This is a genomic window from Acinetobacter sp. SWBY1 (assembly GCF_002946595.1).
Taxonomy (GTDB): Bacteria; Pseudomonadota; Gammaproteobacteria; order Pseudomonadales; family Moraxellaceae; genus Acinetobacter; species Acinetobacter towneri.
Window position 1 is genome coordinate 460,748 of sequence record NZ_CP026616.1, and the last position, 57,671, is coordinate 518,418.

Sequence of the window (57,671 nt, forward strand, 5' to 3'; positions counted from 1 at the left end):
TGCTAATACCGCATACGTCCTACGGGAGAAAGCAGGGGCTCTTTATGACCTTGCGCTAATAGATGAGCCTAAGTCGGATTAGCTAGTTGGTGGGGTAAAGGCCTACCAAGGCGACGATCTGTAGCGGGTCTGAGAGGATGATCCGCCACACTGGGACTGAGACACGGCCCAGACTCCTACGGGAGGCAGCAGTGGGGAATATTGGACAATGGGGGGAACCCTGATCCAGCCATGCCGCGTGTGTGAAGAAGGCCTTTTGGTTGTAAAGCACTTTAAGTGGGGAGGAGGCTTACCTGGTTAATACCTGGGCTAAGTGGACGTTACCCACAGAATAAGCACCGGCTAACTCTGTGCCAGCAGCCGCGGTAATACAGAGGGTGCGAGCGTTAATCGGATTTACTGGGCGTAAAGCGCGCGTAGGTGGTTAATTAAGTCAAATGTGAAATCCCCGAGCTTAACTTGGGAATTGCATTCGATACTGGTTAGCTAGAGTATGGGAGAGGATGGTAGAATTCCAGGTGTAGCGGTGAAATGCGTAGAGATCTGGAGGAATACCGATGGCGAAGGCAGCCATCTGGCCTAATACTGACACTGAGGTGCGAAAGCATGGGGAGCAAACAGGATTAGATACCCTGGTAGTCCATGCCGTAAACGATGTCTACTAGCCGTTGGGGGATTTGATCCTTTAGTGGCGCAGCTAACGCGATAAGTAGACCGCCTGGGGAGTACGGTCGCAAGACTAAAACTCAAATGAATTGACGGGGGCCCGCACAAGCGGTGGAGCATGTGGTTTAATTCGATGCAACGCGAAGAACCTTACCTGGCCTTGACATAGTAGAAACTTTCCAGAGATGGAAAGGTGCCTTCGGGAATCTACATACAGGTGCTGCATGGCTGTCGTCAGCTCGTGTCGTGAGATGTTGGGTTAAGTCCCGCAACGAGCGCAACCCTTTTCCTTACTTGCCAGCATTTCGGATGGGAACTTTAAGGATACTGCCAGTGACAAACTGGAGGAAGGCGGGGACGACGTCAAGTCATCATGGCCCTTACGGCCAGGGCTACACACGTGCTACAATGGTCGGTACAAAGGGTTGCTACACAGCGATGTGATGCTAATCTCAAAAAGCCGATCGTAGTCCGGATCGCAGTCTGCAACTCGACTGCGTGAAGTCGGAATCGCTAGTAATCGCGGATCAGAATGCCGCGGTGAATACGTTCCCGGGCCTTGTACACACCGCCCGTCACACCATGGGAGTTTGTTGCACCAGAAGTAGGTAGTCTAACCGCAAGGAGGACGCTTACCACGGTGTGGCCGATGACTGGGGTGAAGTCGTAACAAGGTAGCCGTAGGGGAACCTGCGGCTGGATCACCTCCTTAACGAAAGATTGACGATTGGTAAGAATCCACAACAAGTTGTTCTTCATGACGATGTATCTGAGGGTCTGTAGCTCAGTTGGTTAGAGCACACGCTTGATAAGCGTGGGGTCACAAGTTCAAGTCTTGTCAGACCCACCACTACTGACGAAGCAATTATGCAGAAGAAGATACATCGAATCACAGATGATAAGCTGGGGACTTAGCTTAGTTGGTAGAGCGCCTGCTTTGCACGCAGGAGGTCAGGAGTTCGACTCTCCTAGTCTCCACCAAATTTTAAGATCAGAAAACTTAAAGCACTGCTTTAAGGCTTTTCCTTAAAATTTAAGCAAACAGCTATGCTGTGCGCAGGCACACATATACTGGAGCTTTAAGCTAAAGATTGCAGAACTTAATAAAAGATCGAATGATTAGATTTGATGGTTTATTAAGTTCTGTGATTTAAATATCACAGTATTTAGTGCGATCTGACGAAGACGCATTAATTCATTAACAGATTGGCAAAAATTGAGTCTGAAATAAATTGTTCAACTCATTTAATTCAAGATTGACAGTAATACTTCGGTGTTACGTTTTAATTACGAATTGAAATGAGAACTAGCAAATTAACTGAATCAAGCGTTTTGGTATATGAATCTAATTGAAGCTGTACAGTGCTTAAGTGCACAAGACATCAAACTGTGAATTAAATAAATATTTTATATTTATTTAATTGTCTTAATCCTACTTGTAGGGGTTAACGACTGTTTGGGGTTGTATAGTCAAGTAATTAAGTGCATGTGGTGGATGCCTTGGCAGTCAGAGGCGAAGAAAGACGTGATAGCCTGCGAAAAGCTCCGGGGAGGCGGCAAATATCCTTTGATCCGGAGATTTCTGAATGGGGAAACCCACCTACCTTAAGGTAGGTATCGTATGATGAATACATAGTCATACGAAGCGAACGCGGGGAAGTGAAACATCTCAGTACCCGTAGGAAAAGAAATCAATTGAGATTCCCTCAGTAGCGGCGAGCGAAAGGGGAAAAGCCCATTAAGTTATGTGTGTTTTAGTGGAATGCTCTGGGAAGTGCAACCATAGTGGGTGATAGTCCTGTACACGAAAGGGCACACATAATGATGACGAGTAGGGCGAGGCACGTGAAACCTTGTCTGAATATGGGGGGACCATCCTCCAAGGCTAAATACTCCTGACTGACCGATAGTGAACCAGTACCGTGAGGGAAAGGCGAAAAGAACCCCTGTGAGGGGAGTGAAATAGATCCTGAAACCGCATGCATACAAGCAGTGGGAGCCAACTTGTTTGGTGACTGCGTACCTTTTGTATAATGGGTCAGCGACTTATATTCAGTAGCGAGGTTAACCGAATAGGGGAGCCGTAGAGAAATCGAGTCTTAATAGGGCGTATAGTTGCTGGGTATAGACCCGAAACCGGGTGATCTATCCATGAGCAGGTTGAAGGTTGGGTAACACTAACTGGAGGACCGAACCCACTGTCGTTGAAAAGCCAGGGGATGACTTGTGGATAGGGGTGAAAGGCTAATCAAACTCGGTGATAGCTGGTTCTCCCCGAAAGCTATTTAGGTAGCGCCTCGGACGAATACCATTGGGGGTAGAGCACTGTTTCGGCTAGGGGGTCATCCCGACTTACCAAACCGATGCAAACTCCGAATACCAATGAGTACTATCCGGGAGACAGACTGCGGGTGCTAACGTCCGTAGTCAAGAGGAAAACAATCCAGACCGCCAGCTAAGGCCCCAAAATCATAGTTAAGTGGGAAACGATGTGGGAAGGCATAGACAGCTAGGAGGTTGGCTTAGAAGCAGCCACCCTTTAAAGAAAGCGTAATAGCTCACTAGTCGAGTCGGCCTGCGCGGAAGATGTAACGGGGCTAAAACTATGTGCCGAAGCTGCGGATGCATAATTTATTATGCGTGGTAGGGGAGCGTTCTGTAAGCCGAAGAAGGTGGATTGAGAAGTCTGCTGGAGGTATCAGAAGTGCGAATGCTGACGTGAGTAACGACAAAACGGGTGAAAAACCCGTTCGCTGAAAGACCAAGGGTTCCAGTCCAACGTTAATCGGGGCTGGGTGAGTCGACCCCTAAGGCGAGGCCGAGAGGCGTAGTCGATGGGAAATTGGTTAATATTCCAATACTTCAGTGTAATGCGATGAGAGGACGGAGAAGGTTAAGTCAGCCTGGCGTTGGTTGTCCAGGTGAAAGGAAGTAGGCATGCATCTTAGGCAAATCCGGGGTGCTCTATGCTGAGATCTGATAGCAAGCTGTACTTGTACAGTGAAGTGGCTGATACCCTGCTTCCAGGAAAAGTCTCTAAGCTTCAGTTACACTGGAATCGTACCCGAAACCGACACAGGTGGTCAGGTCGAGTAGACCAAAGCGCTTGAGAGAACTCTGCTGAAGGAACTAGGCAAAATGGTACCGTAACTTCGGGAGAAGGTACGCTGTTGATGGTGATAGGACTCGCTCCTTGAGCTGTCGACAGCCTCAGAAACCAGGCCGCTGCAACTGTTTATTAAAAACATAGCACTCTGCAAACACGAAAGTGGACGTATAGGGTGTGATGCCTGCCCGGTGCTGGAAGGTTAATTGATGGGGTTAGCGTAAGCGAAGCTCTTGATCGAAGCCCCAGTAAACGGCGGCCGTAACTATAACGGTCCTAAGGTAGCGAAATTCCTTGTCGGGTAAGTTCCGACCTGCACGAATGGCATAATGATGGCGGCGCTGTCTCCAGCAGAGGCTCAGTGAAATCGAATTCGCCGTGAAGATGCGGTGTACCCGCGGCTAGACGGAAAGACCCCGTGAACCTTTACTGCAGCTTGACATTGAACTTTGACCTTACTTGTGTAGGATAGGTGGGAGGCTTTGAAACTTGGACGCTAGTCCGAGTGGAGCCGTCCTTGAAATACCACCCTGGTAATGTTGAGGTTCTAACTCTGTCCCGTTATCCGGGACGAGGACCATGTCTGGTGGGTAGTTTGACTGGGGCGGTCTCCTCCTAAAGAGTAACGGAGGAGTACGAAGGTGCGCTCAGCGTGGTCGGAAATCACGCGTAGAGTATAAAGGCAAAAGCGCGCTTAACTGCGAGACCCACAAGTCGAGCAGGTACGAAAGTAGGTCTTAGTGATCCGGTGGTTCTGTATGGAAGGGCCATCGCTCAACGGATAAAAGGTACTCTGGGGATAACAGGCTGATACCGCCCAAGAGTTCATATCGACGGCGGTGTTTGGCACCTCGATGTCGGCTCATCTCATCCTGGGGCTGAAGCAGGTCCCAAGGGTATGGCTGTTCGCCATTTAAAGAGGTACGCGAGCTGGGTTTAGAACGTCGTGAGACAGTTCGGTCCCTATCTACCGTGGGCGCTGGAAATTTGAGAGGATCTGCTCCTAGTACGAGAGGACCAGAGTGGACGAACCTCTGGTGTACCGGTTGTGACGCCAGTCGCATCGCCGGGTAGCTATGTTCGGAAGGGATAACCGCTGAAAGCATCTAAGCGGGAAGCCTACCTCAAGATAAGATTTCCCCGAGGCTTTATGCCTCCTAAAGAGCCGTTGAAGACTACGACGTTGATAGGTTGGATGTGGAAGCATAGCGATATGTGAAGCTGACCAATACTAATTGCTCGTGAGGCTTGACTATACAACACCCAAACAGTTGGGGTTGTATGCTCAATCGATTCATAAAAGATCACTTAAACCTGATCAGATCAAATATCTTGATTCAGCCCTTGCTGAACATGAAATTTCAGATACAATAGCCAACCTGTTAATAACTCATTTGGAACGAAGTAAGGCATTACAAGCGAAAGCATGGAGCTTAAGCAAAGTAACTAAGACCCGAACAAGTCCATAACAGTTGTGCTGGCGACAATAGCAAGAGTGAACCACCTGATCCCTTCCCGAACTCAGAAGTGAAACCTCTTCGCGCTGATGGTAGTGTGGGGTTACCCATGTGAGAGTAAGTCATCGCCAGCTCATTATTCTAAACACCCTCAACTAGCGTTGGGGGTGTTTTTTTATGTGGGAAAGAAAATATTAAAAACTATAAAAAGTGAAGGCAAAATAAAACCATCTGAGGATGGCTTTAATTCAACGGGTATTGGCTACTTTATTAAGCTAGTAAGTCAAAATTAAAGTGCATCTTTTAAGTTTTTTTGGTGCTGTTTGACTTGTTTTGCGTAGCGTTTACCTTGCTTTTTCATTTTTCGATTACTATTGTAGCCAGTAGGTCCTACATTGTAATAGGCCAAAGCTTTAGGCCATTTACCCGACTGATTTTTATAATGATTTAAAATAAATGTACCACAGTTGATATTGGTATGTTCATGGAATAAATCGCCAGGACAAGTCTGCTGCCAATAACGTGGAATAATTTGTGTGAACCCAACTGCACCTGAAGGTGAAACAGCATAGGCACGATAATTCGATTCTTGTCTAATAACTGCAGCGACAAGCAGAGGATCAACATTATGTTGTTCTGCACTTTGTACAATGATTGGTGCTACACGATTTGCTGTATCAGGATGCACAGCATAAGCCTTTTGGATCCCTGTAGAAAGTTTAGCTGAGCGTTTTGCAAGAGAGCCACCTCCTAGTGGAGAGCAGGCTGCTAACGTTAAAACAGTACAACCAATACTGAATATTTTTATAGATGGATATTTTCTAAATGCATTAAAAATCATATTAAAACTATATCTGTCATTTTGGCGTATGTGAGTATATATACTGATTTTGAGGTGAGCGATTGGTTCAGTCAAGTGAACTGAAGATTTGAATTGTATCGTGTCAGCATAATACAGAGGTTTCGTTTTGTTTTATCGAATGATTGGATAAACCAATGGAGTCTGATCTATCCTTAGGTTTTAATAATATGTCAAATTGATGACAAGTTTTTTATTTAATATAAACTATTGGAATAGAACAAATAAACTGCAATTTTAAGATAAAAGTACGTACAATATCGGCTTTTTAGCACTTTGAAAATTGCTTATTGCACAGGGAGTAAGTGTGTTAGAAGTCTTTGTACAATTATGTGGTGGTATTGGCCTATTTTTGATTGGTATGACCATGATGACGGACAGCTTAAAAGATATGGCAGGGGAAACCTTGCGTATTTGGTTGTCTAAGTTCACAGGTTCACCCATTAAAGCTGTGCTTTCAGGCATCGGTTTAACTTTAATTGTACAGTCTTCTACGGCAACAACTTTAGCCACGATTGGTTTTGTTAGTGCGGGGATTCTTACTTTTGCTCAGGCAATTGGTGTCATTATTGGTGCGAATATTGGCACAACCAGTACGGGTTGGATGGTGGCATTTTTAGGTGTTAAATTTTCCATCACCAGTTTTGCATTACCTTTGCTGGGTTTGGGTGCAATGCTCAAATTATTTAGTCAGGGGCGAGTTGCATTATTTGGAATGACATTGGCAGGTTTTAGTCTGATTTTCCTTGGCATTGATATGTTGCAAGTTGCCATGTCAGGTTTTGCTGAACGTGTCGATTTATCAGTATTTTCAAGTAGATCTTTGATTGCGCAACTCAGTTTGGTTTTGGTCGGTATTATCATGACCATTCTGTTGCAATCTTCAAGTGCTGCAATTACCGCGACCTTAGCAGCATTGGCCAGTGGTGCGATTGATTTGCAACAGGCTTTAGGTTTGGTGATTGGACAGAATATTGGTACGGTGGCGACAACCATTATTGCTGCAATTGGTTCAACTGCAAATGCCAAACGTACTGCAGCGGTTCATGTGATTTTTAACATCATTTCAGCCATTTTTGCTTTTATTATTTTAAAACCGTTATTTCTTGAGCTAACACAAAATCAACGTCTTATGGCAACATGGGACAATGTGGTGATTGTTGCTGCATTTCATACAGCATTCAGTATTTCTGGTACTTTGATTATTTTGCCTTTTATCCGTCAGTTCGAAAAACTGATTATGAAAATTATCCCAGATCAAACTCAATCGGTTTTATGTTATCTCGATCAAGCGAGTTTATCTGTGCCCGCCTTGGCTATTCATGCTGCATCAAAGGTGATTTATCATAGTTTGTATGACGTTTTGGTGATGCTAAAACTGGCTATCCAAGAGGGAAGATTACCTTCAAAAGTACGTTTATTACAGCTAGATGAAGTACTCATTCAAGTCCAACGCTATTTGGAAGAAATGTCGATTTCAGAAAATGAAGCCGATCAACAGCGTTTAATGGCGATGCTTCGTTTGATGGTGTATTTACGTGTTTTACGAAGTGATTTGGAAAATATTACTTTAGCAAAAGAAATACGCACCCAACCTGCAATTTATCAAGTTGGCTTAGATTTTGTACAAATTCTTGATGAACATCTAAAAGAAATGGATGATTTTGATGTGCATAAACATGTACTAAGTCTAAATACCGAATTATCTAATTTGAAAAAATGGACAGAAGATCAACGTGCCGAAAACCGTGAAAAAGTGCTGCAATATATTGCCGTGAATCAGCTCAATGCTGCGACAGGTTTAGAGTTGTTGGCGGCACAACGTTGGTTGGATCGCGTGATTGCGCATGCACAGCGCTTAGCTAACGTGTTGGTTGAAAATTCACGTAAACCAAGTTAATGATTTTAGGCTATTTTTTCGATAGTTACTTTTATATTTAAAAATAGCCTAAGCAAATTAACTTTTAATCTTGATTAAGCGTATAATTTTAACATCATTTTTTACAGTATTTTTTCAATGACTCCAGCAGCTAAACTTTTAAAAGCCAAGAAAATTCAATTTTCTATGCATGAATATGAACATGATCATAATGCTAAAAGTTTTGGTTTAGAAGCTGCGGAGAAGTTAGGCTTAGATGTCACAGAAGTATTTAAAACTTTATTGGTCAGTGATGATAAGCATTATTTTGTGGCGATTTTACCTGTCCATTACCAATTAAATCTTAAAAAAGTTGCGGCTGCTTTTCAGTGTAAAAAAGTACACATGGCTGATCCTAAAGATGCTGAGCGTTTGACAGGTTATTTGGTTGGGGGCATTAGTCCAATTGGGCAGAAGAAACAACTGAAAACAGTGATTGATGCATCCGCTCAACAGCTTGCAACTATGTATGTGAGTGGAGGGAAGCGTGGATTAGATATTGGTTTAACACCAAGCGATTTGGCAAAAGTTTTAAATGCTAATTTTGTAGATATCGTAGATGCATGATATGTTGCAATTTACATTGAATGGCGTCCAAATTAAGCAATAAATAGGGTAATTAAAAACTCGTATTGATGATTTTTTAACAAACTAAATTTTATGTTATATTAGTGAAAGTCAAGAAATTCTGAGAGGTGCAGTATGGGTAAGCGTCTTAAAGACTACACAATCGAAGATCGAAAAGCTCGTCCAATGTGTCCAGCTAAACCTATTGACTTTGGTGATGATGAGACTACCAATCGCATTATGTTAGATGCTGCTAAACGTGTAATTCGTCGGCATAAAAAAGAACTTATTGCGCTTGCTCACAAATGAGTCTAATGCCCTCAACTTTTGTCGTTGCTGTCTATTTTGATATATCTTTATTACGTTATGAGGCAGTCATTTAGAATGACTAAATTTTCTGCCTTATGACTTAATATCAGCCAAAAACTTGCGAAATCTCTCTCACATCGCAAACATAGACGAATAGTCAGATGAAGTTTACAAAACTTACAAGAGAATAGTTGAATAATAATTACAATAATATATTATAAAAACATATATTGTTTTGGGTGTTCAAAATGCATGATTATCTGCTGGCATTAATCGGTGGTGGATTGCTTGGTCTTGCAGTCGTGGGCTATTTATATGTTCATGGTCGTATCGCAGGCATTAGTGGTTTACTGGCTCAAGTATTAAATCCGCAAACGCTGTTCAAAACGCCTGCATTGTGGTTTGTGTTAGGTATTTTCATTGTGCCTTTTTTCTATGGCATCGTGGCTCAACCTAAAGTTGAATTGAATGCAAGCCCATTGATGATGATTGTGGCGGGATTGTTGGTTGGTTTCGGTACTCGTTTGGGTTCGGGTTGTACCAGTGGACATGGTATTTGTGGCATGAGTCGTTTATCTAAGCGCTCCATTGCAGCAACAGCTACCTTTATGTTAGCTGGCTTTATTACCGTTTATGTTATCCGCCATATCACAGGAGCATTCTAAATGAAAAATTTCTTAGCCTTTGTTTTCGGTGGTATTTTTTCAGCTGGATTGATTCTTTCTGGTATGTCGAATCCTGAAAAAGTTTTAAACTTCCTCGATCTTTTCGGTACATGGGATGCAAGTCTGGCATTTGTTATGATGGGTGCAATTGCGGTTGCCTTTATTCCATTCCAAAGAATTATGCGCCAAGCTGAACCAAAAACCATTTTAAATGAACCAATTGATTTGCCTAAACAAACTCAAATTGACTCTAAACTGATCACAGGTAGTTTTATTTTTGGTATCGGTTGGGGCGTTGCAGGAATTTGTCCAGCGCCAAGTCTAACCTTGATTGGTTTAGGTTATTATCAAGCAATCTATTTCATTGTTGCAATGTTGGTGGGGATTCTCATTCATCGTAAGGTTGCAGGAGCATAAGATGCACGCAGATATTCAGCATTTTTTTGATGAAAATACTAATACATTCAGTTATGTGGTAAGTGATCCTGTAACGCGTCAATGTGCCATTATTGACAGCGTGTTGGATTATGACCCTGCATCTGCGACTACTTCAACAATTCATGCCGATGAAATCATTGCTTACATCCAAAAAAATGAATTAACGGTTGAATGGATTTTAGAAACGCATGTGCATGCCGATCACCTGACAGCTTCTCAATATTTAAAAGAGCAGTTGGGTGGTAAAATTGCCATCAGCCATAAAATTTCGATTGTGCAAGAAACATTTAGTGCTATCTATAACTTGGATATCAAGTATTTCAATTCACATCAATCATTTGATTATCTGTTTGACGATCATGAAACTTTTACGATTGGTGAATTACAAGCCTATAACATCCCTACGCCGGGGCATACGCCTGCTTGTTTAAGCTATGTGATCGGTGATGCTGTATTTGTAGGTGATACTTTGTTTATGCCTGATTATGGTACGGCACGTTGTGATTTCCCGAAAGGCAGTGCAGGGCAGTTGTACGATTCTGTGCAAACGCTATACGCATTGCCTGAAGAAACACGAGTGTTCTTATGCCATGATTATCTACCAGAATCACGTGAACAATATGAACATGAAACACTGCTCAAAACTCAAAAAGAGCAGAATATTCATATTCATACAGGGGTAAGCAAAGCTGAATTTATTGAGATGAGAACTCAGCGTGATGCTACTTTAACGATGCCTAAATTGATTCTGCCATCAATTCAAATCAATATGGACGCAGGTAAGTTCCCACAACCTGAGGCCAACGGCATTCGTTATTTGAAGTTGCCTTTGAATTATTTTAAATAAAATTTTAAGAAAAGTTCATCTTGTATGTTATTGCTTAGGTTTATACAAATAGCCTAAGCAATATTATAAGTTTCACGATAAAAAGCACATATAAAATTTGATTTATAAACTCAAAACTCATTAAATAGATTAATCATTTGTATTCAAGTTTAGAGTCTATTTTATGTTATTAAATTATCAAATCACGCAAAATCAGCCTGAATCTACGTTGCCATCTTTGGTTTTTATTCATGGTTTATTTGGTAGTTTGAGTAATTTAGGCATGCTCGCACGTGCATTTCAAGAACAGCGCACCGTAATTCAATTAGATGTGCGCAATCATGGTAAGTCTGCGCATTGTGATGACATGAATTATGCAGCAATGGCACAAGATGTTTTAGAAACGTTGAACAGCTTGAATATCGAACAGTTTTCTGTGGTTGGGCATTCAATGGGCGGTAAAGTTGCAATGACTTTAGCTCCTCTGGCTGCTGGGCGTTTACAGCAATTGGTTTTATTGGATATTTGTCCTTTTGCTTATCCTGAAAATCGTCACGATCAAATTTTTACAGCCTTGTTTGCTGTGCAAGATGCACAAGTTGAAAGTCGCCAAGCGGCAATGGAAATTATGCGTGAGCATCTTCAAGAAGAAATGGTTGTGCAATTTTTGATGAAGTCATTTAGCAAAGGGCAATGGTTATTTAACTTAAATGCGCTACATGAACATTATGCCGAAATTTTGTCATGGCAGACAGTGCATAGTGATGTCAATACTTTGTTTATTCGTGGCGGTAATTCACCTTATATTGAGTTACCTGAGCATTATGCCGCTATTCAAGCACAGTTTCCTCACGCAAAAGTTGAAACAGTCGCTCATGCAGGGCATTGGTTGCATGCCGAAAAAACCGCAGAAGTATTGGCATTCATGACTGAGTTTTTAGATTAATCTTGTCTAGTATTTTGCATCATTCGATGATCTAAAATGATCTCAGTTTTTAAATCAATTTTTAAACCAATACTCCATTTGGAGTATTGGTTTTTTATTGACACTGATCTGCATAGATTAACGGTTTAGCTTTTATTCCCAACAATAAAAAAGAGCTGACGTTGAATCATCAGCTCTTTATTTTAAACTTAAGCAACCTTAATTACTTATGCTTTTTCTTCTTCATTGCCAGCAAGTTGCTTTAGCAAATGCTTTTCAAGATAGTGAATATCCATTGCTTGTTTGCAGAAGTTTTTATCTTGCAGAATCAAGTCTTTGTGCAAAGGAATGTTGGTTTTAATTCCTGTTAAGATAGTTTCATCCAAGGCTTGACGCATACGCGCAATACTGGTTTCACGATCTTTACCATGCACAATCAGTTTAGCAATCATTGAGTCGTAATACGGCGGAATGCTATAACCTTCGTAGATGTGTGAATCTACACGAACACCTGCACCACCTGGGGCATAGAAGTGTTCAATTTTACCTGGTGAAGGTACGAAGGTGGTTGGGTCTTCTGCGTTAATACGACATTCGATTGCGTGACCACGAATTTCAACCTGATCTTGCTCAATGTCTAAACCTAGACCTGCAGCAATACGCAATTGTTGTTCAATGATGTCAATGCCTGTCACCATTTCAGTTACAGGATGCTCAACCTGAACACGTGTATTCATTTCAATGAAGAAGTATTCATCATCTTCAAATAAGAATTCGAAAGTACCTGCACCACGGTATTGCATTAACTTACATGCATTAACACACGCTTCTAAAATATCGGCACGTGCTTGTTCTGGTAAGTTAGGTGCTGGCGCTTCTTCAAGAACTTTTTGGTGACGACGTTGTAAAGAACAGTCGCGGTCATAAAGGTGAATCGCGTGACCATTACCATCAGCCAATACTTGTACTTCTACGTGACGTGGCTTTTGTAAGAAACGTTCCATATAGACCGTGTCATCACCAAACCACATTTCTGCATCACGTTGAGCCGCTTGAACTGATTCAAGCAGGGTGTCTACGCGCTCTACAATACGCATACCACGACCACCACCACCAGCAGCCGCTTTTACAATGAGCGGGAAACCAATTTCTTTGGCTTCAGCTAAAGCATTGTGTGGTGTAACGGCGTGTGCTGAACCCGGTACAGTTGGTACGCCAGCTTTACGCATTGCAGTAATTGCAGAAACTTTGTTACCCATTAAGCGAATATGCTCAGGGCGTGGACCAATGAAAATGAAACCTGAACTTTCTACAATTTCAGCAAATTCGGCATTTTCGGCAAGGAAACCATAACCAGGGTGAATGGCATCTGCACCTGTAATTTCTGCTGCAGTAATAATTGCAGGAATATTCAGGTAACTTTCACTGCTCGCACCCGGACCAATACACACGGCTTCATCACAAAAGCGTAAGTGCATCAGGTCTTTATCGGCATCTGAATAGATACCCACGGTTTTGATCCCTAAAGTTTTGCAAGCTCGGGTGATGCGCAGGGCAATCTCACCACGGTTTGCAATTAAAACTTTTTGCAACATTGTGAATCCCCGAGGTCTTAAGCGCGGTAGCGGAAGAGTGGTTGACCAAATTGAATCACTTCGCCATTTTTAACTAGAATTTCTTCAATCACGCCACTTTGAGTTGCTTCAATTGGGTTCATGATTTTCATTGCTTCGATAATGCCAAGCGTTTCACCAGCAGAAACAGTTTGACCCACTTTAATAAATGGTGCTTCACCTGGGCTTGGTGCTGCATAGAACACACCAACCATTGGAGAAGTTTCAACAGCACCACGTGGTGAAGATTTAGGTGCAGATGGTACTTCTGCAGAAGGTGCAGGCATTGCAGGAACTGCTGCCGCTACTACTGGACTGCGACGAGTTAATGCAATCGACTGATCGCCTTCTTTAACTTCAATCGCTTGTAAGTCAGATTCAATCATCAAGTCGATGAGTTTCTTGATTTTACGAATATCCATGGACAGTATTCCTAGTTTAAGATTGTGTAGTAGGTTGAATTTTTTCAAGAACAAAGTCGAGTGCTGCGGCATAGCCTTTTGCGCCTAAACCGCAAATCACACCAATGGCTTTGTCTGATAAATATGAATGATGTCTAAACGCCTCACGTGCATGCACATTCGACAAATGGACTTCAAGAAATGGAATAGCGACCCCTAACAAGGCATCACGTACCGCAACAGAGGTATGCGTTAATGCAGCAGGGTTAATAATGATATATTGTGTGCCATCTAACGCGGCTTGATGAATTCGGTCTACAATTGCGCCTTCCCAATTACTTTGGAAAGTATCTATAGAAATTGATGCTTTTTGCGCTTGTGAAATGAGCTGTTGATTTATATCCTCAAGAGTGAGGTAACCATAAACTTCGGGTTCACGCTTTCCTAGCAAATTTAGATTCGGTCCATGAATAACCAAAATGGTCGAACTCATTCCGCTTGCTCCAATAAATAATTGCAATAATACTTTGCAAGATGTCTGCAAAGTTTGCTAATTATGGCATAAAATTCCACATTTTTTTTGTAATTTGTTTAATTTGACGTAGAAAGCGTGTGCCAAAATGAGGCTCTATAATGAAAACTTTGCAGGGAATTCGCAATGTTAAAAAATTACATTTTTAGTTTTTTTTGCTGATTTTTATATTCTAAAACAACTGACCAAATCTATTCATTTGTTTTCTGTAACGACTGATCAAGCGAGTGACTTGAACTGGTTTGATTCGGAATGTCAAAGCCAGAAAACAACCAACATCAATATCGCATTTCTTTATAGCATGATATTTCGTTGCTGTTTATAAAAAATGGCGATTCCATTTTTTCAGTTCATTCAAAGTAGATGACCACACAAACTGCAGTGGATCATCTAATACGTTTTGTGATCATCGTTCAAGTGGTTATGGATTCGATAGAAAGATCATTTCGATAATAAGATATTTTAAAATTCAACTTTATTTAAATAAAACATGAGCTTAAATGGAATGCTTTGATTGATATATTTATCTATATTTTAGTCTGGAATAGATGCTCCTACGCTGCGTATTATATTTTGAGTGGGGTGCTGTTGGTTTTATGTACACTTTAATTAAGTTGTAGATTGATCACAAGACCAAGCACATGCACGATCTGCACGGATATCTACCTCATTTAAAAATATGACGTGGTATCGAACAAAAAAACGGTGATGAAAGTTTCAGCAATTTTTTCTAGCCAATGTTCTTCTACTCAATAGCCCGCAGCATCTACATCATAGATAAAATTTTAGAACGCATTGACCTTTTATTTCAAAAATCACCTTAAAAATGGCGTTATCGTAAAGTAGAGCAATATGTTCGGTATTGGCAAAAGTTAAGTGATCTTGTTCTGAATCTTGCTTTATTTGCTGTTAAAGCTCAGAAAAGCTTAATCCGTCTGTTGTTTCTCTGTTGCAGAAGGTGCTGCATCAAAACTGACAATCACTTTTAAACCTTGCGGTTGGTTAGCCTGAAATTGAAGTAGGTAGCCATATTGCTCTAATAATACTTTGACTAGAGTTAGACCTAAGCCATAGCCTTGTTTATGCGCAGATTTACGCCAAAAACGCTGAGTCAGAATGGTAAAATCATCTTCATTCAGGCTTTTGCCTTGGTCTGCAATGATCAATTGCAGGTCTTGCATATAAATTTGAATGTTTGGCGCATCCTCTGCATGCAAATAAGCATTTTGAATCAAGTTTTTCAGTACCATGTGCAACGCAGGCGCTGGAATATTAATGTGTTGTGCTACCAAACTCGCCCAATCAATCTGTAATTTCGCTGATAAATTGGGATATTCCACAGTCAGTTCCGACAAGACTGTTTCTAATACGCTACGCATATCTGCATGGCTATGTGCCGCTTGAATACCTGCTTCAGTTTGACTGAGCAATAACAGTTGTTCCAAAAGTTGTTGATAACGTTGGATGCTGCGTTCTGCGTGTTTTAAATTGTCGATGACTTTGGCTGTATCTTGGGCAGATGCGGTTTGATTCAACATCAATTGGCTCAGTTGCACATGCGTTTTAATAGCCGTTAACGGCGTGCGCAGTTCATGCGCAGCAAATGCACTAAAGTTTTTTTCGTGTTCCAGACTTTTATGTAGGCGTTCAATCAGCATCAATAAGTTATCGACAAAAGGCTGAATTTCTTTAGGAATTTTTTGTGATCTCAGTTCAATTAAATAACGAGAAGCTTCATCTAAAGATTGTTTTTTCTGAATTAAGTGGCGGGTGATGTGATCGAGCGGTAAAAACTCCAGACGGATAATCCACAAAATTAGCAAAATACAAATAATCAAAGTAAGCAGTAAAGGAATCAGTACCGACTGTAAAATTTGTTTAAGTAGGTTTTGCCGTAACTGAATTTTTTCAGCCACCACCACCTGAACTTCACCTTCACGCAGTACATAACTACGCCATTGCAGTCCATTTTCTGTCCATGTGCTGAAACCGACTTGTTGGTTTTTTAAATTTTTCGGTGCGCCTTGAGTGCGTGCAATCACATGCTGTGGTAATGAAACATCGGCACGGAAAATAGAGACTTCACAAGCAATTAAACTATGTAGCAAGGCATTTTCTGATTCGGCATGCAAACTTTCTGTGAGTTGTTCTAGGGGCAGTTGCTGAATCAGGCGGGCGACCATACGGGCTGAGGTAGAAAGTCGTTCATCCAGCGTATTTTGTAAGCGTTGTTCCAAGTCATGGTAGAGCCATGCAAAGACAATCACCCACAGCAAAATAAATGCACAGCTGATGGTCGATACCAAACGCCATTTCAGACTGTAGTTTTTCATGTCAGCAGCTCAGGTTTAAAGATGTAGCCGACACCACGCACCGTTTGAATAAAATCGGGGTGGATTTTATGCCGTAAATGGTAGATATGCACATTTAAGGCATTGCTTTCGATACTGTCTTGAAAGCCATACACTTTATCTATCAGTTCTTCATTTTTTAAGATTTGGTTCGGATGCCGTAAAAAGGTTTCCAATAGGCTATATTCACGGCGTGAAAGCTGAATGTTTTGTGAATGCCAACTGACTTCTTGTGTATCGAGGTTCATGTGTAACTGACCACTTTGCAGTTGGTTCGATGAATAACCACGATGACGGCGGCTTAATGCATATACACGGGCAATCAGTTCATTTAATTCAAAAGGTTTAGTTAGGTAGTCATCTGCTCCTAAGTTGAGCGCCTGTACGCAGTCTTGAGTATGATTCCGCGCGGTTAATACCAATACTGGAATATGAATGGCATCTTTACGCCAGTTTTCGAGTAACTGTAAACCATCTTGGTCAGGCAGACCTAAATCGAGCAGGCACAGATCTACCGCACTATGACGTATGAAGTAATCGGCATCGCGCGCGTTATTCACGTGTTCGACTGAAATACTTAAAAATTCGAGTGCTGCCACAATACTTTGGGCAATATAAGGATCATCTTCCACCAAAACGACGAACATATTTGCTCCTATACCACAGTCAGCCCAATATATGACACATCTCGATCACGCCACAAATTTAGATTAGGCACCTACAATGCTCAAGTTTACAAAGAAAAATCTTTATTAATGTTCTCTTAATCTACACTTACCGATAATACAGTCAGTTTTTTAATTTTTAGTATAAATACATGATTTTTATTCGCGTCATTGCTTATTTTGTGTTGAGTCTGTGTGCGGTGTGGGTCAATGCTGCCAATGAATTTTTAGCGTCCGATCAAGCTTTTAAGTTTCAGGCGACGTCATTGTCTGAACAAACGGTTGAACTGAAATGGGATGTCGTACCGCATTACTATTTATATCACGATCAATTCAAAGTCAGTCAGGCTCAAAAGCCGCTTGCTTTTAAATTGCCTGCAGGGCAGGAAAAAGATGATCCGACTTTCGGGCTGACACGTGTGCATTATGGGCAAGTGACAACACAGATTCAGGTGAAGCCTAATCAGCAATATCAAATTACTTGGCAAGGCTGCGCTGAAGATGGTTTGTGTTATCCCGTACAGCGTAAAACGATTCAAACCGATGCCGATGGTTTATTGCCACAGCATAATTTAAGTGCGGGCAAAGGTAATTTACTTCAGCAACTCAATCAGAATAATCAGGCTGCTTTAAACACTAACTTAAATGATGCAGATAAGCATCAAGCCAATGGTTCTAGTACACAAAAACAAGTTACGACAACTGCAAATACTGTAACGACAAAAGAACTCAAACTTGAACAGCAAACGCTAGAAAACAAAGCACAGCTTGCTGAAAATGCGGTTGCTGTAACACAAGCTGATCCTAAACTTACCCCTGAACCAGTAGAAAACGTTGATTTAGCAAATTCCTTAGAGATTGAAAATACAGATACGGCGTTGACAGACAATACATTCGCTGCATCAGCCAATTCAAGCAATACGGAAACAGCCAGTAGTACGAGTCTGAATCAGCAATGGAACAATGATCAATTTTTCCTGAATTTATTGTCTGGGCAAGGGTTGTTACTGAATGCGTTTATCTTTTTAGGTTTTGGGGTATTACTGGCTTTTTTACCGTGTTCATTGCCGCTGATTCCAATTCTTTCTGGCATTTTGGTGCAGCGCAACACAGGCTATAAAGCGGCAGCAATTGCGATCACCTTTATCGTCAGTATGGCGCTAGTCTATGGCTTGATGGGCGTTGTTGCGTCACACATTGGTTATAGCGTACAGCGTTGGTTCCAAAATCCCGTAGTGATTGCAGTTTTTGCTATGTTGTTTGTGCTCTTTGCTTTAAACCTGTTTGGACTGTATCAGTTCTCATTACCACAAGCAGTGTTACAGCGTTTAGATCGTATTCAGCAATATCAAAAAGGCGGTACTTTATTGGGTGCGGGCGTTATGGGGGTGATTTCTGCACTGATTGTCGGGCCATGTATGAGTGCGCCTTTAGCGGGAGCATTGCTGTACGTCTCACATTTGGATCAAGCAGCATTGGGTGGTTTATATTTGTTCCTGCTCGGTTTAGGTATGGGAATTCCTTTACTTATTGCCAGCGTGTTTGGCGCGAAATATTTGCCAAAGCCAGGTTTGTGGATGGAACGGCTAAAATTTAGCTTTGGTTTTATCATGTTGGCAATGGCTTTGTATTTTGCTCGTCCGCTATTTTCTGTGACTTGGTACTATGTTGCTTTTGCCGTGGTGTTATTTGCCTTCGCTGCATATTTAATCGCAATTTTGCGCCACGTGTTACATCGTCCACAGCGTTTTTCGTTATTGGCTTTGGCGGCAGTAATCGCCAGTAGTGGAATTTGGCATGTCAATCAGAGTATTGCCAGTGTCAATGCGCAGGTACAAGCAGACCAATTACAGCCATGGATCAAAGTACGCACAGAACAAGAGTTGAATGCAGCTTTGGCCGCACATGCTCATCAAAAGATTGTGATTGATGTCTATGCCGATTGGTGTGTGGCGTGTCAGCCGATTGAGCGTGATGTGATTCCTCGTACCGATGTGCAAGATGCTTTAAAGCATGTGGTGCGGATTAAACTCGACTTAACCGAACAGCATCCTTCACAAGATGCCTTATTGAAAAAATGGCAGATTTTAGGGCCGCCAACGTTGTTATTTTTGGCAGATCCACAACGGGAACAACGTGAATTGCGTCTAACAGGTGCTTATAACGCAGCGCAATTGATTCAAAATATTCATCAACTGCAAGAGGCTGCGCCATGATTCAATCCGCAGTCTTGCAGTTAGGCATGTTGATGATTCCATGGCCATTGGTGTTTTTATTGCTAGGACTGATTGTCGTCTTTGCAATGGGTAAATTTTTTCAGCGTCGTTATACATGGAATGCACAGACTTGGACAGGTTATCAGGATGCATTATGGAATGCGCTGTGGATTGGTGCTTTAGTTGGGCGGGCAGTTTTTGTGTTGCAGCATTATGAGCTGTACTTTGCCAACCCGATTGATATTTTAAAAATTCAGGACAAAGGCTTTCATCTGATTGCCGCAGTTATGGCAGGTGTGGCGTGGTTTGTCTGGAAAAATCGCGCTATTCAACGTGTTGTTCTGGCATGGGCAGTTGCGCTCTTTATTACAGTACAAGTTGTAGGTTGGAGTCTTATCCAACCTTTGCAGACGCAGCATGCCTATCCCAATCTAGTATTGCACAACCTAGCGCAACAACCTCAAGATTTAGCTCAATTTTCAGGGCAGCCCACGGTGATTAATCTCTGGGCGACTTGGTGTCCAGTTTGTCATCGTGAAATGCCTGTTATGCAACAAGCACAGCAAGATTTCCCTGAGGTCAATTTTGTATTTGCCAATCAAGGCGAATTTGCAGCAGAGATTCAAGCCTATTTACAGAAACATCGATTTCAGTTTGAACACGTGTTATTAGACCCTGCAGCTCGTTTAGGACAACACTTCAATATGTTCGGTTTGCCAAGTACTTTGTTTTTTAATGCACAAGGAGAATTGGTCGATCATCACATGGGTGAATTGACCAAGCCGATGCTGCAGCATTATCTGAAAAAAATACAAGCGAATCCATAAACGCGCTCTTAACGATTTGAAAGAAAACCCGCCGTGAAGCCAAAATTAAGGACAATCAATATGACATCAAACATCAAAAATAACATGCTGAAACTGGCGATAGGTATGAGTCTTGCCAGTAGTGTGAGTATGCTGCAAGCACAGGACAACCTCAAACAGCACATTGAAAAAGAAGGTTTTAAGTTTGTGCAACAAATTCAAGCACCTGCACAAATGACAGGTTGGGCAGGGCATATTGAACAAAGTCCTGCGACAGTGTTTATTTCCAATGATCAGAAATACTATATTGTAGGCACTTTGTTTGATGCACAAGGCAATAATTTAACCGTCGATGCTTTAGACCGTTATGTGAAAAAGTCGGTACTTGAAGATGTGTGGCAAAGTCTGGAACACGCTACTTGGATTCAGGATGGGCAAACCAGTGCTGAAAAAATTGTCTACGTGTTTTCAGACCCGAATTGTCCGTATTGCCATACCTTTTGGAAGCAGGCACGTCCGTGGGTAGAATCTGGCAAAGTTCAGTTAAGACATATTATTGTGGCGGTGATCCGACCTGAAAGCAAAGGGCAGGCCGCGACTTTATTAATGGCGAAAAACCCACAGCAGACCTTTAATGCGTTCCATCGTCAATACGGACAAAAAAAGCTGATCGAGCAAAAAACTGTGCCTGTACATGTAGAAAAAACCTTAGAACAGAATCAGGCACTGATGGATAAATACGAGTTCTTTGCCACACCTGTTGTGCTTTGGAAAAATAAACAGGGCGAATTACAGTCGGTACAAGGAATGCCAAAATCTATGAAAGATGTGTTTGAGTGATTTTAAAAATTTCCGAGCAAATATCTAACTGAATATTCAAATCTAAAGCGCAAAAAAGCTTGTTCTAATTGCATTAGAGCAAGCTTTTTGATGTAAAAGATTCAGTCTTTTATTTCTGAATACGAATCGCAAATTGAACGACGTGGGATTTGCCCTGATGCAGTTTGCCTTCTGAGCGTTCTACATCGCCCACAAAGAAATGAATCAGATGATCGTGTTTAAAATGGCTTAAAAACTCGATAGGATCGTACAGCATTTCTACTGCACGTGGGCCGCCCGTTTTATATTCTAGCTGACGAGTAGAATACAGCTCACCAACAAATAAACCGCCGTTGACCAAAGTTTCGCGCACGCCATTTAACACTTTTTGCTGTGTTTCAGGGTTAAAGTGACCAAATACACAAATCACGTTGTCATATTGATTGGCTTGCCAATCCACCTGACTTAAATCTTGCTTTCGTGTATTTAGGCTTAAACCACGTTGCTGTGCATAGCCTTGAGCCTTATCTAAAGCAACTTGCGAGTAGTCCCATAAATCTGCTTCAAATGCTTGCTCATTGGCTTGTGCCACAGCTGCCAAATATAACAAGTTACGACCTTCACCTTCGGCCAAGCCCAAAGTTTTGCCGTGAATAGACAGTTTTTGCGTAATGTCCTGAATGAACGCATTGGCTTGTTCACCATAAATATGGTCATGTTGGCTGTAGCGTTCATCCCATTCATTATGGATATTTAACATAGTTTCGACTCGGTAAAAAATTTGATGCTGTTATTCGGCTGTAGATGGAGAAAACTCTTTAAATGCTGCCACGGCGTTTGCGGCATACATGAGTGATGGGCCACCGCCCATATAAACAGCAATACCTAAAATTTCATTCAATTCTTCAAAAGTCATGCCCATTTTGACCAAAGTTCTGACGTGAAAACCGATACAACCATCACAGCGTTGTGCCACACCAATTGCAAGCGCAATAAACTCTTTGGTTTTGGCATCAATTACGCCATCTTTCATCGCAACTTGTGACAGGGCATTAAAACTTTTAAGTAAATCGGGAGATTGTTCTTTAATGGATTTGATATTAGACGAAATTTCAGCAGTGAGTTCGGTATATTTCATGTTGTTTCACCATCAAGCAGATTAGAACCTAAAGACAATATAGCATATATTTAAATATATTATGTTTATATATATTAATTAGCAGCTTTGCTTAAATTCAGTAAATCTGTATTTATAGCATTATCAATTCACCTAAATCACTTTATAATGTTGTCGCATATTCTGGAGTCGCTGTTATACCGTTGCGATGACTTCAAACCTCATTTTTAAGTCTTATTCTCCCTCTTGATTCGGCTTATAAATCAATATTTTAGAATTTTGTGTCTGAGTAGGCACATACAATAGGTGCCTGCATGGAAATTAAAGTCAATTATTTAGACAACTTGCGTCTTGAAGCTAAATTTGACGATTTTACCGTCATTGCCGATCAGCCCATCCGTTATAAAGGCGATGGTTCTGCGCCAGGCCCATTTGACTATTTCCTTGCGTCATCTGCATTGTGTGCTGCGTATTTCGTGAAGGTTTATTGCCAATCACGTGATATTCCAACCGATAATATCCGCTTATCTCAAAACAATATTGTCGATCCTGAAAACCGTTATAAACAGATTTTTAAAATTCAGGTGGAATTGCCTGCAGATATTTCTGAAAAAGACCGTCAGGGGATTTTACGTTCTATTGACCGTTGTACCGTAAAGAAAGTCGTGCAAACAGGCCCTGAGTTTGTGATTGAGCAAGTCGAAAGCATTGATGCCGATGCACAAGCTTTGCTGATGCCGAACTTGACTTCATCTCAAGCGACTTTTATTGCTGGTAAAGATTTACCGCTTGAAGAAACTATTGCCAATATGTCGGGTATTTTGGCAGGTTTGGGCATGAAAATTGAGATTGCCTCATGGCGTAATATCGTGCCAAATGTCTGGTCATTACATATTCGTGATGCGCAATCGCCAATGTGTTTTACCAATGGTAAAGGCGCAACCAAAGAAAGTGCATTAGCATCTGCTTTGGGTGAATTCATTGAACGTTTGAACTGTAACTTCTTCTATAACGATCAGTTCTGGGGTGAAGAGATTGCCAATGCCGAATTTGTGCATTATCCAAATGAAAAATGGTTTAAGCCTGGCCCAAATGGTGAATTGCCTAAAGAAATTTTAGATGAATATTGCTTAGAAATTTATGATCCTGAAGATGAGTTGCTGGGCACACATTTATATGACACCAACTCAGGCAATACTGAACGTGGTATTTGTTCATTGCCATTTGTGCGTCAATCCGATGGTGAAACGGTATATTTCCCATCAAATTTAATTGAAAACTTATATTTAAGTAACGGGATGAGTGCAGGTAACACGCTTGCAGAAGCTCAAGTGCAGTGTTTATCTGAAATTTTTGAACGTGCAGTGAAGCGTGAAATTATTCAGGAAGAAATGAGCCTGCCTGATGTACCGCAAGAAGTTTTGGCAAAATATCCAAGTATTGTGGCAGGTATTCAGGCTTTAGAAGAACAAGGTTTCCCAGTATTGGTGAAAGATGCGTCTTTAGGCGGTCAATTCCCTGTCATGTGTGTGACCTTAATGAACCCGCGTACAGGCGGTGTTTTTGCTTCGTTTGGTGCACATCCAAACTTTAAAGTCGCTTTAGAGCGCAGCTTAACTGAACTATTGCAAGGGCGTAGTTTTGAAGGTTTAAATGATTTACCACAGCCGACCTTTAGCACGAATGCGGTAACTGAGCCGAATAACTATGTTGAACACTTTATTGATTCTAGTGGTGTAGTGTCTTGGCGTTTCTTTAGCGCGCAGGCAGACCATGAATTTGTAGAGTGGGATTTCACCAACAATGGTCAATACAGTAATGTCGAAGAAGCTGAGGCTTTATTTGCGATTTTGGAAGAAATGGGCAAAGAATCTTATATGGCGATTTATGAACATTTAGGTGCAACTGCTTGCCGAATTTTAGTCCCTGATTATTCAGAAGTGTATTTGGTAGAAGACCTGATTTGGGATAATACCAATAAAGCTTTGCTGTACCGTGAAGACATTTTAAATCTGCACCGTTTGGATGATGAGCAACTTGAAGCTTTAGTTGAGCGTTTGGAAGAATGTGAGCTAGATGACTATACCGAAATCAAAACCTTAATTGGCATTGAATTTGATGACAATACCGTTTGGGGGCAGCTCACCATCCTCGAATTAAAATTGTTGATTTATTTGGCATTAGAACAGTTTGAAGAAGCTAAAGATTTAGTCGAAGCATTCTTACAATACAACACCAATACCGTAGAACGTGGCTTGTTCTATCAATGTATGAATGTCGTGCTTGAAGTTATTTTAGATGATGAAATGGATATTGCCGATTATGCTGTCAATTTCCGCCGTATGTTTGGCAATGAACGTATGGATGCAGTCATGGGTTCTGTTGAAGGCACAGTACGTTTCTATGGTCTAACCGAAACCAATATGCAGCTTGAAGGTTTAGATCGGCACTTACGTTTAATCGACAGCTACAAAAAACTGCATAAAGCACGTGCCAAGTTTGTTGGGCTGAATAAAGACTAATCTTGCAGAAGTAGAACGCTGTTCTGATTTGAATCACCGTCCAAGAAAAAGACTCGGCTTTAAAAGTCCGAGTCAGGTATTATGGCAACAACATGGTGTTGCATTTCAAATGCTAATCTAAGATTTGCTGTTATTATTGAAAAGGCAAAATAATAAATAGCCCTTGTTGTTGAGGGCTATTTTATTTAAGCGAGATGGTCACGAACAAATTGAGGATCTAAAATAAACAATTTAATCAGTGATTGAGCTGCTCCTGAAGGTCTTCTAACACCTTGCTCCCAAGATTCTAATGTACGTTTAGAGATACCTAAAATTTTAGCAAATTGATCTTGAGTGAGTTCAGACTTTCTTCGTGCTAAAGCAACATCTGTTTCATTGATCACAGTTTTTCTTGCTGCGTTATTAGCAAGCATTTGTTTAACGCCTTCTAATAATTCAACATTTAAGTCTCGTTTTGCTTCTCGAGCTTCCAATTCTTTGTCACTTAATAAACGACTCATTTCAGTAACTCCGCTAATTGTCTAAGTGTCTTTTTCTCAAGTTGGGTAATTGTGTCTTTACTATATAAGGTCAATAACCAAATTTCGCCATTTGCTAAACGGTTGTAATAAATTACACGAACACCACCTTGTTTACCTTTACTCTTTCCACCCCATCGAATTTTACGAACGCCGCCAGTACCAGGTTCTACATCTCCTGCTGTAGGGTGGTTCTCGGCAATGAAAATTTTAAAGTCATTGTATTGTTCTTCAGTCCAATAGTAGGGATATTCATTGGTAAAAAAGTAGTCTCACAGATGGTATACATCAAACACCTTTATACTACTTTGTAGTGTTTAATTGTATACTACAAAGTAGTACTTTTAAGCATTAAATTAGGTCTCATATTGTGAGCTTTTTTAGCCCAATCAAATAACTGCTAATCACCAAGCGCCAATAAACCTTCCCAGCTAAAATAATTCGGGCTTAAATGGCTGCGCTGCATCGCCCAAGTTCGATCTTGCAATTTACATGCTCCAATGGCGAGTTTTTGCACACCAAATTTATTTTTCACGGTATCCAACACTTGCTGTAATTGTTCCTGTTTTTCAATGGCGTCAGTATCTGTAAGCAGGTCGTGAATATAGCTTTGTTTGGGTTCAAGTCCCGTTAAAATCACACCACATTTTTTAAAGGCAATTCCTTCCTGAAATAGCGTTGTCACATGCTTCATCATGGCTTTGTTCATGAGCAAAGCAGAATCTGTTGGCTCATTGAAAGCAATAGTGACCGATTGATTGTAAAAAACTTGGCGCGGATCAAAACGGTTAGATTGCGCAAAAATGATCATACAACCACATAAACTTTTTTCAGCTCTGAGCCTTTGCACAGCAGATTGTAAATAATCGCTCAAAGCTTCTGAAAGCGCATGAATATCTGTTACACGCTGCCCAAAAGAACGTGAGCTGATGATTTGCTGCTTACTTACGGTATTGTGCTCCAGTTCAATACATGCTGTACCTGTGAGTTCAAGAATGGTTTTTTTCATTAAAATTGAAAATTTACGTTGCATTTGCTCAGGATCACTAATTGCTAAATCAAATACAGAATGAATCTTTAAAGCATGCAGTTTTTTGGCAAGTTTTCGACCCACACCCCAGACTTCAGCAACATCAATGTGTTGAAATAAGGCTTCTTTGCTACATAAGTCCATATGGAGTAAATTACACACGCCGTTGAAATAGCTATTTTTCTTGGCGATATGATTGGCCAGTTTGGCTTCAGTTTTACTGTGACCAATACCGACACAGACAGGAAGAGCCAGCCATTGCCATAAAGTTGCTTTAATTTCTTGCGCTAATTCATTTAAGTCGGTCTGAGAATATGAATTCAGTTCAATAAATGTTTCATCAATTGAATAAATTTCAATATCTTTGGCACTGACAAATTCTTGAATAATATTATTAAAACGTCTGGACATTTCTGCATAGAGCGCATAATTACTTGAAAAGACCGCAACATCATGTTGTTGAATTAATTCTTGAACTTGGTAAAAGGGCACAGCCATTTTAATGCCAAGTTGTTTGGCTTCTTCGGAACGTGACACCACGCAGCCATCGTTATTGGAAAGCACCACCACAGGACGATGATTCAGGTGTGGTTGAAACAACCGCTCACAGCTCACATAACAATTATTAATGTCAATGAGCGCAAAAACTTGCTCTAAAGCTTTCATGACTATTTTACTTATTCGGCTTTTTTATGCATTATTGTGGTGTTTAAACCATCAGGTTTTTCAAATTCCACGTGACCACAGCAAACACTTCAAAAGTTTGCCCATCTTTCAGGTAAATGCTGTCGTAGTCGGGGCTTTCTGCCTTGAGCCAAGCTTCGGGCAAAGTGGCAGGGTCGTAGTCTTCACCAAAATGTTCAGCCAATTCACTTTTGGACATTTTGGCTGTAATCATCAAGCGTTTAATAGTCAGGTCTTTTTGGTCGATTAATGCAACCACAATGCTGCGGTGTTTGGCTTCTTTACTGCGATCTACCAGTACAATATCGCCGTATTCAAGCCCTGCATTCACCATAGAGGTAGTGCGTACCACATTTAAAAAGGTCGCATTTTCATTAGAAATAAGATATTCATTCAGATCAATATTTTTATCAATATAGTCTTGAGCAGGCGAAGGAAAACCTGCAGGAATGGATTCTATTGTTACGGGAAGATGCAGCGTTTTTCTTTTAGCAAGCGCTTGAAAATCATGCTGATTCAGCAATTCAATTTGTTCAAGCAGGGCATTAAGGCTAGGGCTGGGTTTACCATCGCTGCCCATGATTTTTTGTAATGACGCCCAAGCAGCGTCAGAGAAGTAAATAGGTAACTTCTTAGACATGAGATTACTCCTACGCAACGAGGCGTGTTTGAAGTGAAATTTGATGTGTTGATAGCATAGCTGAAAACATGATTAAGATTCAATCTACGTGGATAATTGATTGCTAGATATAGATCACACTCTACGATTGCATAGCTATACAAACACAAGCCTTTCCGTTAGGATTTTTCTATCGCAGCAGCATATTTAGAGATTGGCATGCATATTGTTGAAGACATTTATTTAACGAAAGAAGAAGTTGAATCTTTACTGTTGGGATTAATCAATTCACAACTTGAACCTGAGTTTTTAATGCAGGATTTCATTAAACATCAGGTCTGGTCTTTGGCTGAATATTTTAAGCAAAATACTGAACATGAAGTTGATTTTGCGCAAATCAGTTGCCCGATTAAAGTCAAAGCGGAATATCAAAATCATCGTTTAAAACGTCATTTTCTGGTTGAGTTTCATCTGACCACCACACCTTTTTTTAATTATGAGCCAGAAGAAAATAGCGTGGCTTACTCCTACATGATGAAAGATTTTTATCTGACCGATATTATTTTTTATGATGCCTATACGGGTGAAAATTTGCAGGCTTGGATGCAAAAAAGATTCGTGATTTTGCAGGGTGAACGTGAAATAGAAGTGAATTCATTGTCATGGTATGCAGATTACAATTTGCCGCAAGTTACACAAAATATGGTGTCTTTTGTGAGTGAAGCTGCTTATGACACAGGTTTAGATCAGATTGTAGATGAAGTGAATTTGCGTTTACGACAAGCCAAGACCGTTAATTAAATAGCTATCATCTATCTAAAAAATGATTATTTGAGATGGATGGCAGGGAATATACGATTACACAATGCTGATCAGGTTAAGGAATATCGAAAATGACCACAATCACACATGATTTAGGTCATGGCATGGGGAATGACTGGGAATATAAAGATTGGGCACATCTGACTGTCTCAGAATTACACAACCTGCAACCGTATTACCCATGCTTGCAAGGGGGTATTCAAATTCTGTGGTGCAGTCCGCGCCCATTTTCATCAGCCGCAGTGATTGAAGTCACGCAGGATGCAGTCAGTACAGATAAAATAGGAAGTCGCTCGTATTTCATTAAACGCAGTCATCGTTCATTTCGTAATGCGCAAGATATTTTGCAAGAGCATGCTTTTTTGCGACATTTAGCCAGTAAAAACATTCCTGTTGCGACATTAATTGCCTCGAATTGCGGACTGACCGCTTTAGAAATGGGCGACTGGACTTATGAAGTCTACGAAAAAGCAGCAGGTTTTGACTTATATGTCGATCAGCAATCTTGGACGCCGTTTTTCTATACAGAACATGCTGCAAAAGTGGGAAGTTTGCTTGCCAAATTGCATGTCGCCATGCAGGATTTTCCTGAGTTACATGGCAGATCGGCGCGTTATTTAGTATCAAATCAGCAGCTTTTAGAAAGTGAAAATATTGTAACGGCTATTCAGCAACGTATTCAAAATAGCCCTGAATTGAGCCGTTATTTTGCCGATAAAAACTTAGACGCCGTTTTTTTAGAGCGTGTATCTCAGACGCATCATAAAATTAAGCATATATTGCAGCAGACCACTAAAATTTGGACGCATAATGATTTGCATGCTTCCAATCTGTTTTGGTCTGCGCAAAGTGCCGATGCCAATATTACAGCGGTAATTGATTTTGGTTTATCAGATCGAAATTCAGCGCTTTATGACCTTGCGGTCACGATTGAGCGTAACTTTATAGATTGGCTGGCTTTAGAACATACGTCACAAATTAATGTTGATGAAGCGGGTTTAAGCGCGTTTTTACAAGCGTATTGTGCAGAAATACACCCACAACAAGACTTTAGTATTTTGCCAGAACTGCTAAAAATTGTGCATTTGGATTTCGCATTTTCAGAACTTGAATATTTTGTCGGGATTACCCAAAACCTGAAACATGCCGATGCTGCTTATTATGATTGGATTGTTGGACATGTAAATTGGTTTTTTACAGAGCAAGGACAGCAATTTACCCAGACTTTTACTCGATTCCTTCAACGCGAATTGTCATAATCTGCACAGCTAAATGCCTCAAGCATCACTACTTTTTTAATGCAAGATTTTATATGTACAATTGTAAATTCAAACAGAATATATTCACTGCGCCTTTAAAAATCTTCATTCTGTCATCGCTGTGTTGGGTACCTTGGGTTGATGCAGAAAATGGTATTCAATAATTTGATACGATTGTCATCACAGCCAATGAAACCACGCCGTATTTTAGTTTTACAGTAAAGACTGAGGGTTTGCGTACAGATTGTTTACAAAAAGCGCCTGCCTCTATTTCTGTTATTACTGCAGATGCGATTGTCGATCAATTTAATTTATGGTTTGAATGTACAACATAGCTCTGCTGCTGGAACAGGAGTACATTTAGAAATATTTCAACTGCCAATCATCACTATAACTGCTGAAAAGCAGGATGAACGTCATTCTCCATCTCGAGCGATTACACAGTTCAACCACAATTGACTAGGTCTTAATTGAGAGGTGAACCGTACCAGGTTTGTCGGAGACTCAATATTCTGAGATGAGATAGCGTCTTGGTAGTCAATCAGGTTTTGATATTATTCGACCAATAAATAATCTCTTTGATAGGCAGTCTGATGTTTTAAAACGCCATAACACAGATGTATAAGCTTGCGCATTGCAGCACCTAAAGCACACATTTTATTTTTACCCTGGCTTAATAATCGTTGATATAAAGCTTCAATGTGTGGATTATATTTAATCGCTGTTAATGCTGACATAACCAACCTAATGGCTAAAAGAAGTAAATGAGCCGAATAACCTGTATATTTGACTCATTATATGAGCTGTTTAAGCCAATTATTCGGCTCACAATCTAGGTTTTATTAGGTCAATAGTCATAAATGAGCTGAATAACTGAATTAATAGCTCCTCACTAAATGAGCCGAATAGGTGTTACAATAGACTCATGCAGTAGGGGGGAATGCTTATGAAAAAATGGGTATGGCAAAAAGCAAACTGGACTAAATTTAAATGGGATGAAGCACTTGTCACAGTAAAATTACGTTTAATTCATAAGAAGATAGGTCAATTAGTCGGAGAGAGCAAAGTATCACCAGAAGCTGAGGCATTACCATTAGATACACTGCTCACAAATCTAGTCGCATCCTCACTCATTGAAGATGAGAAGTTGAATGTTCGTTCACTCAAATCCTCATTAGCTCGGCGTTTAGGGGTAACAGAAGAAAATCCTGCACCCATTCAAGATAAAAATGAAGGTTTAGCCAATATCATGATGGATGCAGTGAGCAATCATAATGCGCCATTAACAATGGAGCGCTTATTACAATGGCATAACTGGCTTTTTCAAACTATAGAACGCTTTGATTATGCTGCGCAAAAAATCAAAGTAGGAGAAATTCGTGATAACGAGGCACCAATGCAGGTTGTTGGTGGTTCTCTTTATGGTACTACTACCAAGGTTTACTTTGAAGCACCTGAGGGTGGAGAGCATTTACAGGGACTAATGAATGAATTTATAGAATGGTTCAATAGTTCTAGAGAAGATGTAATGCTTGATCCGTTATTGCGAGCTGCACTTGCTCATTTTTGGTTTGTGACATTACATCCATTTGAAGATGGTAATGGTCGTATTACGCGTGTTATTACAGATTTAGCATTAGCTCAAATGGATCACCAAAGTATCCGTTTATATGCTATGTCCGTGGCCATTCATGAAAATCGTAGTAGTTATTATGAGGTCCTTGAGAAATGCCAGAATGATACTTATACAATCAATGAGTGGTTGGTCTGGTTTTTAAACACCTTAGAAAAAAGTATCGATAGGTCTTTACTACGACTTGATCGAACGATCACTAAAGCGAAATTTTGGAGCACTTATTCTCATATCGAATTCAATGAAGCCCAGAATAAAGTTTTAAATCGTTTACTCAATGGCGAAGAGAATGATTTCCCTCTCGGAATTAATGCTTCACAGTATCAAAAGCTCACTGGAGTAAGTAAGGCTACAGCAACACGTCACCTAACCGAGCTTTTGGAAAACGATGTGCTGTATAAACTGGAAGGTGGTGGGCGTAATACCCGCTACGTGCTGAAAATTGATAAAGAAAAGTTTACTCAAAAAGAGGTGGTCTCACTTGTTTGAACAACTAAAAGCTTATTTATAAGCTTTATAAGCGATATTCTGTATTAGTTCAGACTTGATCGTACATTCTCATTAAAGGAGTATGAAAATCAAGCTTCCTTTTCAATCTGTTTCACAATAAAACTTTAGAATTGAAGCAACAGATCAAATCTAAATCAGATTTGAAAAATAATTACGGTGGATACTGTCCTGTGGTAATAACTCTAATAAACGCTGTACAGCATCAATTCGGTCATGTGTCTGCCCAATAATTCTTAATAACTGATCGATATCCTTTATTTGATAGATCAACTGGCTCAAACGGGCATCAAAACAATGTCTCCAAGTGCTGAGTAAAGGGCTTTCTGATTTAGAGAGAAAGCTACCTTTATATAGTGAGAATGTACTGGAAATAAGATTTGCATTTAATGATTGTTCAGCACTTAAAAAATCACATTGGACTTCACAGCTAAGCCTATAAATCCGAGGCTCAATTGAATGAGGTAATAGGCTACGAAGTTGTGAAAGCTCAGCCTTTAGGGTTTTTAGGCTGACACTACGCTCACCATAAAGGGCATAGTGTAACTCTTCTAAGCCAATTCCATGGGGATGCAAAGCTAAAATGCAAAGTATTTCAATTTGACGGTGACTCAAGTTTAAAGTTTGCCCATTAAATTGAACCCAAGGCGAGCCTAGCGCCTTAATGTATAAAAAATTTTGCTGTTCAAACTTTATGGCTCGTTGTATTAAATCCGCACAGCGTTCAACTGCAAGCAGCCCCAAAGGAGTATGTTTTTTATATTTTGTGGAAAGGTTAATAATGCCATGAAATTGCCCTGATGTCGGATCCCAGATCGGCGCGGCATAACAAACCCAATCTCGAACACTGTCCATTTGGTTTTCATGAGAATAGACACAACTTGATATTTGGCTGTTTAAAGTCATACCTATCGCATTGGTCCCAACAGCCTGTGTAGACCAATGCCCACCCTCAATAAAATGAACCTGTTCGGCAGAAGAAAGCATTGCAGAACTACTCCATGTCCATAACAGAGTACCTTGATGATCTGTGAGACCAATCGCCATATCTGAATCATCAGCTATTTTGAGTAAGTCGGCATAATTATGTTGGATAGAGCGGCGAAATAAAGACGTTTTATCTTCTGGAGGTAAGGCTAAAACAGGAGCCGCATGTACAGTATGTTGATTAATTAAATGGGTTGTTTGCAGATTTTTTGCAGATGCGGTATTGAACAGGTTCATATCATATTCCTTTATGATCAGACTGTAATATTTTTAAATTTTAGAAATGAGTTTCCAAATTTATAGTCATTTACGTCATTTCTTCTTGCTTCAATTTTAAATGCTTTTATCTTTGCTTGGTTAAATCATATCTTATGGCTTTACCAGTCCTTGAGTTACTTTAAAAGTGTTCTTATGAGCTGAAAATGGCTATTTCCATCTGAAATGTTAATAAACGTAAATAGGATGAAAATTCATTCGCTCATGTAAGGGCTAGGCACAGCTTCACCATGATACTGACGGTCTGCAAAATAACTTGATCGTACTAATGGCGCACTCCAAATATTTTTAAACGCTAAGCGCTCTCCATGTGTTTGATAATGCTTAAACTCTTGCAACGTAACAAAACGATGAATTGGCGCATGAGACTTAGATGGCTGTAAGTATTGACCGATTGTGACATAGTCAACGTGGTAATCTTTCAAATCATTTAATAAGACAATAACCTCAGCCTCGACTTCTCCTAAACCGACCATCAAACCGCATTTGGTTGGAATATCGGGACAGTAGTGTTTAAATTTCTTGAGTAAATCCAATGAGTGCTTATAGTTAGCGCCTGGTCGCATGGCTTTATACAGACGTGGCACGGTTTCAATATTATGATTAAAAACATCAGGTGGGTTTTGGCTCAGAATCTTCAGGGCAATATCTGCACGACCACGAAAATCAGGAACCAAAATTTCTATCAGAGTCTCTGGACTGGTTTGACGAATTTCTCGAATGCAATCTGCAAAATGCTGTGCACCACCATCTTTTAAGTCGTCTCGATCAACAGAAGTAATCACGACATACTTTAAGTTTAGATTCTTGACTGTTTCAGCCAGATGCTTTGGCTCATTAGGATCTAGGATATTAGGACGACCATGTGCGACATCACAGAATGGGCAGCGTCGAGTACAAATATCTCCCATGATCATAAACGTTGCAGTCCCTCCGCTAAAGCATTGCGGCAAATTGGGGCAGGCCGCCTCTTCACAAACCGTATGTAGTTTCTGTTGTCGTAATAAATCCTTAATGATTTGAACTTCCTCGGGTTGACTAATTTTAGTCCGAATCCATTCTGGCTTTTTCGGTGTCGTTTCCGTTGGAACAACTTTAATCGGAATACGCGCCATTTTCTCAGCGCCACGTAGCTTCTTTCCAGTTAATACTGTGTTATTTAAATCCATTTCAAACACTCCGTCGTTTAAAATAATTAACATATACCCTGATATTAAATAAACTGCTTTAAATGCATTAATAATATTAAAACAGGGCAAAAAACTTATCATATAAAACAAAGGTTGGTTAAAGGTTTGTTTTTGTATGTGATTGAGCTGTTGTAAAATTTTACAAAAATTTTTAATTTCATAACCTTCTGTTTTTAATATTTATCTCATCTTTTTATGCATTATATTTTTTTAGTCTAATATGAAATTAAGTAAAAATATTCTTATATAAATATACGATTTAAAAATCCAATTATTCAATTTTGGATTTTCTTTTAAGCGTAGTGAATAAGGAACAAATATATGCAATTAACGGAAGAGCAATTGCTAGCAGCATACAAAAGAATGCGCGACATTCGTGAATTTGAGGATCGACTTCACGATGAAAACAATACAGGTGATATCCCTGGTTTCATCCATCTCTATAGCGGTGAGGAAGCTGTTGCAGTAGGGATTTGCGAAAATTTAACAGATAAGGACTTCATTACATCAACACACCGTGGACATGGACATTGTATTGCTAAGGGCTGTGACATTCACGCCATGATGCTAGAAATTTTTGGTAAAGATGATGGTTTGTGTCGTGGTAAAGGCGGCTCAATGCACATTGCGGATTTAGATAAAGGCATGCTCGGTGCAAACGGTATTGTAGGTGGTGGTCCACCTTTGGCTATTGGGGCAGCTTTAAGTGCTAAAACACTCAAGAATGGTGGTATTGGTCTGTCATTTACCGGTGATGGCGGGTCAAATCAGGGCTTAACTTTTGAAGCAATGAATATGGCTGTGGTGTTAAAGCTTCCTGTCATTTTTGTTTTTGAAAATAACGGTTTTGGTGAAGGTACTGCACATGATTATGCCGTAGGCAGTAAAGACATTGCAGGCCGAGCAGCAGGTTTTGGCTTACCCGCTGAAAAAGTAGATGGAACAGACTTTTTTGCTGTGTATGAAGTTGCACAAAAAGCCATTGAACGTGCCCGCCGTGGTGAAGGCCCGAGTGTGATTGAAACAGTAACCAACCGTTTTTATGGACATTTTGAAGGTGATCCGGGACTTATTCGTTCCAAAGAAGAACTGGATTATGTCAAAGAACATAAAGATCCATTGAAAATATTCCGCGAAAAAGTCAAAGACAAAATTGACGAAGCCAAGCTCAATGCGATTGACGCTCAGTCTAAAGCCAATGTAGACGATGCCGTTGCAAAAGCACGCGCAGCTAAGTACCCAGAAGTCTCTCAGTTACTTACTGATGTTTACGTCTCTTACTAAAGGAATAGTAGAAAAATGCCAAATAAAAGTTATCGAAACGCGATTAAAGAAGCAATTGAATTAGAAATGCGCCGAGACTCAAGTGTCATTGTGGTCGGTGAAGATGTTCGTGGTGGGCATGGTGGCAAAAATACCGATGACAATAAACTGGAAGGTTTTGGCGGTGTACTTGGTGTAACCAAAGGCTTATGGACTGAATTTGGTCCTGAACGAGTCATTGATACGCCAATTACAGAATCAGCGATTATTGGTATGGCGGCAGGTGCTGCTGCAACGGGTTTAAGACCTGTGGCAGATTTAATGTTTATGGATTTTTACGGCGTGTGTTATGACATGCTGTATAACCAAGCAGCTAAATTTCGCTACATGTTTGGCGGCAAAGCCAAAGCGCCACTCGTTGTACGAGGCATGATCGGTGCAGGTTTTTCCGCAGCAGCGCAGCATTCTCAGTCGCCATATAACGTGTTTGCCTCAGTGCCAGGCTTAAAAGTGGTGGTGCCTTCAAGTGCCTATGATGTAAAAGGGTTGTTGATTCAAGCCATTCGAGATGACGACCCAGTAGTCTTTTGTGAACACAAGTTGTTGTACGACATTAAGGGCGAAGTGCCAGATGAGTCCTACACTATTCCTTTTGGTGTCGCAAATTACACCCGTGAAGGCACAGATATCACCATTATTGCCTTAAGTTTGATGGTGCATCGTGCCAATGAAGTCGCTGATAAGCTCGCAAAAGAAGGCATTTCGGTTGAAGTGGTTGACCCTAGAACCATTTCTCCATTGGATGAAGACGGTATTTTAGAGTCAGTGGCTTCAACAGGCCGCGTGGTGATTGTAGATGAATCTGCAGCGCGTTGTGGTTTCGGACATGATGTGGCTGCACTCATTGCACAGAAAGGCTTTCATTTTCTTAAAGCACCAATCGAGTTAGTCACTCCACCACACTCACCCGTACCATTTTCACCCGTATTAGAAAAAGAATGGTTACCCAGTGTAGAACGCATCGAACAGGCTGTACGTAAGACGTTGGAGGCTTAGGATGAGCGAAATTAAAACCTTAGAAATCCCAAAATGGGGTTTGTCCATGGAAGAGGGCACGATTGCCCAATGGCTGATTCAGGAAGGTACGCAATTTAGTAAAGGACAGGAAATTTGTGAAATTGAAACCACAAAAATCGTCAATGTTCTAGAAGCGCCTTTCGATGGCTTGCTACGAAAAATTATTGCTAAAGATGGTGATACCCTTGTCGTAGGTGGAATCATTGCAATTTGTGCAGACGCTCAAGTTTCCGATGCAGAAGTTGAAGCATTTGCACAGTCTTTAGGGGGAACACCTGCTGTAACTGAAAATAAAGCGGTAGCAGCGGTTCCTGAAAAAGTCGATGTGGCTCAAGTTGAAACCAAAGTACAAGCTGCTCCTAAACAGAACAGTGTTGGTAATGGATCAAAAGCGGTGACTCAGGGCGGATATTCTATTCCTGATGAGTTACAAGGCTACCAACAAACCGATGATATTTTTGCAACGCCACATGCCTTGAAATTGGCTGAAAAGCATAATGTAAACTTGGCTCAGATTACGGGTTCTGGACGTGAAGGCCGTATCAGTGTTCAAGATATTCAGGCCGCAGTTCAAGCTGCTGGTGGTTCTTGGCCAGATGTACGTCATCAAGCCAGCACGAAAGCCGTGAAATCTAAAGCAGATGACAGTTATGTTCTAGCGACACCTGTTGCCCGCCGTTTGGCAAAACAATGGGGCATTAATTTGCATGATTGTCGCGCATCAGGTTCACGTGGACGAGTCTGTAAGGAAGATGTTGAAGCTGTATATCAACGGGAAAATCCTGTACAAGCTCAACATACTGAGTATGCGCATCCAACAGAGTCTGCAAAATTCACCACCGTAGCTATGAATGGTATGCGTAAAGCAATCGCTGCACGGCTACAAGCGGCAAAACGCAATGCACCACATTTTCGCTTAACGATAGACTTAAATGTTGAGTCGGTTCAGGTTTTGCGTCAGCAAATTAACAGTACTGTACCGCAAGTCAAACTGTCCATTAACGATATGCTGATTAAAGCTGCTGCTGCTGCACTGATTAAAGTTCCACAAGTTAATGTTCAGTTTGATGAAGAGAATCAGCAGATTTTACAGTTTGAACAGGCTGATATTTCGGTTGCTGTAGCCATCGAAAATGGACTGATCACGCCAATTATTAAAGCAGCGAACCGTAAATCTTTGGCGCAAATTTCCAATGATATGCGTGATCTGGCGACACGTGCCAAAACTGGAAAATTGGCACCTGATGAGTTTCAAGGGGGCAGTTTCAGTATTTCCAATTTAGGCATGCTTGGTATTCAACAGTTTGATGCCATTATTAACCCGCCTCAAGGTGCAATTCTAGCCTTAGGTGCAGCAGAGAAACGTGCTGTCGTTGAAAATGATGAGATTGTTGTTCGTGAAATGGTGACCGCAACATTGTCTTGTGATCATCGTGTCATTGATGGTGCGTTGGGTGCTCAATTCTTATCGGCATTTAAGCAGTTTGTCGAAAATCCTGCATTAATTTTGGTGTAGGAGGAATAGTCATGTCAGATACACAATTTGATCTTGTGGTTATTGGTGCTGGTCCTGGAGGATATGTCGCTGCGATTCGCGCAGCGCAACTGGGATTAAAAACGGCAATCGTTGAAAAACAACACTTAGGCGGAGTATGTCTTAATTGGGGATGCATTCCAACCAAGGCATTATTGAGCGGGGCTGTGCTTGCGCAGCAGTTCAAACATGCAGGGCAGTTTGGCTTTACGCTTAACGCGATTGATTTTGACATTCAAAAACTGGTCCATCATAGCAGACAGGTTTCTGAGCAACTCGTGCAAGGTATCGGTCAATTATTGAAAAAAAATCAAATCACTGTTTTTAACGCGGCAGCCCAGTTTATTGCCAAAGAGCAATTAGAGCTGACAGATGCGAATGGTCAAAAACAGCAGATTTCTGCACCGCATATTATTGTCGCAACAGGTGCACGTGCGGCCAATTTGCCTCATATTCCTGTAGATGGCCATCAGGTCTGGAGTTATAAAGAGGCTTTAGTTCCAGAACAATTACCAAAATCTTTACTGGTCATTGGTTCGGGTGCTATAGGCAGTGAGTTTGCAAGCCTATACCAAGACTTAGGCTGCCAAGTCACCTTGGTTGATATTGCCAAGCAGATTCTCCCTAGCGAAGACATTGAAGTTGCCAAGTATGTGCAAAAGCAATTTGAACAGCAGGGTATACGGGTTTTAACCGAAGCGACCGTAAAAAAAATAGAAACTGATCAGGCTCAAGTACATTGTCATATTGAAACTGCCACAGGTGTGCAAATCATTAGCGTTGAAAAGGTACTTTCAGCAATTGGCGTGAAACCGAATGCTGAAAATCTTGGCCTAGAAGCTTTGGGCATTGAACTTGAGAATGGTTTTATCAAAGTCGATTCATGGTGTAAAACCAATGTTGTGGGCGTTTATGCAATTGGCGATGTTGCAGGCGCGCCGTGTTTGGCACACAAAGCCAGTCACGAAGCCATTCTTTGTGTGGAGAAAATTGCAGGCCTAAGTCATGTACATGCTTTAGATCGTACACAAATTCCGGGCTGTATCTTTACCCATCCGCAAGTGGCCAGTATTGGTTTGACAGAACAGAAAGCGAAAGCTGCGGGCTTGAATATCAATGTGGGTAAGTTTCCTTTACAAGCGAATGGTAAAGCATTGGCTTTGGGCGATAGCGCAGGATTTGTTAAAACCATTTTTAGTCAGGAAACAGGTGAATTGTTGGGTGCTCACATGGTTGGACATGAAGTCACCGAACACATTCAAGGGTTTGCCATCGCGAAATACCTAGAAGCTACAGATGAAAGCTTAGCGCAGGTCATTTTCCCTCATCCTACTTTGTCTGAGGCGATGCATGAGTCGGTCTTGTCGGCGATGCAACGTGCAATCCATATTTAAGGAGTCGCAACATGCCTAGAGGTTTAAACAACAAAGTTGCTTTAATTACGGGTGCGGCACAAGGCATTGGACGTGGTATTGCCTTACGTTTAGCACAAGAAGGTGTACATATTGCCTTGGTCGATCTTCATCAAGAAAAGTTAAATACTGTTCAACAAGAGGTTGAAGCCTTTGGCGTAAAAGCCACCACATTTATTGCGGATATTTCAGATCCAATACAAATCAGTGACGCTATTAATCATGCAGAATCGACACTTAGTGGCTTTGATATCATGATTAATAATGCAGGTATTGCACAAGTCAAAGCTTTGGCAGAAGTAACGCCGAGTGAATTTAAGCAAATTATGAACATCAATGTCGGTGGTGTACTTTGGGGGATTCAAGCCGCAGCAAATAAATTTAAACAACGCCAACAGGCTGGAAAAATTATTAATGCATGCTCAATAGCAGGTCATGAAGGCTTTGCTTTACTCGGTGTTTATTCGGCAACGAAATTTGCAGTTCGTGCATTGACGCAAGCTGCGGCTAAAGAATATGCTAGTGTTGAAATTACTGTAAATAGTTATTGTCCGGGTGTTGTTGGTACAGACATGTGGGTCGAAATAGATCAGCGGTTCTCTGAAATTACAGGTGCACCAATTGGTCAAACGTATAAAAAATATGTAGATGGTATTGCTTTAGGACGTGCTGAAACACCAGATGACGTGGCTGCATTAGTTGCATTTTTAGCCAGCGAGGATGCAAACTATATTACAGGTCAGTCTATTTTGACAGATGGTGGAATGGTTTACCGTTAATATCAACATAAGGAATACACAATGAAAGCAGCTCGTTTTTATGACCGAGGGGATATTCGAATTGAAGATATCCCTGAACCGAAAGTACTTCCAGGCACAGTTGGAATTCAAGTTGCATGGTGTGGTATTTGCGGTACAGATTTACATGAATTCATGGAAGGTCCTATTTTTATTCCACCTTGTGGTCACCCACACCCAATTTCGGGAGAATCTGCACCTGTAACAATGGGACATGAATTTTCAGGCGTAGTTTATGCAGTTGGTGAGGGTGTAGACGATATCCAAATTGGACAACATGTCGTAGTTGAACCCTATATTATTGCGGATGATGTCCCGACTGGCCCCAATGATAAGTATCATTTATCAAAAAATATGAACTTTATTGGTTTAGGCGGACGCGGTGGTGGTCTTTCTGAAAAAATTGCAGTTCAGCGGCGTTGGGTACATCCTATTTCAAATGATATTCCTTTAGACCAAGCAGCGTTGATAGAACCTTTATCTGTCGGTCATCATGCCTATGTCAGAAGTGGCGCAAAAGCTGGCGATATCGCACTGGTTGGTGGAGCAGGCCCAATAGGCTTACTTTTATCTGCTATTTTAAAGGCTAAAGGTCTCACGGTCATCATTACTGAACTGAGTGCAAAACGTAAAGAAAAAGCGATAGAAGCGGGTGTTGCCGATTATGTACTAGACCCATCTAAGGTTGATGTAGTTGCTGAGGTAATGAAAATTACAGAAGACCGCGGTGTAGATGTAGCTTTTGAATGTAGTAGTGTCAATAAAGTCATGGATACACTCGTTGCAGCAATGAAACCAACTGGTGTAGTCGTTATCGTTTCTATTTGGAGCCATCCTGCCACAATTAATGTGCATAGTGTGGTGATGAAAGAGCTAGATATTCGTGGCACGATTGCTTATGTAAATGATCATCAGGAAACTATCCGTTTAGTCGAGCAAGGTAAGATTAATCTAGAACCTTTTATTACCCAACGTATTGCATTAGATGATCTTGTTTCTAAAGGCTTTGAAACGTTGATTCATAATAATGAATCGGCTGTAAAAATTATTGTTCATCCATAGTAAAGCCTAATTTGAATAAGCTAGAAATAAACTCTATGTAGCTATTTCTAATATCTTTATCGATAGAGAATGAGTCTGTACGTACAGATTCATTCTCAAATTTACAGTGTTGAGTGCCAGTATGATTTTGATCATAGAGCCTTAAAGATAGAAAATAAGTTTTTAAATAAACCATAGGGATATAGACTAAATTTTGCCAGGAGAGTGGTGGCAGTCCACCACTAATTAAAAGATGTCTACAAAATCATTGGCTATTCAATAAGTTTAGTTTACTGTTTGGTATAAAATATTATGCTGAGTTTTGATAGCTACGATTTTTGTTTGGCTTTTTGACGTAAGACATACAAATATAAGCTTTCAACTTTTTCACGTGCCCATGGTGTGGTACGTAAAAACCGTAATGATGACTTAACACTTGGATCTATACAAAAACATCTAATTTCAATTTTACGACTTAAGCCTTCAAAGCCACCATAGTAATCCAATAACTCATCCAAAATGTCAGCAAGTTTTTTGCCGTGTAGAGGGTCATTGGAGGCATTCATAATAGATAAACCATATTTTTGGAGGCCATCATTATAACCTGAGCTAGTTGAAAAATGGGAGGGTTGAAATTTAAACATAATTAACATTGATGTGTGCTGAAATAGCAGGAGACATTCACTTGTGAGATTCTAGTCAGCCGACTTGTAAAAATCTTCTGCCATTTGATTTAGTGTCTTAAAATGTAGACCTTTCTTTTTATAGAATAAGACCTTAAAGAAAACCTATTTAACTGAAGCAAACATAAAAGTGCATTACTAATTTGACAGATAATAAAACCTGATTTAATCTATATCAGAAATAATGAACAAATTAGCAGGTGTTATTTATTTAACATAATGTACATTATGCGCAATGGTATTGTTAGAAACCATTTAAAGTGTCTGTATTCTCACCAATAAAAATGTCTGGTCTATGATGCGCATCAACATCATGGACTGGATATAAACTTGAGATGCTGATCACTATGTCTGACAAGGAAATACAACGTCTTGCAGTCCTGCAAGATGTTCGAGATCAACGTATTACACAAGTCTGTGCTGCTGCGCTTTTGTGAGGCCGAAACGACCTTTGATTATATGCTTTCAACCCGAGCCTACATTGAGCAATACGGCAAGCCTTTGGCCTTTTATAGCGATAAACACTCAGTATTTCGAGTCAATCAGAAATCCAAGCAAGACAGCCAGATCACGCAATTTGGCAGGATTCTCAACGAATTAAACATCGATATTATCTTTGCCAACTCACCACAGGCCAAAGGACGTGTGGAACGCGCCAACAGAACTCTGCAGGATCGCCTGATCAAGGAAATGCGTTTTGAAGGCATCTGCTCAATTACCGAGGCCAATGCTTGGCTGCCCTGCTTCATTGAGCAGTTCAATCAGAAGTTTGCCAAGTGTGCGAGAAACTCGAAGAACTTGCATCGACCTTTAACGGAATCTGATGCTGAGCTAGAGGATATTTTTACCTGGCAGGAACCGCGTAAGGTCACGAAGAATCTGACTATCACGTATGACAAGTGTATTTATATGCTTGAGCCAACAACACTGAACCACAAACTTGTTGGGCAATACATAACATTTTTAGAGTATCCAGATGGTACTGTGGCCATCATGCACGAAGGACGGAAGATCAACTACAGTATTTTCAATAAACTGGCTAGACTGCAGCAGAATGAAGTAGTTGAGAATAAAAGATTAGGTGCGGTTCTGGCCCATATCCAGCAACAACATGAAGAGTTGGAAAAACAAAATAAAAGTTCCCGTGCCAAGAAAAGTATGCCGAGTCGTAAAGCTCAGAAAGTTGTTATTGAACAAAGAAATTTAAATCCTGTTCTTGACTCTTGCAGTTAAAAACAGGACATTTTAAATGGGTTATCGCATAGACATTTTAATTGGTGAATAACAAATAAATATTAAGTAATTGATATATATTAAGTTATTTTAAGTATTCGGTATCTCAATTTACCTTATCATTCACAAAAAGATAAAAAGCTACTCAATCTTTCAATCAAGTAGCTTCAAAAATACGCCGTACAATCTGTTAAAGTTTTTTCCAAGTCATCGTGCTAATCGCATTCGCGCTCTTGGCTTTGCCATATACTTTCATTTGATTATTCGCCGCATTTAATTGAGCATCAATTTTATAGACATAACCATCTTTCGGATTAATCCATTGTCCTTGCGAAAATTGTTTCGGATTTGAATTTGCCACTAAGCCTTCTAATGCCTGCATGCCTTTTATGGGCTGATTCTTTAAGTTGCCTTGGCATTTACTGCATACCTCTAATTGAATTGTGCCTACCGATAACAAATTTCGAGTAATTACAGCACTATATTCCGAAGTTTTAGAGTTCTTACGAATCACAATTTCCGCAACATAATGCCCTGTATGATCATCAATTACTTTCCATGTACCAATCAATGGATCAAATGGCATGGCTTGAACAGGAAAAATAAATCCCAAATATAGTGCAATTGCACCTAAAAAGTTACGCATCATAAAAATATCAACTTAAAACCAATTTACAGCACGGTTGTGCTAAAAATGGGCGTGATTATAGCAATCAATGTTGAGTTTAAATAAATTTTTCATAAAAATTAAATATTTATATGCTATTGGTTCGATGAAATATCATTAAAAATGTGAACCAATACGCTTTTTATGGGTAGATGAATTTTGATGCGTTGCAGCTTTATGCATAAAAGTGAATCTGTAACGTGGTTTTGTATGCCAATTAATCATCTATATTTCTTCTTTCAACATTTGCTGTGTTATGGCGTAAACTAGACCTACAAGCTGTATCACTATAAGTTAAGAAATATTCACAGGAATGCTCTTAACTTTATCCTAAGTTTTTGTTTTTACTGTCTTAAATTTATCTATCTTTAAATTTAGGTTTAGTCATCAAGGTAACATCGTATGCTCAAGTGGTTCGAGAAACTTATAGATCCTTATCCAAATAAAGGTTTGACCGAACCCTTGCCAACCACGTTTTTTGCCTTTGTTTGGCAAGCAGCTTCAGGTGTACGTCCATATTTATTGTTATTGGTTTTATGTACTGCAGGCGCTGCCAGCTTTGAAGCTTTGCTATATGCAAAAATTGGCGATTTAGTCACATGGCTTAGTCAAAGTCAGCCAGATACTTTCCTTGCGCAACATCAGCAGAACCTTACTTTGCTGTTTTGTATTTTATTGGCCAATATCTTTTTTGCCAGTGCGCAGTCAATTGTGAAGCATCAAATGTTATACAGTGGTTTTCCAATGCGTTTGCGTTGGCGTTTCCACAATTTAATGTTGCAACAAAGTCTGGATTTTTTCCATAATGATTTTGCAGGAAGACTCTCTGCCAAAGTCATGCAAACCGCCTTAGCAGTACGTGAGTTTTGGGTCATTTTGGGCGATATGCTTGCCTATGTATTCATTTACTTTATTACGATTAGTCTGGTATTGGGCGCAATTTCTCCAATGCTCATTTTGCCGTTATTGCTATGGTTGGCTTTATTTATTCTTGCAGCAGCTTATTTTATTCCGCGTTTGAGCAAAGTATCTAATGAACAAGCCGATGCACGTGCAGTGATGACAGGACGTGTGACCGATGCTTATACCAATATTCAAACCGTAAAATTATTTGCGCATGCAGGTCGCGAAAGCCAATATGCCAAAGCGTCGATGCAAGAATTTATGTTGACAGTTTATAAACAAATGCGTTTGGGCGCTCAATATGAAATCAGCATTAATTTACTGAGTGTGGTGCTATATGTCGGTGTTTTAGGTACTGCTATTTGGCTTTGGCTCAATGGTCGTGCTGAATTAGGTATTATTGCTGCCACCACAGCCATGATTCTCAAATTGAATAGTATTGCCGAGTTTATGATGTGGCAGACCTCTGCCCTGTTTGAAAATGTCGGCACCATTCAAGACGGTATGAAAACTCTTGGACGTCCAATTGCGATACAAGATAAAGCCGATGCGAAGCCATTACAAGTTACTCAAGGCGAAATTCAGTTTAAAGATGTAAGTTTTGCTTATAACAGTAAAAACGTGATTGACCAGTTTAATCTGCATATTGGTGCAGGCGAAAAAATTGGTATTGTGGGACGCTCAGGTGCAGGTAAATCGACCTTAATTCAATTGCTCTTGCATTTTTATGAACTCAAACACGGCTCAATTATGATTGATGGGCAAAATATTGAAGATGTGACCCAAGACAGTTTGCGTAAAAACATTGCACTTGTGACTCAAGATACTTCACTATTACATCGTACTGTGGCTGAAAATATTAAATATGGGCGACCTGACGCCACTGATGCAGAAATGTTTGAAGCAGTACGCAAAGCTAAAGCCGAGGAATTTATTCCACAATTGACCGATTTACGTGGCAAAAAAGGCTATGAAGCCTACGTGGGAGAACGGGGTGTTAAACTTTCAGGCGGACAACGTCAACGTATTGCCATTGCCCGTGTTTTCTTAAAAGATGCGCCTATTTTAATTTTAGATGAAGCCACCAGCGCGCTTGACTCTGAAGTTGAAGCGGCAATTCAATCGAGCCTCGATGAACTCATGCAAGGTAAAACTGTAATCGCGATTGCACACAGACTATCTACCATTGCACAAATGGATCGTTTAATTGTGCTCGATCAAGGACGTATTGCAGAACAAGGTACGCATGATGAACTGGTGGCTATGAACGGAATTTATGCACAACTTTGGCAGCGTCAAACAGGTGGTTTTTTAATTGAACAAGATAAAATCGTAAAACCATCGACTGATAAAAATTAGCATCTCCAGCAATTTTGCTGTAACTCAGGCTTTGATGAAATGCAGATTTATCGCATATAGTCAAAGCCTGTTTTGTCTAACAATTTCCATAGAATTTCTTTAATTTTCATGCCAAGATGCAATATGTCATCTACGTTCTTATGTCGCCGTTTGGCAAACTAAGATATGCATAGATGACAGTCGCTAAGGCAAATTAAAATAAAATTAGCAAATGCAATGGAACATGCATGAAAACAATATCAGCACGTCAGGAACAAGGTGTTCCAGGGGTTTATGGCTTATTGGTTTTGGATGTTGTATCCCGTTGGGGTTATAACGCAGATACCTTATTTGCACCATTTCAACTCAATAGCGAAATGTTGGCAGACCCAGAATGTCGTATTCCTACACCTATTGCCAATGAGTTGGTTAAACATGCTTTAAAACTTACAGGCGAATCGACACTCGGTTATCATCTTGGTACGCAAATGCGCATTTCCATTCATGGCTTTATTGGCTATGCGATTATGACTGCGCATGAAATTAGTGATGCGTTGATTTTAGCCAATCGTTTTATTCAACTGCGTATGCCCTTTTTACAATTGTTTTTCTCAACTTTTGGTGAAAAAGCCAGTCTGCAATTGCAGTGTGATATTCACATGGAACCTTTACGCACAGAAATTGCCATCGCTTTAATTATTGGCATGATTACCATGAGTAAAGCCATGACAGGTACCGAACACTTTACAGGTGAAGTCGATTTTGACTTTCCTAAACCTGCAGGTTTTGATCAGTATTTTTCGAAATTTCCTTATCATCAATTCCGTTTTGATCAGCCGTATTTAGGTTTAAGTTTTGACAAGCAATATCTAGGCTTAAAAATGATTAATGCCGATCCTATTGCCAGTCAAATTGCGATTAATCAATGTGAAGCCGAACTTTCTGCTTTAGGTGAACGTCGCCGCATTTCTATGCGAGTACGTGATATTTTAACCCACGCAGAACAGCATTATTTAAGCATTGAAAATGTTGCCGACTATCTACACATGTCCGACCGCACACTCAAACGTCAACTGGCTGCAGAAGGTACTTCATTTTCAAACTTGGTCGATGAAGTACGTTATCGGCATGCAACTTCCCTGCTTTCCCGTACAGACTACACGCTAGAACAAATTGCCGATGAATTGGGTTATAGCGATGTGGCAAATTTTAGTCGTGCTTTTAAACGCTGGAGTGGACGCAGTCCGAGCAATTGGCGTAAAGATCCGTATTTATAAACTTTTGTTTTTAGCAAAAAGCATGTATAAAACATGGCAAAAAGATTCGATACAATTTAAGGAGTTATCAAATGAATCACCCTGCTGAATTAAAATATGCAAGAACACATGAATGGGTGCGTATTGAAGGTGATTTGATCGTCACAGGTATTTCAGACCATGCACAAGATGCTTTAGGCGATTTGGTCTATGTAGAAGCACCTGAAGTTGGTCAAAAAGTAATTGCGGGTGAACAAGCAGGTGTGGTTGAGTCTGTTAAAACAGCTTCAGATATTCACGCCCCTGTTTCAGGCGAAGTAGTTGAAGTGAATAGCAATTTAGAAGATGACCCTGATTTTGTGAATGATGAACCGTATGGCAAAGGCTGGATTTATAAAATCAAACCAGACAATATGGCAGATGTAGAACAGCTTTTATCAAGTGCAGACTATGAATCTGGCTTATAAGCCTTAAATTTGCAGCGTTTAATCGCTCAAATTCAAAGAAATCAGCTTCGGCTGATTTTTTTTGTATTGCAACTTTAGAAAATAAACCTAATTATCTTTATTTGATAAAATAATTAAAATAATTGCATTAAAATCTAATTTTAAGTTTAATTTTATTAAATAGATGTACTTTTCACATAAATGGGTTTATTATTTTTTGCATGATCTCGCGGTGTGATGATTTCCAATAACAAAGCATCTGTATAACAAAGTACACATTACACGCTGCTCCACTCACCATATAGGTTTAAATTATGTCTGCTATAAATGCTGAACATTTATGGAATAAGTCGTTTATTCTCTGCTTATTCAATAACTTGTTCTTATTCATATTTTATTTTGCGCAAACGACAATTTTGCCTATTTATATTGTGAATGAGTTGGGTGGTAGCTTGTCACAGGCAGGTTTAGCCATGACTTTGTTTATGTTATCTGCAATCGCGATTCGCCCATTTAGCGGTTTGATTATTGAAAAATTTGGTGTAAAGAAAACCTTATATGTTTCTGAAATCATGTTTTGTTTGTGTAGCGTGGCATACATTTTTGTAGATAGTTTACTGTTTCTACTCGTACTGCGTTTTTTACATGGGATTTGGTTCAGCATTGTCACCACAGTTACCGTCCCTATTGCCAATAACTTTATTCCAGACAGTCGCAAAGGTGAAGGTATGGGCTATTTTTTGGTGTCAGTAAATTTAGGGATTGTATTGGGACCTTTAATTGGTTTAAGTCTGATTCAAAGTGTTTCTTATGCCAGTATTTCTACCTTACTATCCGTCAGTGTTTGGGTAGGTTTCGCCTTCTGTTTAATGATTCCAATTGCGACCCAAAAAGTAAAAACTGAAACAACACCTAAACGTAAATTAGGGCTTCAAGATTTTGTAGAGAAAAAAGCAATTCCTGTATCACTTATGGCGATGATGGTTTCTTTCGCGTATGCCAGTATTATGTCATTTATTTCCACCTTTGCAGAATCACGCAATATGCTGTCTTATGCGAGTTTATTCTTCGTGATATTTGCAGTTTCGATGATGATTTTGCGCCCAATTACAGGCAAAATTTATGATCGTAAAGGGGCGAGTTATGTGATTTATCCTGCAATTATATTATTTGCTTTAGGATTAATTGTCTTGAGTCAGGTACACAGTGTATTCGGTTTTATGTTGGCTGCTGCATTAATTGGTGTAGGGTTCGGGTCTGCCCAACCTTGCCTGCAAACCATTTCAATTCAACGCTCCCCTAAAGATCGTATTGGTCATGCCACATCTACGTATTTTTGTTGTTACGATATTGGTATCGCCTTAGGCGCGTTAATTCTAGGTTGGATTATTGCGGGTTATGACTATACCGCAGCGTATTTGCTCTGTGCTGTTGTGACCTTAATCAGTTTAATTTTCTATAAATTTGTTGTGGCTAAACAACCTAATGCAGATATTCAGGCTTAGTTTTTAATAGCAGCAAAAGAATTGTTATTTTAAAAACTAATCTAAGAAGAGTTGATTTTTAAATACTCTCCCACCCAAAAAACCTGAAATTTCAGGTTTTTTGGGTTTCTGGAGTTTTATTTTTTATGCAGTTTTAGCCAAAACCTGACGATTTAAGCTTTCAGCGACCTCAATAAGCAGTTGTTCAGTCTTATCCCAACCCAAGCAGCCATCGGTAACAGATTGACCATAAGTCATCTCGCAAGAAATCTTTTGATTTCCATCCACCAAATGACTTTCTAACATGATGCCACGGACTTGCGTCTGTTCACGTTCTGCCACAATGGTACGCAAGACTTGCGGTTGTTGTTGTGGGTCTTTATGGCTGTTACCGTGACTACAGTCAATAATCAATGCAGGCAACTGCCCTTTGGCTTTGTGCTGAATTTTCTCAATTTCTGCCAATTGATAATTTGGCCCTGAATTTGCGCCACGTAAAATTAAATGCGCGTGTGGATTACCTTGTGATGACAAAATAGCAGGTAAACCCGACTGGCTCATTCCCATGAATTGATGTGGATGACTTGCCGATTGAATTGCATCTAATGCAATTTGAATTGAGCCATCAGTTCCGTTTTTGAAACCAATGCTATACGGCATGGCGCTAGAAATTTCACGGTGAATTTGTGATTCACTGGTACGTGCGCCAATTGCACCCCAAGCCAGTACATCATCAAAATATCCCGTTGCCATTGGGCTTAAAATTTCAGAAGCAATTGGTAAACCCATTTCTATAATTTGTAGATACAGTTCACGTGATTTTTCTAAGCCTAATTGCATGTTTGCAGAGCCATCTAAGTCTGGGTCATACAAAAAGCCTTTCCAGCCTACCGTAGTACGTGGCTTTTCGATATAGGCGCGCATCACCAAGAAAATTTGATCTGAAACTTGGCTTTGTAATTGTTTTAATTTTTCTGCGTATTCGAGTGCTGCTTGCGGATCATGAATTGAACAAGGTCCTGTAATGACCAATAAGCGAGGGTCTGTGCCCGCTAAAATGTTCTGAATAATCTGTCGATGTTGTGCGATTTGTTGTTTTAGCGCAGATGAAAGTGGGAGTTGCGCTTTGAGTTGATGCGGTAAACTTAAACTAATTTCAGTATTGTTGGTCTGTTGTTGTAAAGCAGTATTTAAAGCATTCATTGGTCTGTTCCTTTGGACTGTTTCTCTTTTTTACAGTCCGATCATTTATTTCAGCGTTATGGGTCTAATGGATTGCAAGGTTTGAGTCATAGATTGACTAAAGTAAAACCAATAAAAGTTGCTAAAGTATGAATAATTAACGTTGTACATGATTAAATCTCCGAAAAACCTATAAAATTCAAAACACCAGACATAAAAAAACCTGATCAGGGTTGCCGATCAGGTATCAACTGGTGGGCAACCTTTTGCCCGAACGCGACTCAGGCAATCATTGAAACTGCCAAAAGTAATAGTAAGCGTTTGCGATTAAAGGTTGCTTTAACATCTTGTTTTCATCAAAAAATGAGCTGTTAAAATTAAAATACGCTGTATTGTTCCGTTTGGCAATCCTTTTTGTAAAATAATTTTTATTGGATGTATTTATTAAAATTAAGCTGCTGTTTTAGCGAATCCAGGGGTTAAAAAAACCAAGCCGAAGCTTGGTTTTTGTTGGGTCTTTATTTAAGCGCGTTACTCATCATTGATCAAAATGAATCACACTACGAATAGATTTACCCTCATGCATTAAATCAAAGGCTTCATTAATTTGGTCTAGCCCCATGGTGTGCGTTACAAATGGTTCGAGTTGAATATCACCCTTCATGGCTTCTTCAACCATGCCTGGCAATTGCGAACGACCTTTTACACCACCAAACGCAGTTCCTTTCCAAGTACGACCTGTCACCAATTGGAATGGACGAGTTGAAATTTCCTGACCTGCACCTGCAACACCAATAATAATGGATTGTCCCCAACCACGATGCGCACATTCCAAAGCGGAACGCATCACATTGGTATTTCCAATACATTCAAAAGAATGATCTACGCCCCAACCTGTTTTTTCCACAATGACTTCCTGAATTGGGCGGTCATAATCTTTTGGATTTAAGAATTCGGTTGCACCAAATTGTTCTGCCAATTTGAATTTCTCTGGGTTGGTATCAATGGCGATAATACGGCTGGCTTTGGCTTTATGCGCACCTTGCACAACAGCTAAACCAATACCACCTAAGCCAAATACCGCAACGGTATCGCCTTCTTGGACTTTTGCAGTATTTTTAACTGCACCTAAACCAGTTGTAACACCGCAACCTAATAAGCAAACTTGCTCATGATTGGCTTCAGGATTAATTTTTGCTAAAGATACTTCAGCAACTACCGTATATTCACTAAAGGTTGAACAGCCCATGTAGTGATAAATCGGTTGTCCATTATAAGAAAAACGTGTCGTGCCATCAGGCATTAAACCTTTACCTTGTGTCGCACGTACGGAAACGCATAGGTTGGTTTTACCAGATTTACAGAATAAACATTCGCCACATTCTGCTGTGTAAAGCGGAATCACATGATCGCCTGGTTGAACACTGGTCACACCCTCACCAACTTCAACCACAATACCTGCACCTTCATGGCCAAGAACTGCAGGGAAAACACCTTCAGGATCTTCACCCGATAAGGTAAATGCATCGGTATGGCATACCCCTGTGTGGGTAATTTTGACCAAGACTTCTCCAGCCTGCGGCGGTGCAACATCAATTTCAACAATTTCAAGCGGCTGACCTGGGCCGAATGCGACGGCTGCACGTGATTTCATGAGCAAATTATCCCTAAAAAATACATTAACAGATGATAAGGGGCTGCTGACAATTCGTCTATGTTTGCGATGTGAGAGAGATATCTCGCAAGCTATTTATAAAATATCAACAGACTCTCACAATACCCTCTTTCTATTCAGAGTTTCAAGCATTAACATGAGGATAATCTCCATGTATAAATACAGAATGACTTAAGAATAATCATGAAGATCCAAAGACCTTGTTACTGGCTTGGAATGTTGGCTTTTTTCGCTATTTTACTGACAGGATGCAGTTTACCGATGAATCAAGCGAGCAAAGATAGCCCTGTTGAGCATTATGTAGATCATTGGCTGAATGGTCAGGAAATTGATGCACATTTATCCCAAAATTTAACAGCGTATCTTTCTCTAAATGATGCCTTTAGTAGCATCGCCTCGCGTTTATATTTGATTCAAAAAGCACAGCACCATTTAGATTTACAATATTACATTTGGGAAGATGATTTAATTGGTCAGTTGATGTTGGCTGAACTGCTCAAAGCAGCAGATCGTGGTGTAAAAGTTCGTTTATTAATTGATGATCAAAATGGTACGCAACTTGATCCAACCTTAAAACGGCTTGCTCAGCATCCTAATTTTGAAATAAAAATTTTCAATCCGTACAAATATCGGCATTTTCGTGTGATGGATTATTTGTTTCGTTTTAAACAAATCAATCGCCGTATGCACAATAAACTAATTATTGCCGATGGGGCGATTGCCGTGACAGGTGGGCGTAATATTAGCCGTGAATATTTTGATGCCAGTGAAAATTTTCAATTTACTGATATGGATATTCTATTCTATGGCAGTGCTGTCCCCCAAGCCAATGCCGTGTTTTTAGAGTTTTGGAATGACGAACTAAGCTATTCAGTAAAGCAATTATTAGGCACAGGCAACGCGTTGCAATTGAGAGAATTGCGTAATCGCTATGAATTAAATGCCAAATATAAAGATAAAATTCGTGAACGTGTGGCTAACGCGCAAGAAGAAGTCAGCATCAAATTAGAACAACATCCTGTACAGTGGGTACGTGCGCATTTTGTGGCAGATTCTCCGAATAAAATTCGGGGTACAGCTCAAGGCGAGCAACTGATTTACAAACAAATGTTAAAGTTAATGGGTGAGCCCAAACAACATTTAGAACTGGTTTCTGCCTATTTTGTCCCAACAGAAGATGGTCTTAAAACACTCACTCAACTGGCTGAAAAAGGAATACAGATACGTGTATTGACCAATTCATTTTTAGCCAATGATGTGCCTTTGGTACATGCATTTTATCAGCAGTATCGCGTAGATTTACTTAAATCAGGTATTCGTTTATATGAATTTAAGCCTTATATTGAACGAAAAAAGCGTACTTGGTATGAAGTTGCAACGGGTAACGTAATTCCTGCCAAAGGCAAAAACGCCTCGAGTTTACATGCCAAATTCTTTGATATAGATAGCATGGTCTTTGTAGGTTCTTTTAACCTTGATCCTCGTTCTGCAAAATTAAATACCGAAGTTGGCTTGGTGTTAGAGTCTGAACAATTGCAAAACGATGTTTCTCAATCTTTAGACCGCTATTTGCCACAAATTGCGTATGAACTGCAATTAGACGAAAACGGTCAAATTATTTGGTTAGATCATCAGGCAGATGGCAGTATTCAAACGTATCATCATGATCCTGAAACCACACAGTTTCAGCGTTTTATGATGAAAACAGTTTCATTATTCCCTATTGAATGGATGATGTAATGACAATAGATAGACATTAATTATGGAAGCGTATTTTTCTTTCTCTGCCATCACTGTCTACAATTATTTAAAGTTACTTATAGTAAGCCTATTTCTTTAAATAAGTTAAAATACGCTTCTGCCTTTTTCTCTAAAGCTAAAGGATAGGCTCGTGAAGATGAAGGCATCCGATATAAATGCAGCTCACGCTTGGCAAAATAGCAATGTGTCGCCTGCCCAATTTGAGGTTTTTCGGCAGATTCAGGCATAGATAACATGAGTGTATCAGTCGCTTTATCGCCTGTGGTCATAATGCTTTGACATAAAGGTATCTTGCTTAAAAGTGCTGCAATATCCATTGGTTTTTCAATCTGTAAAAATTTGTCTGATGCATTGCCTTTTAAGCGAATCACCTGCTGCGCCGTATCTGAAATAGCAATGCCAGTGGTGTTTAAAAAATCAATAATTTTATGAAGATGAAAATTTTTAGCTTCTAAATCTAAAAAGTAGTTTTTATCTTGAAAAAAGCATAAGCCCAAAATTCGCCACATATCATTTTGATAATTCGGATAATAAAAATCCATTTTCCAACGGCTTTTAGGTGGTGGAAAACTCCCAAGCATTAACAGCTTGGCATTGGCTGGTAAAAAGGGTTCGAGTGGATGGGTTTCTATTTTAGAATCAGACATTTATAGATTGAACCTTTGGTCTTTAAATTAAGCTAAGACATTGCAGTACGAGCAACTTCATAATGATTTTTATGTAACTTCCCTTGATTGAATAACCATGTCGCAACTTCTGGCCAAAAATACATTGCAGATCTAGATGCAAGTCCATACATCGGACGTGGAAAGTTTCCGTCACCACGTTTATTTTGCGCATATAAAGATAATGCTTGACGAGTCATTCCAGCACGTTCAGCCATTACTGCCAAAGTTGAATAACCTTGCTCTTCTACTATCAGATCATGAAATCCTAATGAGCGAATATTGTCTAATGCTGAGTGAATCGCTTGTTCTGCATTTTTAGCTTCACGGTCAAACTCAAGATAAATTGTATCGTTATAACTGCAAACTAATGCATCATCACAACCCGCTTCAAAGAACTTATCTTCTAGCACAGACAGATCAGAACGTGCGTCACGTACCACAACAGTAAAGTGATAGTTATTCATAGTTCATCTCCATGACATTGCTTTACTTTACGCAAGATTTGTTTTGCATGTGCTGATTTACCTGAATCGACAGCATCCCAGCCGTTTTCAATCGCATATTCAATTGCTTCGCGAATATGTTTATTGGGATGTTTCTTCATATTTTCATTCTGCTTGATGATTTAATTATAATTTAGTGTTGACGATTGTTAACACCATACCATTATTTAAGTTAATTTACCTAAAACCGTTCTAAAATCATCTCCGCGACTTCTTTGCCCCAAATTTGGTAAATTTCTTTACTTGGATGAAAACCATCTTTTGCCATTTCTAAATTCATGGATTGATATTTTTGAATATCATATTCAATCCATTGCATATCTTTTTGTTGTGCTATCATTTTTTTTAATTGTAAGTTCATTTGTTTAGCGTATTGTCCAAATAGCCATGACAAGGGATTAGGTAATGCAGGAAATAAATGCATCGGTGGAACGCCCGTAGCAATGATTAATTCAGGTTGGAATTTCGCTTGAATAAGCTGATAAAATTGTTGCTGTTGTTTAATCCAAGTTCGTGCTGACATTAAGCGAGTCACATCATTGACACCAACAGAAGTAACCACGACATCATATTTTTGATTTACCATTTTTTTGATCTTTTTAATGAGTTGTGAGGTCGTATCTCCAGACTGTGCTTGTAAACGCCAATGTACTTGATACTGATGTTGCAAGGCAGAAACCACAGCGCCCAATAGCGCATCATTTTGATGTGCTACCCCAACGCCTGCAGCTGCAGAATCTCCTAAAATCAATAATGACAGCGTTTGCCCTTGCCCTGTAATACCTTCACGTTCGCCTTCGGCTTCTGGCAATCGAATCGTGTTCTTTTTAACCCGATTTCCCTGAATTAACAAGGCAGGAAATAAAGCAAGGGTTGCTGCTCTAAGCCACATGACGCTTCACTCTTAAATAAGAAAACCGAAAATAGAAACTTTAAAACCTAAACAAAAGTAGATACTTAAATATAAAAATAGCATCGTGTCATTTAAAGAGTTTTCATTCATCAACAGCTTTAAATTTCAGGATGCTATTCAACTACTATGATATCGCTGCTATTTAGCCGAGTTTATTGACCAATTTTAATGGTAAAACTTTCATAGCAAAACCTAGTGGCAACCATGGCCATTTAGGTACATAGGCTTTAATTGGTGCTTTTTCAATTTCTGCTGCAAGTAAGCGAGAACCTGTTTTTTCATCAACTTCAAAAGGCAGTTTTTTTGCACCTTCGTTGATTTCGGTACGAATATAACCAGGGAAAATAGTCGTAACTTGAATAGGTGTATCAATTAATTCTGCACGAATTCCTTCTGCTAAATGTGCTACTGCAGCTTTACTTGCGCCGTAAGCAGTAAGATGTTTTGGCATACCACGAATGGCACTCATAGATGAAATCATCACCAAATGCCCTGAGTTTTGCTCACGGAAAATTTCAACTGCAGCTTCACACTGCGCCAAAGCTGAAATAAAGTTTGTTTCTACCGTAGCTTTGTTGATGGCAAAATTGCCTTTACCAATGCGGCGCCCTTCGCCTACGCCTGCATTGACAATAATGCGGTCAATTTGTCCAAAGTCTTTTTTAAATTCACGAAATACCTGAAACACTTGATCATAATTGGTGACATCCAGCGTTTTCGCAATGACACGAACACCAAACTGGCTTTCCAGTTCTTGTTTCAGTGTTTCTAAACGCTCTATACGTCGGGCACAAATCGCAAGGTTATAACCCATTTGAGCAAATTCACGTGCCATACCCGCACCAATACCCGAACTTGCACCTGTAATTAGAATTGTTTTTGTCATGGTTTGATCCTTAAATCCAAGTCAATAAATTTGAGTTTTCAGCTTTGATAAAATGATGTTCATTCAAGCTTAACAGTTGTGGTTCACTACCGACCAAACGCAAAGTGGTGATACTTGAGTTGGTAATTGCCCAGTTCAATGCAAAGGTTTTATTGGGCGTTAAGCCTAAAATTTTACCTGCCACCACCGAAATCACACCACCAGAAGTAAATACCACAGCATATCTTGGTTGTCTTTGGGCTAAATCATCACATAAATGCTGCAATGCATCTTCGACACGCTGTTTAAAATGCGGCCAAGATTCTTCATATTCATGGTGATATTCACCGCCCGTCCAGCGTTCTATCGCACCTTCAAAAATTTTTGCCAAATATGCACGAGGATTGACCTCTTTGGCGACATCTTCTTTCATCAATTCAGGTTGATTAAAACGCGGTTCATACTGCGCAAAAACCTGTTGATGATTAAACTCATTCCATGCACTATCGGTATGAATTTCGACCTCAGGAAAACATTCTGACAAAGCGAGTTGAGCAGTTTGCTGATGACGCTGCATTGAACCAGCCACCACATAAGGTGCTTCTTTTAAAATGCGATCAAAATAACGGCCGAGCAATTTAGCTTGTAGCTCACCATTAGGCGAAAG

Annotated in this window: 48 protein-coding genes, 2 tRNA genes, 3 rRNA genes and 2 pseudogenes (2 of these 55 running past the window's edge); 31 read left to right on the forward strand and 24 right to left on the reverse strand. The window is 40.1% G+C overall.

Annotated elements, in window-relative coordinates; all coding sequences use genetic code 11:
- From C3Y93_RS02280 to rrf, 5 genes are all read left to right on the forward strand, one after another.
- A 16S ribosomal RNA gene (locus C3Y93_RS02280) occupies nt 1–1,378 on the forward strand (it extends 160 nt beyond the left edge of the window).
- 61 nt (nt 1,379–1,439) lie between these two features.
- A tRNA-Ile gene (locus tag C3Y93_RS02285) sits at nt 1,440–1,516 on the forward strand.
- A 55-nt stretch (nt 1,517–1,571) separates the two neighbouring features.
- A tRNA-Ala gene (locus C3Y93_RS02290) sits at nt 1,572–1,647 on the forward strand.
- 487 nt (nt 1,648–2,134) lie between these two features.
- Nucleotides 2,135–5,028 (forward strand): 23S ribosomal RNA (locus tag C3Y93_RS02295).
- Between the two features lie 220 nt (nt 5,029–5,248).
- Nucleotides 5,249–5,363, forward strand: a 5S ribosomal RNA gene (gene rrf / locus C3Y93_RS02300).
- The 16S, 23S and 5S rRNA genes sit together here with 2 tRNA genes alongside, the layout of an rRNA operon.
- Nucleotides 5,364–5,518: 155 nt before the next feature.
- On the opposite strand, the gene C3Y93_RS02305 is transcribed toward rrf, so the two are convergent.
- Complete coding sequence (locus C3Y93_RS02305) at nt 5,519–6,070, reverse strand: lytic transglycosylase domain-containing protein (protein ID WP_004973862.1); 552 nt, start codon at nt 6,068–6,070, stop codon at nt 5,519–5,521.
- A 325-nt stretch (nt 6,071–6,395) separates the two neighbouring features.
- Here C3Y93_RS02305 and C3Y93_RS02310 point away from each other — a divergent pair, with 325 nt between their 5' ends.
- The 7 genes from C3Y93_RS02310 to C3Y93_RS02335 all read left to right on the forward strand — a co-directional run bounded on the left by C3Y93_RS02310 (nt 6,396) and on the right by C3Y93_RS02335 (nt 11,757).
- A complete protein-coding gene (locus tag C3Y93_RS02310) occupies nt 6,396–7,988 on the forward strand; it encodes a Na/Pi cotransporter family protein (RefSeq protein WP_104851940.1) in 1,593 nt (530 codons plus the stop codon).
- A 117-nt stretch (nt 7,989–8,105) separates the two neighbouring features.
- A complete protein-coding gene (ybaK, locus tag C3Y93_RS02315; protein ID WP_004973860.1) occupies nt 8,106–8,573 on the forward strand; it encodes a Cys-tRNA(Pro) deacylase in 468 nt (155 codons plus the stop codon).
- Nucleotides 8,574–8,708: 135 nt separating this feature from the next.
- The gene (locus tag C3Y93_RS14320) at nt 8,709–8,882 is read left to right on the forward strand and encodes a hypothetical protein (protein WP_004973856.1); all 174 of its coding nucleotides are present in this window, start codon (nt 8,709–8,711) and stop codon (nt 8,880–8,882) included.
- A 248-nt stretch (nt 8,883–9,130) separates the two neighbouring features.
- Nucleotides 9,131–9,547 carry a YeeE/YedE family protein gene (locus C3Y93_RS02320; protein WP_004973854.1) on the forward strand — a complete coding sequence of 139 codons (417 nt, stop codon included), beginning with the start codon at nt 9,131–9,133 and terminating at the stop codon, nt 9,545–9,547.
- Complete coding sequence (locus C3Y93_RS02325; RefSeq protein ID WP_004973852.1) at nt 9,548–9,964, forward strand: DUF6691 family protein; 417 nt, start codon at nt 9,548–9,550, stop codon at nt 9,962–9,964. It abuts the gene before it with no gap.
- Nucleotide 9,965: 1 nt separating this feature from the next.
- Entirely contained in the window at nt 9,966–10,832 is an 867-nt protein-coding gene (locus C3Y93_RS02330) for an MBL fold metallo-hydrolase (RefSeq protein WP_104851941.1), read from the forward strand.
- Between the two features lie 163 nt (nt 10,833–10,995).
- A complete protein-coding gene (locus C3Y93_RS02335) occupies nt 10,996–11,757 on the forward strand; it encodes an alpha/beta fold hydrolase (RefSeq protein ID WP_104851942.1) in 762 nt (253 codons plus the stop codon).
- 206 nt (nt 11,758–11,963) lie between these two features.
- Here C3Y93_RS02335 and accC read toward each other — a convergent pair whose 3' ends face one another.
- The 5 genes from accC to C3Y93_RS02360 all read right to left on the reverse strand — a co-directional run bounded on the left by accC (nt 11,964) and on the right by C3Y93_RS02360 (nt 17,280).
- A complete protein-coding gene (gene accC, locus C3Y93_RS02340; protein WP_004973841.1) occupies nt 11,964–13,331 on the reverse strand; it encodes an acetyl-CoA carboxylase biotin carboxylase subunit in 1,368 nt (455 codons plus the stop codon).
- Nucleotides 13,332–13,348: 17 nt separating this feature from the next.
- Complete coding sequence (gene accB, locus C3Y93_RS02345) at nt 13,349–13,771, reverse strand: acetyl-CoA carboxylase biotin carboxyl carrier protein (protein WP_004973838.1); 423 nt, start codon at nt 13,769–13,771, stop codon at nt 13,349–13,351.
- A 16-nt stretch (nt 13,772–13,787) separates the two neighbouring features.
- Nucleotides 13,788–14,243, reverse strand: a complete 456-nt coding sequence (gene aroQ / locus C3Y93_RS02350; protein WP_096902340.1) for a type II 3-dehydroquinate dehydratase — start codon at nt 14,241–14,243, stop codon at nt 13,788–13,790.
- Nucleotides 14,244–15,208: 965 nt separating this feature from the next.
- A complete protein-coding gene (locus C3Y93_RS02355; RefSeq protein ID WP_104851943.1) occupies nt 15,209–16,615 on the reverse strand; it encodes an ATP-binding protein in 1,407 nt (468 codons plus the stop codon).
- A complete protein-coding gene (locus C3Y93_RS02360; protein ID WP_104851944.1) occupies nt 16,612–17,280 on the reverse strand; it encodes a response regulator transcription factor in 669 nt (222 codons plus the stop codon). Before C3Y93_RS02360 ends, C3Y93_RS02355 begins: the two co-directional genes overlap by 4 nt.
- Before the next feature lie 170 nt (nt 17,281–17,450).
- Here C3Y93_RS02360 and dsbD point away from each other — a divergent pair, with 170 nt between their 5' ends.
- Genes dsbD through dsbG form a run of 3 tightly spaced genes read left to right on the forward strand, consistent with a single transcriptional unit; the run spans nt 17,451 to nt 21,160 of the window.
- A complete protein-coding gene (dsbD, locus tag C3Y93_RS02365; protein WP_104851945.1) occupies nt 17,451–19,514 on the forward strand; it encodes a protein-disulfide reductase DsbD in 2,064 nt (687 codons plus the stop codon).
- Nucleotides 19,511–20,341: a TlpA disulfide reductase family protein gene (locus C3Y93_RS02370; RefSeq protein ID WP_104851946.1), complete on the forward strand. Its 831-nt coding sequence runs from the start codon at nt 19,511–19,513 to the stop codon at nt 20,339–20,341. The genes dsbD and C3Y93_RS02370 overlap by 4 nt, the downstream gene beginning before the upstream one ends.
- Nucleotides 20,342–20,401: 60 nt before the next feature.
- Nucleotides 20,402–21,160 carry a thiol:disulfide interchange protein DsbG gene (gene dsbG / locus C3Y93_RS02375; protein ID WP_004973828.1) on the forward strand — a complete coding sequence of 253 codons (759 nt, stop codon included), beginning with the start codon at nt 20,402–20,404 and terminating at the stop codon, nt 21,158–21,160.
- Nucleotides 21,161–21,269: 109 nt separating this feature from the next.
- On the opposite strand, the gene C3Y93_RS02380 is transcribed toward dsbG, so the two are convergent.
- Together C3Y93_RS02380 and C3Y93_RS02385 are read right to left on the reverse strand one after the other, a co-directional pair.
- A complete protein-coding gene (locus tag C3Y93_RS02380; RefSeq protein ID WP_104851947.1) occupies nt 21,270–21,899 on the reverse strand; it encodes a class I SAM-dependent methyltransferase in 630 nt (209 codons plus the stop codon).
- A 30-nt stretch (nt 21,900–21,929) separates the two neighbouring features.
- On the reverse strand, nt 21,930–22,277 hold the full coding sequence (locus C3Y93_RS02385) for a carboxymuconolactone decarboxylase family protein (RefSeq protein ID WP_004973824.1): 348 nt from the start codon (nt 22,275–22,277) through the stop codon (nt 21,930–21,932).
- A 293-nt stretch (nt 22,278–22,570) separates the two neighbouring features.
- On the opposite strand from C3Y93_RS02385, the gene C3Y93_RS02390 reads away from it, so the two are divergent.
- Nucleotides 22,571–24,778 (forward strand): OsmC domain/YcaO domain-containing protein, encoded by a 2,208-nt coding sequence (locus C3Y93_RS02390; RefSeq protein WP_004973821.1) that lies wholly within the window; start codon nt 22,571–22,573, stop codon nt 24,776–24,778.
- 185 nt (nt 24,779–24,963) lie between these two features.
- Here the strand turns inward: C3Y93_RS02390 and C3Y93_RS02395 are convergent, their stop codons facing one another.
- The 3 genes from C3Y93_RS02395 to C3Y93_RS02410 form a co-directional block, all read right to left on the reverse strand.
- Nucleotides 24,964–25,278, reverse strand: a complete 315-nt coding sequence (locus C3Y93_RS02395) for a helix-turn-helix domain-containing protein (RefSeq protein WP_004973819.1) — start codon at nt 25,276–25,278, stop codon at nt 24,964–24,966.
- Nucleotides 25,279–25,696: 418 nt separating this feature from the next.
- Nucleotides 25,697–26,992, reverse strand: coding sequence for a Y-family DNA polymerase (locus C3Y93_RS02405; RefSeq protein WP_104851948.1), 1,296 nt, complete (start codon nt 26,990–26,992; stop codon nt 25,697–25,699).
- A gap of 43 nt (nt 26,993–27,035) precedes the next feature.
- Entirely contained in the window at nt 27,036–27,650 is a 615-nt protein-coding gene (locus C3Y93_RS02410) for a LexA family protein (protein ID WP_096902350.1), read from the reverse strand.
- A gap of 198 nt (nt 27,651–27,848) precedes the next feature.
- Here C3Y93_RS02410 and C3Y93_RS02415 point away from each other — a divergent pair, with 198 nt between their 5' ends.
- Both C3Y93_RS02415 and C3Y93_RS02420 read left to right on the forward strand, forming a co-directional pair.
- Nucleotides 27,849–28,430 (forward strand): hypothetical protein, encoded by a 582-nt coding sequence (locus C3Y93_RS02415; RefSeq protein WP_104851949.1) that lies wholly within the window; start codon nt 27,849–27,851, stop codon nt 28,428–28,430.
- Nucleotides 28,431–28,522: 92 nt separating this feature from the next.
- Nucleotides 28,523–29,710 carry a phosphotransferase enzyme family protein gene (locus C3Y93_RS02420; RefSeq protein WP_104851950.1) on the forward strand — a complete coding sequence of 396 codons (1,188 nt, stop codon included), beginning with the start codon at nt 28,523–28,525 and terminating at the stop codon, nt 29,708–29,710.
- A gap of 554 nt (nt 29,711–30,264) precedes the next feature.
- Here the strand turns inward: C3Y93_RS02420 and C3Y93_RS02425 are convergent.
- Nucleotides 30,265–30,453: pseudogene (locus tag C3Y93_RS02425) on the reverse strand (IS110 family transposase); the annotation flags it as partial.
- Between the two features lie 203 nt (nt 30,454–30,656).
- Here C3Y93_RS02425 and C3Y93_RS02430 point away from each other — a divergent pair.
- On the forward strand, nt 30,657–31,832 hold the full coding sequence (locus C3Y93_RS02430; protein ID WP_104851951.1) for a Fic family protein: 1,176 nt from the start codon (nt 30,657–30,659) through the stop codon (nt 31,830–31,832).
- Nucleotides 31,833–31,982: 150 nt separating this feature from the next.
- Here C3Y93_RS02430 and C3Y93_RS02435 read toward each other — a convergent pair whose 3' ends face one another.
- Both C3Y93_RS02435 and lipA read right to left on the reverse strand, forming a co-directional pair.
- On the reverse strand, nt 31,983–33,074 hold the full coding sequence (locus C3Y93_RS02435) for a transcriptional regulator (RefSeq protein WP_104851952.1): 1,092 nt from the start codon (nt 33,072–33,074) through the stop codon (nt 31,983–31,985).
- Nucleotides 33,075–33,307: 233 nt separating this feature from the next.
- Nucleotides 33,308–34,282 (reverse strand): lipoyl synthase, encoded by a 975-nt coding sequence (lipA, locus tag C3Y93_RS02440; RefSeq protein WP_104853228.1) that lies wholly within the window; start codon nt 34,280–34,282, stop codon nt 33,308–33,310.
- A gap of 342 nt (nt 34,283–34,624) precedes the next feature.
- On the opposite strand from lipA, the gene C3Y93_RS02445 reads away from it, so the two are divergent.
- The 6 genes from C3Y93_RS02445 to C3Y93_RS02470 are packed head-to-tail and all read left to right on the forward strand — an operon-like array spanning nt 34,625 to nt 41,448.
- Entirely contained in the window at nt 34,625–35,587 is a 963-nt protein-coding gene (locus tag C3Y93_RS02445) for a thiamine pyrophosphate-dependent dehydrogenase E1 component subunit alpha (RefSeq protein ID WP_104851953.1), read from the forward strand.
- A 15-nt stretch (nt 35,588–35,602) separates the two neighbouring features.
- A complete protein-coding gene (locus C3Y93_RS02450; protein ID WP_104851954.1) occupies nt 35,603–36,622 on the forward strand; it encodes an alpha-ketoacid dehydrogenase subunit beta in 1,020 nt (339 codons plus the stop codon).
- A gap of 1 nt (nt 36,623) precedes the next feature.
- Nucleotides 36,624–38,159 (forward strand): 2-oxo acid dehydrogenase subunit E2, encoded by a 1,536-nt coding sequence (locus C3Y93_RS02455; protein ID WP_104851955.1) that lies wholly within the window; start codon nt 36,624–36,626, stop codon nt 38,157–38,159.
- Between the two features lie 11 nt (nt 38,160–38,170).
- Nucleotides 38,171–39,571, forward strand: a complete 1,401-nt coding sequence (gene lpdA / locus C3Y93_RS02460) for a dihydrolipoyl dehydrogenase (RefSeq protein ID WP_104851956.1) — start codon at nt 38,171–38,173, stop codon at nt 39,569–39,571.
- Between the two features lie 11 nt (nt 39,572–39,582).
- Nucleotides 39,583–40,368, forward strand: a complete 786-nt coding sequence (locus tag C3Y93_RS02465; protein WP_104851957.1) for an acetoin reductase — start codon at nt 39,583–39,585, stop codon at nt 40,366–40,368.
- Nucleotides 40,369–40,389: 21 nt separating this feature from the next.
- Complete coding sequence (locus tag C3Y93_RS02470; protein ID WP_004281883.1) at nt 40,390–41,448, forward strand: 2,3-butanediol dehydrogenase; 1,059 nt, start codon at nt 40,390–40,392, stop codon at nt 41,446–41,448.
- 308 nt (nt 41,449–41,756) lie between these two features.
- Here the strand turns inward: C3Y93_RS02470 and C3Y93_RS02475 are convergent, their stop codons facing one another.
- Nucleotides 41,757–41,993, reverse strand: coding sequence for a VF530 family DNA-binding protein (locus C3Y93_RS02475; RefSeq protein ID WP_003651786.1), 237 nt, complete (start codon nt 41,991–41,993; stop codon nt 41,757–41,759).
- 528 nt (nt 41,994–42,521) lie between these two features.
- Between C3Y93_RS02475 and C3Y93_RS02480 the strand changes: the two are divergent.
- A pseudogene (locus C3Y93_RS02480) lies at nt 42,522–43,343 on the forward strand (ISNCY family transposase); the annotation flags it as partial.
- Between the two features lie 190 nt (nt 43,344–43,533).
- Here the strand turns inward: C3Y93_RS02480 and C3Y93_RS02485 are convergent.
- Entirely contained in the window at nt 43,534–43,992 is a 459-nt protein-coding gene (locus C3Y93_RS02485; protein ID WP_104851958.1) for a DUF2147 domain-containing protein, read from the reverse strand.
- Nucleotides 43,993–44,412: 420 nt separating this feature from the next.
- Between C3Y93_RS02485 and C3Y93_RS02490 the strand changes: the two genes are divergently transcribed.
- From C3Y93_RS02490 to C3Y93_RS02505, 4 genes are all read left to right on the forward strand, one after another.
- A complete protein-coding gene (locus C3Y93_RS02490) occupies nt 44,413–46,272 on the forward strand; it encodes an ABC transporter ATP-binding protein (protein WP_104851959.1) in 1,860 nt (619 codons plus the stop codon).
- A 227-nt stretch (nt 46,273–46,499) separates the two neighbouring features.
- The gene (locus C3Y93_RS02495) at nt 46,500–47,528 is read left to right on the forward strand and encodes a helix-turn-helix domain-containing protein (protein ID WP_004973729.1); all 1,029 of its coding nucleotides are present in this window, start codon (nt 46,500–46,502) and stop codon (nt 47,526–47,528) included.
- Between the two features lie 71 nt (nt 47,529–47,599).
- Nucleotides 47,600–47,974 (forward strand): glycine cleavage system protein GcvH, encoded by a 375-nt coding sequence (gcvH, locus tag C3Y93_RS02500; protein ID WP_104851960.1) that lies wholly within the window; start codon nt 47,600–47,602, stop codon nt 47,972–47,974.
- A 293-nt stretch (nt 47,975–48,267) separates the two neighbouring features.
- Nucleotides 48,268–49,458, forward strand: coding sequence for an MFS transporter (locus tag C3Y93_RS02505; protein ID WP_104851961.1), 1,191 nt, complete (start codon nt 48,268–48,270; stop codon nt 49,456–49,458).
- Nucleotides 49,459–49,581: 123 nt separating this feature from the next.
- Here the strand turns inward: C3Y93_RS02505 and C3Y93_RS02510 are convergent, their stop codons facing one another.
- A complete protein-coding gene (locus tag C3Y93_RS02510; protein ID WP_104851962.1) occupies nt 49,582–50,640 on the reverse strand; it encodes a 3-deoxy-7-phosphoheptulonate synthase in 1,059 nt (352 codons plus the stop codon).
- A 517-nt stretch (nt 50,641–51,157) separates the two neighbouring features.
- Nucleotides 51,158–52,273 (reverse strand): S-(hydroxymethyl)glutathione dehydrogenase/class III alcohol dehydrogenase, encoded by a 1,116-nt coding sequence (locus C3Y93_RS02515; RefSeq protein ID WP_004973720.1) that lies wholly within the window; start codon nt 52,271–52,273, stop codon nt 51,158–51,160.
- A gap of 237 nt (nt 52,274–52,510) precedes the next feature.
- On the opposite strand from C3Y93_RS02515, the gene C3Y93_RS02520 reads away from it, so the two are divergent.
- On the forward strand, nt 52,511–54,034 hold the full coding sequence (locus C3Y93_RS02520) for a phospholipase D family protein (RefSeq protein WP_104851963.1): 1,524 nt from the start codon (nt 52,511–52,513) through the stop codon (nt 54,032–54,034).
- Nucleotides 54,035–54,111: 77 nt separating this feature from the next.
- Here the strand turns inward: C3Y93_RS02520 and C3Y93_RS02525 are convergent, their stop codons facing one another.
- The 6 genes from C3Y93_RS02525 to C3Y93_RS02545 form a co-directional block, all read right to left on the reverse strand.
- Nucleotides 54,112–54,702: a uracil-DNA glycosylase family protein gene (locus C3Y93_RS02525; protein WP_104851964.1), complete on the reverse strand. Its 591-nt coding sequence runs from the start codon at nt 54,700–54,702 to the stop codon at nt 54,112–54,114.
- A gap of 32 nt (nt 54,703–54,734) precedes the next feature.
- Nucleotides 54,735–55,187 carry a transcriptional regulator gene (locus tag C3Y93_RS02530; RefSeq protein ID WP_104851965.1) on the reverse strand — a complete coding sequence of 151 codons (453 nt, stop codon included), beginning with the start codon at nt 55,185–55,187 and terminating at the stop codon, nt 54,735–54,737.
- A complete protein-coding gene (locus C3Y93_RS14325) occupies nt 55,184–55,327 on the reverse strand; it encodes a hypothetical protein (protein ID WP_171287377.1) in 144 nt (47 codons plus the stop codon). Before C3Y93_RS14325 ends, C3Y93_RS02530 begins: the two co-directional genes overlap by 4 nt.
- A gap of 80 nt (nt 55,328–55,407) precedes the next feature.
- Nucleotides 55,408–56,118 carry an SGNH/GDSL hydrolase family protein gene (locus C3Y93_RS02535; RefSeq protein WP_104851966.1) on the reverse strand — a complete coding sequence of 237 codons (711 nt, stop codon included), beginning with the start codon at nt 56,116–56,118 and terminating at the stop codon, nt 55,408–55,410.
- 163 nt (nt 56,119–56,281) lie between these two features.
- Complete coding sequence (locus C3Y93_RS02540; protein ID WP_104851967.1) at nt 56,282–57,025, reverse strand: SDR family oxidoreductase; 744 nt, start codon at nt 57,023–57,025, stop codon at nt 56,282–56,284.
- Nucleotides 57,026–57,035: 10 nt separating this feature from the next.
- Nucleotides 57,036–57,671 carry the 3' portion of a histidine phosphatase family protein gene (locus C3Y93_RS02545; RefSeq protein ID WP_104851968.1) on the reverse strand. 63 nt of this gene lie beyond the right edge of the window, so 636 of the gene's 699 nt are visible here — the last part of the coding sequence; its start codon lies off the right edge, out of view — the gene reads right to left on this strand; it ends in the stop codon at nt 57,036–57,038.

Coding starts and splice junctions, on each gene's coding strand:
- C3Y93_RS02305 (WP_004973862.1), bottom strand. CDS start 6,070: ATGATTTTTAATGCATTTAGAAAATATCCATCTATAAAAATATTCAGT.
- ybaK (WP_004973860.1), top strand. CDS start 8,106: ATGACTCCAGCAGCTAAACTTTTAAAAGCCAAGAAAATTCAATTTTCT.
- C3Y93_RS14320 (WP_004973856.1), top strand. CDS start 8,709: ATGGGTAAGCGTCTTAAAGACTACACAATCGAAGATCGAAAAGCTCGT.
- C3Y93_RS02320 (WP_004973854.1), top strand. CDS start 9,131: ATGCATGATTATCTGCTGGCATTAATCGGTGGTGGATTGCTTGGTCTT.
- C3Y93_RS02325 (WP_004973852.1), top strand. CDS start 9,548: ATGAAAAATTTCTTAGCCTTTGTTTTCGGTGGTATTTTTTCAGCTGGA.
- C3Y93_RS02330 (WP_104851941.1), top strand. CDS start 9,966: ATGCACGCAGATATTCAGCATTTTTTTGATGAAAATACTAATACATTC.
- C3Y93_RS02335 (WP_104851942.1), top strand. CDS start 10,996: ATGTTATTAAATTATCAAATCACGCAAAATCAGCCTGAATCTACGTTG.
- accC (WP_004973841.1), bottom strand. CDS start 13,331: ATGTTGCAAAAAGTTTTAATTGCAAACCGTGGTGAGATTGCCCTGCGC.
- accB (WP_004973838.1), bottom strand. CDS start 13,771: ATGGATATTCGTAAAATCAAGAAACTCATCGACTTGATGATTGAATCT.
- aroQ (WP_096902340.1), bottom strand. CDS start 14,243: ATGAGTTCGACCATTTTGGTTATTCATGGACCGAATCTAAATTTGCTA.
- C3Y93_RS02355 (WP_104851943.1), bottom strand. CDS start 16,615: ATGAAAAACTACAGTCTGAAATGGCGTTTGGTATCGACCATCAGCTGT.
- C3Y93_RS02360 (WP_104851944.1), bottom strand. CDS start 17,280: ATGTTCGTCGTTTTGGTGGAAGATGATCCTTATATTGCCCAAAGTATT.
- dsbD (WP_104851945.1), top strand. CDS start 17,451: ATGATTTTTATTCGCGTCATTGCTTATTTTGTGTTGAGTCTGTGTGCG.
- C3Y93_RS02370 (WP_104851946.1), top strand. CDS start 19,511: ATGATTCAATCCGCAGTCTTGCAGTTAGGCATGTTGATGATTCCATGG.
- dsbG (WP_004973828.1), top strand. CDS start 20,402: ATGACATCAAACATCAAAAATAACATGCTGAAACTGGCGATAGGTATG.
- C3Y93_RS02380 (WP_104851947.1), bottom strand. CDS start 21,899: ATGTTAAATATCCATAATGAATGGGATGAACGCTACAGCCAACATGAC.
- C3Y93_RS02385 (WP_004973824.1), bottom strand. CDS start 22,277: ATGAAATATACCGAACTCACTGCTGAAATTTCGTCTAATATCAAATCC.
- C3Y93_RS02390 (WP_004973821.1), top strand. CDS start 22,571: ATGGAAATTAAAGTCAATTATTTAGACAACTTGCGTCTTGAAGCTAAA.
- C3Y93_RS02395 (WP_004973819.1), bottom strand. CDS start 25,278: ATGAGTCGTTTATTAAGTGACAAAGAATTGGAAGCTCGAGAAGCAAAA.
- C3Y93_RS02405 (WP_104851948.1), bottom strand. CDS start 26,992: ATGAAAGCTTTAGAGCAAGTTTTTGCGCTCATTGACATTAATAATTGT.
- C3Y93_RS02410 (WP_096902350.1), bottom strand. CDS start 27,650: ATGTCTAAGAAGTTACCTATTTACTTCTCTGACGCTGCTTGGGCGTCA.
- C3Y93_RS02415 (WP_104851949.1), top strand. CDS start 27,849: ATGCATATTGTTGAAGACATTTATTTAACGAAAGAAGAAGTTGAATCT.
- C3Y93_RS02420 (WP_104851950.1), top strand. CDS start 28,523: ATGACCACAATCACACATGATTTAGGTCATGGCATGGGGAATGACTGG.
- C3Y93_RS02430 (WP_104851951.1), top strand. CDS start 30,657: ATGAAAAAATGGGTATGGCAAAAAGCAAACTGGACTAAATTTAAATGG.
- C3Y93_RS02435 (WP_104851952.1), bottom strand. CDS start 33,074: ATGAACCTGTTCAATACCGCATCTGCAAAAAATCTGCAAACAACCCAT.
- lipA (WP_104853228.1), bottom strand. CDS start 34,282: ATGGATTTAAATAACACAGTATTAACTGGAAAGAAGCTACGTGGCGCT.
- C3Y93_RS02445 (WP_104851953.1), top strand. CDS start 34,625: ATGCAATTAACGGAAGAGCAATTGCTAGCAGCATACAAAAGAATGCGC.
- C3Y93_RS02450 (WP_104851954.1), top strand. CDS start 35,603: ATGCCAAATAAAAGTTATCGAAACGCGATTAAAGAAGCAATTGAATTA.
- C3Y93_RS02455 (WP_104851955.1), top strand. CDS start 36,624: ATGAGCGAAATTAAAACCTTAGAAATCCCAAAATGGGGTTTGTCCATG.
- lpdA (WP_104851956.1), top strand. CDS start 38,171: ATGTCAGATACACAATTTGATCTTGTGGTTATTGGTGCTGGTCCTGGA.
- C3Y93_RS02465 (WP_104851957.1), top strand. CDS start 39,583: ATGCCTAGAGGTTTAAACAACAAAGTTGCTTTAATTACGGGTGCGGCA.
- C3Y93_RS02470 (WP_004281883.1), top strand. CDS start 40,390: ATGAAAGCAGCTCGTTTTTATGACCGAGGGGATATTCGAATTGAAGAT.
- C3Y93_RS02475 (WP_003651786.1), bottom strand. CDS start 41,993: ATGAATGCCTCCAATGACCCTCTACACGGCAAAAAACTTGCTGACATT.
- C3Y93_RS02485 (WP_104851958.1), bottom strand. CDS start 43,992: ATGATGCGTAACTTTTTAGGTGCAATTGCACTATATTTGGGATTTATT.
- C3Y93_RS02490 (WP_104851959.1), top strand. CDS start 44,413: ATGCTCAAGTGGTTCGAGAAACTTATAGATCCTTATCCAAATAAAGGT.
- C3Y93_RS02495 (WP_004973729.1), top strand. CDS start 46,500: ATGAAAACAATATCAGCACGTCAGGAACAAGGTGTTCCAGGGGTTTAT.
- gcvH (WP_104851960.1), top strand. CDS start 47,600: ATGAATCACCCTGCTGAATTAAAATATGCAAGAACACATGAATGGGTG.
- C3Y93_RS02505 (WP_104851961.1), top strand. CDS start 48,268: ATGTCTGCTATAAATGCTGAACATTTATGGAATAAGTCGTTTATTCTC.
- C3Y93_RS02510 (WP_104851962.1), bottom strand. CDS start 50,640: ATGAATGCTTTAAATACTGCTTTACAACAACAGACCAACAATACTGAA.
- C3Y93_RS02515 (WP_004973720.1), bottom strand. CDS start 52,273: ATGAAATCACGTGCAGCCGTCGCATTCGGCCCAGGTCAGCCGCTTGAA.
- C3Y93_RS02520 (WP_104851963.1), top strand. CDS start 52,511: ATGTTGGCTTTTTTCGCTATTTTACTGACAGGATGCAGTTTACCGATG.
- C3Y93_RS02525 (WP_104851964.1), bottom strand. CDS start 54,702: ATGTCTGATTCTAAAATAGAAACCCATCCACTCGAACCCTTTTTACCA.
- C3Y93_RS02530 (WP_104851965.1), bottom strand. CDS start 55,187: ATGAATAACTATCACTTTACTGTTGTGGTACGTGACGCACGTTCTGAT.
- C3Y93_RS14325 (WP_171287377.1), bottom strand. CDS start 55,327: ATGAAGAAACATCCCAATAAACATATTCGCGAAGCAATTGAATATGCG.
- C3Y93_RS02535 (WP_104851966.1), bottom strand. CDS start 56,118: ATGTGGCTTAGAGCAGCAACCCTTGCTTTATTTCCTGCCTTGTTAATT.
- C3Y93_RS02540 (WP_104851967.1), bottom strand. CDS start 57,025: ATGACAAAAACAATTCTAATTACAGGTGCAAGTTCGGGTATTGGTGCG.